We start from the raw sequence: 50,079 nt of genomic DNA, 5'->3' as shown, positions 1-50,079 counted from the left end.
CCCAGCTTGCCGGAGGCGGGCAGGCGGAGTCCCTGGCCGAAAGTAGGGGGCAGAGGGGTGAGGGGTGAGGGGTGAGGGGTGGGGGTGGCGAGGGGTGGGGGTACGGGGGCTTCGGGGTACGGGGCGGGGAGCGCGCGGTCAGCCGGGCTCGGTGGCCCGCGCGTCGTCGACGAGACCGGCTTCGTACGCCAGGATCGCGAGCTGTACGCGGTTCTTCAGCCCGAGCCTGCCGAGGACGGCGCTGACATGGGCCTTGACCGTGCCCTCGACGACGTACAGCCGCTGGGCGATCTCCGCGTTCGACAGCCCGGACCCGACCAGGGCCACCACCTCGCGCTCGCGCGCGGTCAGCGGCTCCAGAGTGGCGCGCGCCTCGGCGGCCCGCGAGAGCCGTCCGGTGCCGAGCTGCGTGATCACGCGCCGGGCCACGACGGGTGACAGGAACGCGGCCCCGTCGGCGACCGCCTGTATGCCCGCGATCAGCTCGCGCGGGTCGCCGGACTTGAGCAGGAAACCGCTGACCCCGGACCCGAGCGCCTGCGTGATGTAGGCGTCCTCGGAGAAGGTGGTGAGCATGACGAGCGCGGTGTCGGGCGCCGTACGCCGCAGCTCCTCCGCGGCGCGCAGTCCGTCGAGCCGCGGCATGCGGATGTCGAGCACCGCCACATCGGGCCGGTGCCTCAGCGTCAGCTCCACCGCCTCGTGCCCGTCGGCTGCCTCGGCGACGACCTCGATTCCGGGGGCCGCGTCCAGGATGGCCCGTACTCCGGCCCTGATCATCGCCTCGTCGTCGGCGAGGAGGACGCGTATCGGCGGGCGCGCGCCGTGGGGATCGGTCATGGGGGCCAGATTAGGACCTGGGCGGACGGCCCAAGGATCCGGCGGGCAGATGCGGGCTGACGCGGAGAGGCGGAGACGCGGGTATCGCCGGGATGCGGGCGGCAGGGGGCCACGGATAATGGACGGGGAGGGCGCCGGGGGCCGACGCGGGGGCGCCGACGGGGAACACCGGGGGCAGCCGCGCGGGGCCACCGGCGCGCCGTCGCACGCCGGCGTCACCGCACTCTCGGACGGGAAGTGCACGCCATGACCAAGGCCGGCGGAATCTCGGGTGACAGGCGGCCGTTGTCGCCGAGGGAGCGGGCGGACCGGGGCAGGGCCGCCCGCAAGAAGGCGCCGCGGTCCGGCCACGCCGGGTTCCGTCCCGCCGAGGGCCGTCCGGACCCGGTGGACGTGATCGAGGAACAGTCGGCCGTGCGCGTACCGGACCTCGTCCCCCTCCGCTACGGACGGATGACGGAGTCGCCGTTCCGCTTCTACCGGGGCGCTGCCGCGATCATGGCCGGCGATCTGGCCACCACCCCCACCTCCGGCATCAGGGCGCAGCTGTGCGGAGACGCGCATCTGGTGAACTTCCGGCTGCTCGGCTCGCCCGAGCGGCGTCTGGTGTTCGACATCAACGACTTCGACGAGACCCTGCCGGGCCCCTGGGAGTGGGATGTCAAACGGCTGGCCGCGAGCCTGGTGATCGCGGGACGCGAGAACGGCTACTCGGCCAAGCAGCGGGCGGGGATCGTCCGGGCCGCCGTACGCGCGTACCGCGAACGGATGCGGCAGTACGCGGGGATGGGCCATCTTGAGGTGTGGTACGACAGCGCCGACACGGAACAGCTCCAGCGGCTGGTGGCCGGGCGGCTGAGTGCGAAGGGCCGGGGGCGGGTGTCGAAAACCATGGCGAAGGCGCGTACCAAGGACAGCCTCCAGGCCTTCGGGAAACTCACCGAACTCCGCGACGGCGAACGCCGGTTCGTGGGCGACCCGCCGTTGGTCGTGCCGATCGACGACCTGCTGGCGGGCGCCGAGCGGGACCGGATCTCCCATGAGCTCCACGCACTCGTCGAACGGTACGGACGCAGCCTGCCCACGGAACGGGCGCATCTGCTCAGGCAGTACCGGGTGGCCGACATCGCACGCAAGGTCGTGGGCGTGGGCAGCGTCGGAACCCGCTGCTGGATTCTGCTGCTGCTGGGCAGGGATGACGAGGACCCCCTGATCCTCCAGGCCAAGGAGGCCGACCACTCGGTGCTCGCCGCGCATGTCGGGGAGAGCGAGTACGACAACCAGGGACAGCGCGTGGTCGCGGGACAGCGGCTGATGCAGGCCGTCGGCGACGTCTTCCTGGGGTGGGACCGGGTGAAGGGGGCCGACGGCCGCCAACGGGACTTCTACATACGCCAGTTGCACGACTGGAAGGGCATCCTGACGCCGCAGATCATGGTGCCGAGGGGAATGCGGGTATTCGGCGAACTCTGCGGGGAAACCCTGTCCCGCGCCCACGCCAGGTCGGGCGACCGTATCGCCATCGCCGCCTATCTGGGCGGGGGCGAGGCGTTCGACGCCGCGCTGGCGGAGTTCGCGGAGAGCTACGCCGACCAGAACGAACGGGACCACAGCGCACTGGTGGACGCGGTGAGGCGGGGAAGGGTGCGGGCGGAGGCGGAGTGAGGCCGCGGTCCCCGCCCGCCACCGGCAGTGGGCGGCCGGTGGCGGGCGGGAGCGGGCTTCGGTCCCGGGTCGGGCGGTCGCGGGTCAGGTGTTCGGCTGGGTGAAGCGGATGCTGTTGCCGAACGGGTCGCGGAGGCCGCAGTCGGTTCCGTACGGGCGCTCAGTGGGTTCGTCGGTGAACTCGACGCCCAGCGCCAGCAGCTTCTCGTACGTCTTGCGGCAGTCGTCCGTGCTGAAGAAGAGCGAGCCGCCCGTCGCGCCCTTGGCCACCAGCTCGCGGACCTGCTGCGCCGTCTCCTCGGACATCGCCGGAGGGCCCGGCTTCTCCAGCAGGATCTGGCGGTCCGGGTGGCCGGGGACGTTCACGGTCAGCCAGCGCATGAAGCCCAGGTCGACATCGGCGTTGACCTCCAGGCCGAGCTTGCCGACGTAGAAGTCGAGGGCCTCGTCCTGGTCGAGTACGTAGATCTGTGAGTGTGTGATCGCGTTGAACATGTGCATCACGCTACCGAGCGAGTCCGGCGAAAACTTATCCAAAACTGCTCAGTCCCGACGCGGGGCACGGGGCGCCGGACAAGGTGCGCGGGGCGCCGGACAACGGCGCGGGGCAGCGCGGGCGGTCCGGTGTGCGGGCGGTCAGGCGTACGGGCGGTCAGGTGTGCGGGCGCGTCCACGCCTTCGTGAAGCACGTCGGCACGTTCGCGGCCGTCGCTTCCTTGCGGTACGCCCTCGGCGGCCGGCCGACGATGTCGCGGAACGTACGGCTGAAGGTTCCCGGACTGCCGAAGCCGACCTGGTAGCAGATGTCGGTCACACTGCGGTCCGTCTCCCGCAGCAGGTACATCGCGCGCTCGACACGGCGGCGCTGGAGGTAGCGGTGTGGTGTCTCGCCGAACGTGGCCCGGAAGGTGCGGGTGAAGTGTGCCTCCGACACATGCGCGATCCGGGCCAGGGCCGGGACGTCCAGCGGCTGCGCGTAGGCGCGGTCCATCGCGTCCCGTGCCCGGAGCATGTGGCGGTTGGTCTCTTCCGCGGCGCGGCTCACCGTGCCATCACACCACGGACCCCCGCCGGCCGGTCACTCACGATCGGCCGGCCGCTGTCCGCCGGTCGCTCACGCGCTCCCGTCCGGCCCGGCCAGCGACGCCACGTCCGTGTTCGCCCCGCACAGCACCACGCAGATCCGTTCGCCCTCGACGGGCCGGTACCCGTACCCCTCACCCTCCACGGTCAGCGCGGCGAGAGCCGTCGCCGCCGCGTGTTCGACCGCGAGGCGGTAGTCCGTCCACAGCGCGCGCCGGGCACGGATGATCTCCGCGTCCGGCACCAGGACCGAGCGCACGCCGTCGTGCTGCGCGGCGCGCAGCGCGAGCGTCGTGGCGCGGGAGGCGCCCAGGGAGTCGGAGGCCACGGAGTCGACCGGGGTGTCGACCACCCGGCCCGCTTCGAGCGCCGCGTTCAGGGCGCGGCAGTTCTCCGGCTCGACCGCCACCGTCCGGATGCCGTGGTGCCGCGCGGCGGTGGCCACCCCGGCGAAGAGCCCGCCGCCGCCCACCGAGACCACCACGGTGTCCAGATCCGGGATCCGCTGGTGGATCTCCTCCAGCAGGGTGCCCGCGCCCGCGGCGATCAGCGGGTGGTCGTACGCGTGCGAGGCGAGCGCGCCGGTCGTCGCGGCGAAGTCCTGGCAGGCGGCCAGCGCCTCGGCGTACGACGCGCCGGTCAGCCGTACGTCGGCGCCGTACGAGCGCAGCCGCGCGACCTTCACCGGCGGCGCGGTCTCCGGCAGGAACACCGTGGCGGTCACGTCCTGCTGCCGGGCGGCCCACGCGCAGGCGAGTCCGGCGTTGCCGCCCGAGGCGATGGTCACGCCCGCGTCGGGGAGGGTGCCCTCCTCGCGATGGGCGCGCAGGAAGTTCTGGGCGCCGCGTGCCTTGAAGCTGCCGGTGTGCTGAAGGTGCTCCAGGGCCAGCCACAGCTGGGCGGCGCCGGGATCGGCGGGCGCGACCGCCACGGGGCGCACGTGTCCCGTGATGCGGTCGGTGGCCTGCTTGATGTCGTCGTGGCTGAGTTCTCGCACCGGCTGCTCCTCGTATCGATACGGTGTACCGTACGCTGGCTCGCATGCCCCGGCAATCCGCGTCCCTCGACTCCGCCACCCCCGGCCGCATCGCCGCGACAGCGCTCGCGCTGGTCGACGAGGAAGGGCCGGGAGCCCTGAGTTTCCGTACGCTGGCCGCCCGCCTCGGTGTCGCCCACGCCACCGTCCAGCGCCGCTGCACGGATCTCGCCGGGCTGCTCGACCTCTGCGCCGACCACCTCGCGGCCGATCTGCCGGACATCCCGCCCGGCACCGACTGGGCCCGTGCCACCGAGGCGCGCTTCCGCCGGCTCTACGCGTCGCTGACCGCCCATCCGGGGCTGCTCGCCCTGCGCGGCGGCCGGCCGTGGCTCGGGCCGCAGCTGCTGGGGCGGCTGGTGGAGCCACAGCTCGCCGACAGCATCCGGGCGGGCATGACACCCGAGGAGGCGGTCACCGCGTACCGCCGCATGTATCTGCTCACCCTCGGCAGCGCGACCTTCGTCGATCACCGCGATCCGAAGTCCTCGCTGGCGGTGACCCGTAGCGCGCTGGCGGCGCTGGACCCGGACGAGTTCCCCGTACTGACCGGGCATCTCGCCGTCATCCTGCCCGCCGTCGTGGACCACGAGGTCTTCTACGGCGCGCTGCGCCAGCTCGTCCGCGCCGCCGACCCGGCTCGCCGCGACCGGCCGCGGAGCGAGCCACGCGCCGACGCATGACCCGCTCCCTTCCGTCGTGAACGCGGCGGACACCTCGGCACGCCCCGGCACGCATCGGCCGTGAACGAGTCCTCCCCACCTGCCCCACAGCGGCCCCGGACCGCTTCCGTAGGATCGGGCCGTGACAACGAGTACGGACAAGGCCACGGATACGGACACCCGTTGGGCGCCACCGACCGAGACCGAGCGGCTGCTGTACGAGGCGACCGCGCGCGACGACGGGGACGCGGTACTCGACGTGCTCTCCCGCTCCCCGCTCTACGTGCTCGTCGCCCGGCTGCACGCCGACACCCCCGGCTACACCGCGCCGCTCCCGTCACAGCCCGACCCCGCGACAGGCCGCACCCTCGTCCCCGTCCTGACCCCCGGCATGCTGCCGCCCTGGCATCCGGAGTGGGTGTTCCGCCGCACCACCCTGGCCGGACTCGCCGCGTCCTGGCCGGACAACAAGTGGTGGCTCGCGGTCAACCCGGGCACGCCCTGCGCGACGAGCGTCAAGGCCCGCCCGGCACACCGCAGGGCGTGGCTCAAGGCCGACGCGGCGTCCGGCGGCCCCCGGCAGAACCGGCTGATCACGCACAGCGGCGGTCCGCTGCACGGGCCGGTCGCGTACGGACTGGCCCTCGGCGCCCATCTCGCCGTCAACAACGGCATCGCCTGGAACCAGCTCGGCGCCGCGTATCTCGACTACGAGACGGACATCGCCCGGCTGTACCGCCCCTGGCACATCGGCAACCGCGCCGCGTACCGGCAGACGCTCGACGCGCTGATGGCCACCCGGCTCATCGGCCGCACCCACGAGTTCGTCCTCCGCACCCGGCTCGGTCTCGTCGGACGGCTGAAGCGGGAGCCCTCGCGGCAGGAGTGGTCCGACAGCGTCACCGCCGCGCTGAACCGGCGCGGCGCGTCCCAGGCCGAGCTGATGGAGGCCGGTGAGTCCCTGCGGCGCGTCGTCCGGTACGAGGACCGTTTCCGCGCCGACGGCATCCTCGCGCCCGGCGGACGGATCGACACCCTGGCCGCCTTCGACCACGGGCGCGCGGTCAACGTCGTCCGGCTGGCGCTGGGCGCGCGCTACTGCGATCCGCACGAGGCCGAGACGGCCGTCGTGCGGATCGGTGAACTGGCTCGGCGGGCCTACGGATCCTGGGAGGAGTTCTCCCTCGGTTACGCGCTGACCCGGCTGATCCACTTCGACGGGGACGACGACTCCGACGTCAGGTACCAGGAGTCGCTCGCGCACCACCGCATCCTCGTCCAGGACCCCACCAGCCCCTACCGGAACATCCCCTGGTCATGAGCCCACCTCTTCCCCACCACCCCGGCAACCCGGCGTACGGCGCCCCCTGGACAGCGCCCTCCGAGACAGAACGCCTGCTGTACGAGGCCGGGGCGCGCGGCGACACGGAGGCGCAGCTACGGGTGCTGGCCGGCGCGGAGCTGTACATCGGCGCACCGAAGGCCGAGGTCGACGCGGCGCCCGACCGGGTGCGCTGGCGCCCGCACCGCGACGAGGCGGGCCGCAGCTGCAAGCCCGTCCTCACCCGCGGGATGCTGCCGCCGTGGCACCCCGAGTGGGTGTTCCACGGCGTGTCCCTCCAGTGGATCGCCGAGTTCGAGTGGCGGGATCCGCAGCAGCTGCTCGCGGTCAACGCCGGTACCCCGGCGCAGCTTCTGCTGCCCGCCATGCCCCAGCACCGCGCGCTGTGGCTCCGCTATTACGCGGAGAACGACCGCCCGTCCGACGACCGGCTGACCGCACTGCGGCACGGTCCGCTGCACGGACCGCTCGCCTACGGTCTGGCCTGCGGCGCGCATCTGGCGGTCGGGAACGGCGTGCCGTGGAACGAGGTCGGCACCGCCTACCACGACTACGCCACCGAACGCGCACAGCTCCGCGACTCCTGGGGCATCACCGAACGCACCGGCTGGCAGGCGCAGTTGAACGCGCTGCTGGACGCGCGCAACAGCCCGCCCGAGCCCGATTTCACCCTTCGGGTGCGCGAGCAGCTGCGGGCCGGTCTCGGCGGGCCGCCGTCCGCCGACCTGTGGCGCGAGACGGCCGCCGGGCACGCCCAGGACCTCGGGGCCGGCCACGACACGGTCAGGGGCATCGAGGAACTGGTGCGGCGCATCCTCCGGTACGAGGCCCGGTTCCGCGCCGACGGGCTGCTGCCCCCGGACGGGAGGGTGACCACCACGGTCGCCTATGACTACGGGCGTGCGGTGAACCTGGCCCGCTGGGGGCTGTCGGCACGCTTCTGCGATCCGTACGAGGCCCAGCAGGCGATCGTGCACGCCGGAGCGCTGAGCAAGCCGGCCTACCGCTCGTGGGAGGACTTCTCCGCGGCGTACGCGCTGGGCAGGGTGCTGCGCTTCGACGGCGAGGAGTACGGCTCGTTCTACGAGCAGAACGTCGTCGCCCACCGTCTGCTGACGGAGAACGAGGGCAGCCCGTGGCGGAACATTCCCTGGCGCTGAGCGGCCCGGCCCGACGCCGCGCGGGGCGGCTCGGGGCGGGGCGGGGCGGACAGGGAACCGCCCGGGGTGTCGTCACACCCCGGGCGGTTCCGCCGGTCAGTCGTACGGCGGCCGTACGGTCGTACGGCTCGGATCAGCTCGTCGGGAAGGTGAGCTTGAAGCTGTTGATACGGCCCGTGTCCTGCGCCGCGACATCCTGGACCTTCAGCTGCCAGGTGCCGTTGGCCACCTCGGACGAGGCGTTCACGGAGAAGGTCTCCGTGACGTTGTCGGCGGAGTCGCTGCCGCTGGAGTTCTTCAGCCGGTAGGCGGTGCCGTCCGGGGCGACCAGGTCGACGACCAGGTCACCGCGCCAGGTGTGCGTGATGTCCACGCCGACCAGGAGGTTGGACGGGGCGTTGCCCGTGACTCCGGTGACGTTGACCGACGAGGTCACCGCGGCGCCGTTGTCCGGGATGGCGACCGCTCCGGCGTTCTCGAAGACCGTGCCGCCCCCGCCGCCGCCACCGGGGCGGGTGCCGACCGAGATACCGGCCCAGGCGTTCGCGACGGCCGTGTACTCGGGGCTCGTGGTGCCGTACAGCTCACCGGCGACCGCGAGCGTGCCGGTGCGGGCCGCCGCGTAGTTGGTCGTGGAGGTGAACTTCGTGGTGAGCGCCTTGAACCAGATCTGCTCGGCCTTCGCCCGGCCGATGCCGGTCACCGGCAGACCGTCCGAGGTCGGGGAGTCGTACGAGACACCGTTGACGACCTTGGCGCCGCTGCCCTCGGAGAGCAGGTAGAACCAGTGGTTCGCCGGGCCCGAGGAGTAGTGGACGTCGACATTGCCGATACCGGAGTACCAGTAGTCCTTGGACGCGCCGTCCTTGCTCGGCTTGTCCATGTAGCGCAGCGGGGTGCCGTTGCCGTTGATGTCGATCTTCTCGCCGACGAGGTAGTCACCCGGGTCCTGCGGGCTGTTGGCGTAGAACTCGACCGCCGCGGCGAAGATGTCCGAGGTGGCCTCGTTCAGACCGCCGGACTCGCCGCTGTAGACCAGACCGGCGGTGGCGGCGGTGACGCCGTGGGACATCTCGTGCGCGGCCACGTCGATGGAGGTCAGCGGCTTGGCGTTGCCCGATCCGTCGCCGTACGTCATGCAGAAGCAGCTGTCCTGCCAGAACGCGTTGACGTAGTTGTTGCCGTAGTGGACGCGGGAGTACGCGCCGACGCCGTCACCGCGGATGCCGGTGCGGCCGTGCACGTTCTTGAAGTAGTCCCAGGTCTCCCCGGCGCCGTAGGCGGCGTCGGCGCCCGCGGTCTCCGCGTTGGACGCGGCGCCGTTGCCCCAGACGTCGTCGGGACCGGAGAAGAGCGTGCCGGTGCCGGACGAGCCGCGGTTCAGGTTGTACGTCTTGTGGCTGCCACGGCCGGTGTCGGTCAGGTTGTACGTCGAGCCCGACTGGACGGAGCCGAGGGTGACCTGGCCGCTGTACTGGGTGTTGCCCACGCCGTTGTTGACGGCCTGCCACTCGTACAGCTTCTTGCCGGTGGCCGCGTCGGTGACGACGTGCAGCTCGTTCGGGGTGCCGTCGTGCTGGAGTCCGCCGACGACGGTCTCGTAGGCGAGGGTCGGCGAACCCTGCGCCATCCAGACCACCTTGCGCGGCGCGCGCTCGGCCTCGGTCTTCTTCGAACCGTCGGCGGCGGCGGCGCCCAGCGCCTGCTTCTCGGCGACGGCCGGCGCGATGTCGGCCGCGGTGGCGACGTTCTTCAGCGCGGACGCGGACGCCTTGCTGACGGACTGGGTCGCGCCCGCCTTCGTCGCCGCGACGATGAGGTCACCGCCGAGGACCGGAAGGCCCTGGTACGTGCGCTCGTACCGGGTGTGCGTGGTGCCGTCGACGTCCTGGACGACATCGCGGACGACGAGCTTCTCCTGTGCCCCGAGGCCGAGTTCCTCGGCGGTGGCCGCCTTGGTCGCGTCGGCCTCGCGTATCAGCGCGGCGCGCTGGGCGGGGGAGAGGGTGCGCGGCAGCGCTCCGGGGTCGGCCTTGCCCGCGGCGGGCGCGGCGGGCGCGCTGTCCGGCTGGGCGGAGGCGGTGCCGGCCTGGACGCCGACGGTGAGGAGAGCTGCTGCGGCGAGCAGAGCGCCGGTCGCGGTGGCGCGGCGGCTGAGCGTGGGTCTCACGCGAACTCCTTCTGCGAGGGGGGTACCGGGCAGCTCGATGGGCCGTCCGGACAGTGCACGCGGAGCAGAGTGGTGCTGAGAACGGGGGAAGAGTGGCAGGTGTGGCGGCTCGCTGTCAGGAGCGCGTCAACAAGTTGGCCGGAATTCGTTCGCTGCCCGAAAGGTCCTGTTCGTTAAGCGGACGTTTCGTGGATCATTGCGGCGGTGTTGCGGGAGGTTCGCGGTCGCCGGACCGGGCTGGATCCGGACAGGGTGAGGACAGGGCGCGGCGATGGGGCGGCCGACTCGCGGCGTTGTGGATTGTGAACGGGGTGTGGTGCGTGGGGCCGCTGTGCCCTGGCCCGGCCGCAGGGGATTGTGGCTCGTTTCGTACCACCGCTTGTATGTGACGGGGGCCCGGCCCGCGGTGCGCCCCGGCACGCGGTCTGTGGCGTGTAGCCCGCGGCGTGTGGCGCGCGGCGTGTGGTGCGCGGCGTGTGTGGCGCGCGGCCTCTCGTGTGCCGCCCGGACCGCTCCGGCTCAGGCGGGCCGGTACGAGGTGATCAGCCGGGCGAGATGCGTCCCCGCCGTACGCAGCGGCTCGTCGCTCCTGGACACCTGGGCCGCCAGTTCGGCGCCCTCCAGCGTGCTGATCACCGTATGACCCAGGCTCCGCGCGTCCCCGTCGGGGATCCCGGCGCGGCGCAGCGCGTCGGTCACGAGCCCGCGCCAGTGCGCGAAGGCCAGTGCGGCGGCCCGCTGGATGTCGGGTGCGCGGCCGGCCGTCCCGAGGGCGGTGGCCGTGACCGGGCAGCCGTCGATCCAGTCGGAGGCGCGCAGGCCCGTCGCGAGACTGTCGGCGCAGGCGATGACCGCCTTGGCCGGGTCCTCCTCGCTGTCCAGCACCTCACGCAGGATCGTGGCGAACTCGCGGTCGCCGTGATCGATCGCGGCAACGGCCAACTCCTGCTTCCCGCCGGGGAAGAAGTGGTAGACGGAGCCCAGTGTGGCGTTGGCCTCCTGGGCGATCTGCTTGATCCCGGCCCCGTCGTACCCCTGTCGCTGCATCAGCCGTGAGGCCGCCCTGACGACCCGTTCGCGGGTGCCGGGTGTGGCCTGCGGGTCCCGGTCCGAGTGGTGCCGCGCGGTGGTCTTCACCGGGTCAGGGTATCGGATAGAGCGTTCGTTCTAGAAGCATGCTACGTTCTGGACCGATCGCTGGATAGAGCGTTCGTTCTAGTGATGCGTTCTCGTGGCGCGCTGTGACGCGCGTTCTCGTGACGCGTCGCGAAGATGCCGTTCTGGAGGGGAAGTCCCATGAGCAAGCAGACAGTCATGCCGGGCACATCGGCCACACCGGTCACGCCGACCGCCTCGGCCACGCCCGTCACCGTCATCGGGCTGGGGCCGATGGGCCGGGCCATGGTCGGCGCGTTCCTGGACGGTGGCCATCAGGTCACCGTGTGGAACCGGACCGCGAGCAGAGCCGACGAACTGGTGGCGCGGGGAGCGGTCCGCGCGGCCACGGTCGACGAGGCGCTGGCCGCCAATGAGCTGGTGATCCTCAGCCTGACGGATTACGACGCGATGTACGCCCTCCTCGGGCCCGCCACCGGCGCACTCGCCGGCCGGGTCCTCGTCAACCTCAGCTCCGACACCCCCAAGAGGGCCCACGAGGCCGCCGCCTGGGCGGCCGGGCACGGCGCCCGTCATCTCAGCGGCGGGGTGCAGGTGCCGCCCTCGGGCATCGGGAAGCCGGAGTCGGCCACCTTCTACAGCGGCCCCAAGGACGTCTTCGAGGAGCACGCGGCCACCCTCGGCGTCCTCACCGGCACGGACTACCTCGGCGAGGACCCGGCCCTGGCGCCGCTGTACTACCAGCTCCAGATGGACATCTTCTGGACCGCCATGACGAGTTCCCTGCACGCCCTCGCCGTCGCCCGCGCGCACGGCATCTCCGCCGGGGACTTCCTGCCGTACGCCGTTCCCACGCTCGCGTCGCTGCCCGACTTCCTCGCGTTCTACGCGCCGAGGATCGACCGCGGTGAGTACCCGGGCGATGTGGACCGGCTCGCCATGGGGGCGGCGAGTGTCGACCACGTCGTCCACACCACCGGGGACGCGGGGGTCGACACGACGCTTCCGGCGGCGGTCCTCGGCCTGTTCCGGCGCGGGGTGACGGCAGGTCACGCCGCCGACAGCTTCACCAGCCTGATCGAGGTCCTCGGGGACGGACCGGCCACCACGGGGGTGTGACCGGGAGTCAGGCCGTGGGCCGAGCGACCCTGACTCCCGCGGACAGGGGGGATGGGGCGGGAGTCAGGGTCGGGCTCGGTCCGTGGTCGGAGGCGCTGCCGGGCCGCCTCGCCTAGCGTCGTCGGCATGAAGCGACTTCACCGTACGGCGACCGCCGCGGCACTCGCGCTCCCGGTCGTCGCGGCCGGTACCGCCTCGGCGGTACCGGCGCCCGTCCCCGTCACCGCGACCGCCACGCCCGGTTCCCCGGCCAGAGCCGAGGCGCCCCCACTGCCCCGGCCCACCGGCCCGTACGCGGTCGGCCGTCACACACTGCACCTCACCGACCAGTCCCGCCCCGACCCCTGGGTGCCGTTGGCGGGTGCCCGGGAACTGATGGTCACCATGTACTACCCCGCCCACGCCGGTACGGGCACGCCTGCCCGGTACGCCACCACGGAGGAAGTCCGGCTGCTCATCGAGTTCCAGAATCTGGAGGACGCCGCTCCGCCGGAGACGGTGAGCGCGACCGGCGTCCACAGCCGTGTCAACGCCCGCCCCTCAGAACGCGGTCTGCATCCCTTAGTGGTGCTCTCCCCGGGCTTCACCGTCGCCCGCTACACCCTCACCAGCCTCGCGGAGGACCTGGCGAGCCGCGGGTACGTGGTCGCCACGGTGGACCACGCCTACGAGTCCGCCGGCGCGGCCTTCCCGGGCGGCCGGACGCTGACCTGCGCCGCCTGCGACGTGCTCGACGAGTCCGAGGACTACACCGTCGCCACCACGGTCCGCGCCCGGGACGTGTCCTTCCTCCTGGACCGGCTGACCGGCGGCCGGCCGGTCTGGCGATACGCCCACCTGATCGACAAGAAGAGGATCGGCATGGCCGGACACTCGCTCGGGGGCGCGAGCGCGGGCTCCGCCATGGCGGGCGACAGCCGCGTCCGGGCGGGCGTCAACATGGACGGGTCCTTCCTCGGCTCCGTACCCGACCAGGGGCTCGACGGCCGCCCCTTCATGATGCTGGGCAGCGACCGGACCCACCGGCCCGGCGGCGGGGACGAGAGCTGGGACGCGGCCTGGGACCGTCTGGACGGCTGGAAGCGCTGGCTGACCGTCGCGGGCGCGGACCACTTCACCTTCACCGACGCCCCGTTCCTCGCCGGGAACCTCGGCCTCCCCGTGCCGGAACTGCCCGCCACGCGCTCGATCGATCTCACCCGCGCCTATGTCGGTGCCTTCTTCGACCAGCATCTGCGGGGCATCGCACGGCCTCTGCTGGACGGCCCGACGGCGGCCCACCCGGAGGTGCGGTTCCACAACCCCTGACCGGCGGGTGGGAGAGCGGGTCCGTGGCGCGTCAGCGGGGGGTGAGCACCATCCGGAAGCGGGCCGCGCCGGAGAGCATCTTCTCGTAGGCCTCGGCCGTCCGGTCCAGCGGAAGGACCTCGGTCATCGGGCGGATGCCGTGCAGGACACTGAACTCCATGGTGTCCTGCACGTCCTGCGCGGTGCCCGCCGGATGGCCGCGGATGATCCGGCCGCGCATCAGCAGCGGGCCCGCGGCGACGCTCAACGGCTCGGGGGCCGCACCGATGAGGACCAGCTCGCCCCGGTGGGACAGCCCGTCGAGGGTCGCCGTCATGGCGTCGGCGTTGGCCGCGGTGGCCAGCACGACCTTGGCGCCGCCGAGCGCCTGGAGCGCGTCCGCGACGGTGGTGTCCGCCGTGCTGTCGATGTAGTGGTGCGCGCCGAGCTGCCCGGCGAAGTCCGCCTTGGCGGCTCCGCGGGCGATCGCCACGGTCTCGAAGCCCATCGCGGCCGCGTATTGCACCCCCAGATGGCCCAGGCCGCCGATGCCCAGGACGGCGACCAGGTCACCCGCCCGCGCGGAGCTGCGCCGCAGCCCGTTGTACGTGGTCACCCCGGCGCAGGCCATGGGCCCCGCGTCCGTCGCCGCCAGCGCGTCGGGGATCCGGGCCAGGGCGTCGGCGGGGGCGATGACCGACTCGGCGAAACCTCCGTCGTACCTCCAGCCGGGGACCTTCAGGTTGTCGCACACCATGAAGTCGCCCTGGCGGCACGGCACGCAGTGGTGGCAGCTGCCGCCGAACCATCCCACCGCCACCCGTTCGCCCACCCGCCAGGCGTCTTCCGTCCCCTCGCCCAGCTCCTCGATACGCCCGGCGATCTCGTGCCCGGGGACCACCGGGAACCGTACGCCGGGCAGTTGGGCGTCCACGAAGGCGCTGTCGCTGTGACAGACCCCGCAGGCATCCACGACCACCCGCACCTGCCCCGGGCCCGGCCGCGCGACCTCGCGCCCGACGATCTCGAACGGCCCGCCGGCGGCGGCGACCTGCGCGACTCGATAGCTGCTCATCTGGATCTCTCCGGGGAGTACGGAGGGGTACGGACACGACGCCCCCCGGACCAGCAGACCAGCTCGGCCCCGGTCACGCGCGCTGGGTGAAGCAGCCGAGTCCACCCGTCGCGGGCCGCGGTCAGGCCAGGCTGTCGCGCCAGGCGCGGTGGAGGCCCGCGAAGCGGCCCGTGCCGGCGATCAGGTCCTTCGGGGTGCCGTCCTCGACGACGCGGCCGTGTTCCATCACCAGCACCCGGTCCGCGATCTCGACCGTCGACAGCCGGTGCGCGATGACCACCGCCGTACGGCCGCGCAGGACCGTGTCCATGGCCCGCTGGACCGCGCGTTCGCCCGGGATGTCGAGAGAGCTGGTCGCCTCGTCCAGGATCAGGACCGCCGGATTCGCCAGCAGCGCGCGGGCGAACGCGACCAGTTGGCGCTGGCCCGCGGAGATCCGGCCGCCGCGCTTGCGTACGTCCGTGTCGTAGCCGTCGGGCAGGCCGCTGATGAACTCATCGGCGCCGATGGCCCTCGCCGCGCGTTCGATGTCCTCGCGGGAGGCGTCCGGGCGGCCCAGGGCGATGTTCTCGGCGACCGTGCCGGAGAACAGGAACGCCTCCTGGGTCACCATCACCACCCCGCGCCGGAGCTCGGGCGTGTTCAGCTCCCGCAGGTCGACGCCGTCGAGGAGGATCCGGCCCTCCGTCGGGTCGTAGAACCGCGCCAGCAGCTTCGCCAGCGTGGACTTGCCCGCGCCCGTCGAGCCCACGACCGCGACCGTCTGGCCGGCCGGGATCGTCAGGTCGAAGCGGGGGAGCACCTCGCCGCCCGTACGGTATGTGAAGCTCACCCCGTCGAAGACGGCCTCACGGCCCGGGAACTCGCCGGTGAGCGCGGGCAGCGTCCGGGGGTTCGACGCCTCGGGCACCGAGGGCGTCTGGGCCAGCAGACCCGCGATCTTCTCCATCGAGGCCGCCGCCGACTGGTACGAGTTGAGGAACATCCCCAGCCGGTCGATCGGGTCGTACAGCCTGCGCAGATACAGCACGGCCGCGGCCAGCACACCGAGCGCGAGCGTGCCGTCCGCCACCCGGTAGGCGCCCCACAGGACGATCCCGGCGACGGCGGTATTGGCGACGAACCGGGAGCCGACCACATACCGGGCCATCTCCAGCAGCGCGTCGCCGTTGCTGCGTTCGTGGCGGTGGTTGAGCGTGTGGAAGTCCGCGTCATTGGCGCGCTCGCGCCGGAACGCCTGCACCGGCCTGATGCCGTTCATCGTCTCGGCGAACTTCACGATCACGGCCGCGATCGCCGTGGAGCGCCGGCCGAAGACGACTCCGGCCCGCCGCTGGTAGATCCGCACCAGCAGATACAGCGGTACGAAGGAGACCACGGCCAGCGACCCGATGCCCACGTCCAGGTAGAGCAGCATCGCCGAGATGTAGACGAAGGCCAGCACCACGCCGATGAGTTCCTGGAGGCCCTCGCCGAGCAGTTCGCGCAGGGACTCCACATCGGTGGTCGACCGGGAGATCAGCCGCCCGGAGGTGTAGCGCTCGTGGAAGTCCAGGCTCAGCGCCTGGGCATGGCGGAAGATCCGGCCGCGCAGATCGAGCAGTACGTCCTGGTTGACCCGGGCCGCGACCCGGATGAAGGCGTACTGGAACGCCCCCGAGCCCACCGCGCAGATCAGATATCCCGCCCCGACGGCGTACAGCGGCCCGTTGTCGCCGTCGCGGAAGGCGGGCACACCGCGGTCGATGGCGTACGCGACGATCAGCGGGCCCGCCTGGGAAGCGGCCTGCTGGAGCAGCAGGAGCAGCGCGGCCAGCGCGACCCTTCCGCGCCGGACCGTCAGCAGGGACCGGAGCAGAGCGCCGGTCGCGCCCGGGGGCGCGGGCAGGGCGTCCTGGCCGAACGGGTCGTCGGCCGCCGTGGCGGGGTCCGTCGCGGCGTGGCCCGCCGTGCCGCCGACCGCCGTGGCGGGGGCCTCGGCGGCGCCGGGCGCGGCGGGTGACGCGGGGGAGTCCTTGCCGCCGGGCCCGGACGGGCCGTTCGCGTCCGGGCCCGGCGCGTCCTGGCCCGTGGTGGTCGACGTCGTCATCGGATGCTCTCCTCAACAGCCCCTGAAGCGGCCCCGGCTCGGGAATCCGCCGCGGCCCCGGCCCCGGGATCCCGATCCGCCCCGGACATCAGCCACGCGTACTCCTCGCTGCTCCGCAGCAGCTCCTGATGGGTGCCGACGGCGGCGATCCGGCCCCCCGAGATCAGCGCCACCCGGTCGGCGAGCAGCACCGTCGACGGCCGGTGCGCCACCACCAGCGCCGTGGTCTCCTTGAGCACCTGCCGCAGCGCGGCCTCCACCAGCGCTTCCGTATGCACGTCCAGCGCGGACAGCGGATCGTCGAGCACCAGGAAGCGCGGCCGGCCGACCACGGCCCGTGCCAGCGCGAGCCGTTGGCGCTGACCGCCGGAGAGGCTGAGTCCCTGCTCGCCGACCTCCGTCCCGGTGCCCCGCGGCAGATCCTTGACGAAGCCCGCCTGGGCCACGTCGAGCGCCCGCCGCAGCGCGTCCTCGTCGGCGTCCTCCGCGCCCATCAGTACGTTCTCCCCGACCGTCGCCGAGAACAGCGTCGGCTCCTCGAACGCCACCGACACCAGCTCCCGCAGCCGCTCGCGCGGCATCAGCGCGATGTCCTCGCCGTCCAGCGTGATCCGCCCGGCGGTCACTTCGTGCAGTCGCGGTACGAGGGCGGTCAGCGTGGTCTTGCCCGAGCCGGTGGCCCCGACGACGGCCATGGTCTCGCCGGGTCTGATGTGCAGATCGATCCGCTCCAGGACGGGCGTGGAGCCCGCCTCCGCGTCCGGGTACCGGAACGTCACCCCCTCGAAGCGCAGCCCGCCGCCGGTTTCCCGACCCGAGGTCTCCCCGGACGGGCTCCCCGACGCGTCCTCCGCTTCCTCCGGTACGTCCATCACCTCGAAGAACCGCTCGGTGGCCGTCGCGGACTCCTGGCTCATCGCCAGCAGGAACCCGATCGACTCCACCGGCCACCGCAGCGCCAGCGCCGTCGACAGGAACGCGACCAGCGTGCCCGTCGAGAGTCCGCCGTCCGCGACCTGGACCGTGCCGAGCACCAGCGCGGCGGCGATGGCCAGTTCGGGAATGGCCATGATCAGGGCCCAGATGCCCGCCAGCAGCCGCGCCTTCTCCAGCTCCGTCTCGCGCAGCCGCCGCGTGAGCGCGCGGAACGCGAGGGACTGGCTGCGGTGGCGGCCGAACCCCTTGATGATCCGGATGCCGAGCACGCCCTCCTCGACCACCGTGGTCAGATCGCCCACCTGGTCCTGCGCCCGGCGCGCGACCAGCGCGAACCGCGACTCGAAGAACGAGCAGAGGATCACCAGCGGGACCACCGGGGTCATCAGCACCAGCCCCAGCGACCAGTCCTGCATCAGCAGAATCAGGAAACCCACCAGGATCGTCGTGGCGTTCACCAGCAGAAACGTCAGCGGGAACGCCAGGAACATCCGCAACAGCATCAGGTCCGTCGTCCCGCGCGAGAGCAGCTGACCCGACGGCCACCGGTCATGGAAGGCCACCGGCAGCCGTTGCAGATGGCGGTAGAGATCCGCCCGCATCGCCGCCTCCACACCGGCCAGCGGCCGCGCCACCAGCCAGCGGCGGAAACCGAACAGCACCGCCTCGACGATCCCCAGCCCCAGCAGGATCAGCGCCCCGAGCCAGATGCCCCCGGTGTCCCGGTCCGCGACGGGACCGTCCACCATCCACTTCAGTACGAGGGGGAACACCAGCCCGAGACAGGACGCGACGATCGCGACAAAAGCCGCACTGGCCAGGCGTGCGCGCACCGGTCGCACGTACGGCCACAGCCGCAGCAGAGAGCGAACGGCGGACCGGTCCTTGGTGTCTGCATGTGTTTCGGACATCAGGAGCGAGCCTACGGTTCACCACTGACATCGCTCATGTGATTTTCCCGTCACACCCGCCGTCCGCCCTCACCCCTTCACCCGGAACAGCAGCACCGCCCGCGCCGGGACCGTGACCTTCGCCCCTCCCTCGTACACCGTGCCCGGCGCCTCCGTCTGCTCCTCCCGCGCGGTGTCGACCACCAGTTCGTACGCCCGCCCCCACGGCGGCCCCGGCAGCGTGAACTCCACCGGCCGGCCGTCCGCGTGCAGAACCGTCAGGAAGCTGTCGTCCGTGATCTTCTCGCCACGCGCGTCCCGGCCGGGGATGTCCCGCCCGGACAGGAAGAGCCCGAGTGTCCGGGCGGGCGCGTACCAGTCCTCCTCCGTCATCTCCGAGCCCCGCGGGGTGAACCACGCCAGGTCGCGCAGCCCGTCCGGAGCCTGCGGCCGGCCGGAGAAGAAGGCGCGGCGGCGCAGTACGGGATGGGCGTGGCGCAGGGCGAGCAGCCGGGCGGTCAGCGCGTGCAGCCCCTGCCCGTCGGGGCTCGCGAGCAGGGACCAGTCCAGCCAGCTGACCTCGCTGTCCTGGCAGTACGCGTTGTTGTTGCCGCCCTGCGTACGGCCCATCTCGTCGCCCGCGACCAGCATCGGCACGCCCGTCGACACCAGCAGGGTGGTGAGCAGATTGCGCGACTGCCGCCGCCGCAGGGCGTTGACCCCCGCGTTGTCCGTCTCGCCCTCCACCCCGCAGTTCCAGGCGCGGTTGCCGTTCGTCCCGTCCCTGTTGCCCTCGCCGTTGGCCTCGTTGTGCTTCCGTTCGTACGACACCAGATCGCGCAGCGTGAAGCCGTCGTGCGCGGTGACGAAGTTGATGGAGGCGTACGGCCGCCGGCCGCCCCACGCGTACAGATCGCTCGACCCCGAGAGCCGGTAGCCGAGATCCCGCACATCGGGCAGCGCGCCGCGCCAGAAGTCCCGTACGGCGTCGCGGTAGCGGTCGTTCCACTCCGTCCACAGCGGGGGGAACGACCCGACCTGGTAGCCGCCGTTGCCCACGTCCCACGGCTCGGCGATCAGCTTCACCCGGCGCAGGACCGGGTCCTGGGCGATCACCGCGAGGAACGGCGAGAGCATGTCGACGTCGTGCATCGAGCGGGCCAGCGCCGCCGCGAGGTCGAAGCGGAAGCCGTCGACCCCCATTTCCGTGACCCAGTAGCGCAGCGAGTCGGTGATCAGCCGCAGTACCTGGGGCTGGACCACATGGAGGGTGTTCCCGCAGCCGGTGTAGTCCGTGTATCTGCGCGCGTCGGAGGGCAGCCGGTAATAGCCGCGGTTGTCGATACCGCGCAGGGACAGCGTCGGCCCCTGCTCCCCGCCCTCCGCCGTGTGGTTGTAGACCACGTCGAGGATGACCTCTATCCCCGCGGCGTGCAGCGCGCGCACCATCCCCTTGAACTCCGCGACCTGCTGCCCCCGGGTGCCGCTCGCCGCGTAGCCCGCGTGCGGCGCGAAGTAGCCGATGGAGTTGTAGCCCCAGTAGTTGCGCAGCCCGCGCCGCAGCAGATGGTCCTCATGGGCGAACTGGTGTACGGGCAGTAGCTCGACCGCCGTCACCCCGAGCCGCCGCAGATGGCCGATGGCCGCCGGGTGCGCGAGTCCCGCGTACGTACCGCGCAGTTTCTCCGGGATCCCCGGGTGGAGCTTGGTGAAGCCCCGCACATGCAGCTCGTAGATGACCGAATCGGCCCACGGCGTCTTGGGCCGGCGGTCGTCGGCCCACTCGTCGTCGGGCGCGCTGTCATGGACGACGACCCCCTTGGGGACGTGCGGAGCGGAGTCGCGGCCGTCCCGCACGGTGTCGGCCACCTCCCGCTGCGGCCAGTCGCGCACATGGCCGTAGACCTCCGGAGGCAGCCCGAAGTCTCCGTCCACCGCACGGGCGTACGGGTCGAGCAGCAGTTTCGCCGGATTCCAGCGGGCGCCCGTCCAGGGGTCCCAGCGGCCGTGGACCCGGTATCCGTAGCGCTGTCCAGGCCGGATGTCGGGCACGAAGCCGTGCCAGATCTCATGGGTCAGCTCGGTCAGCGACAACCGGGTCTCGGCGCCGCTGTCGTCGAACAGACAGACCTCCACCGCCTCGGCGCCGCCCGCCCAGAGGGCGAAGTTGGTGCCCGCCACGCCGTCGGGGCCCACCCGGTAGCGCGCGCCCAGCGGGGTCGGCGTGCCCGGCCAGACCACGGGCCTCGGGGCACCGGGCTCGCGGCGGTGACCGTTGCCGTCCCGGATCTCCCTCCTCCGCTCCCGCCCCTTCTCCGCGACCTTCTCCGCGACCTTCTCAGCGACCTTTTCCGCGACCTTCTCCGTGTCCCTCCCCTCGCTCTCCTCCTTCCGCTTCTCCTGCACTGCCTTCTGCTCGGCTGCGCTCGCCACTGACCGGCCTCCCGCGGCTCGTCGGCCTCGCGGATCGGGCGCACGACGTCCCGGCCGTGGCTCCCCTCGCGTGGTCCTCCCACCTGTTCTGCCCGCAAGAGGGCCCGCCCTCACGTTTCCCCCGGAGGGGCGTGGTCGTTGGGCGGGACGTGAGACACGTACTGAAGCGGACAGAGCCCAAGCGGGCAGGGACCGGCGCGGCCGCCGTCCTGACATGGGCAGGACTGATGACCGGCCTGCTGGCCGGCCTGGCGGGATGCGCGGGCGCCGAATCGTTCACGGAAGGCAAGTCGCGCGCTCCCGGGGACACGATCCGGATCACCCCCGAGGACGGTACGAAGGGCATCGGCCGTTCCGATCCGATCGCGGTGCGGGTGCCGGACGGCCGGCTGGAGCGCGTCAAGGTCGTACAGGTGGAGGACGCGCAACCCACCGAGCTCCGCGGACGGATCTCCGCGGACGGCCGCTCCTGGACGCCGGAGAGCGGCGCGCGGGTCGCGCTGGCAGCCAAGTACAGCGTCGACGCGGTGGCCGTGGACGGCGCGGGCCGCCGCTCGGCACGCCACACCACCTTCACGACGGCGGTCCCCACCGACCGGTTCATCGGCTACTTCTCCCCGGAGAACCGCGCCACCGTCGGCACCGGCATGATCATCTCCTTCCACTTCAACCGCACGATCCAGAACCGGGCGGCCGTCGAACGCGCCATCACCGTGACGGCGGACCCGCCGGTGGACATCGCCGGGCACTGGTTCGGCCACGACCGTCTCGACTTCCGGCCCCGCGAGTACTGGGAGCCGGGCACGGAAGTGACGGTCGGTCTGGCCCTGCGCGACGTCCAGGCGGCACCGGGCGTGTTCGGCATCCAGGAGAAGACCGTCGGCTTCACCGTCGGCCGCTCCCAGGTCTCGCTGGTCGACGCCGAGGAGCACACCATGGAGGTACGGCGCGACGGGGAGCTGGTCTCGACCGTGCCGATCACCGCCGGCGCGGCCAAGACCACCACGTACAACGGCAAGATGGTGGTCACCGAGTTGTACGACGTCACGCGCATGAACGGCAGGACGGTCGGCTTCGGCGGTGAGTACGACATCAAGGACGTGCCGCACGCGGTACGGCTCACCACGTCCGGGACGTTTCTGCACGGCAACTACTGGGCGCCCGCGACCACGTTCGGCTCCCAGAACGTCAGCCATGGCTGTGTCGGACTGCGGGACGTGAAGGGCGGCGGCCCCGACACCCCGGCGGGCTGGTTCTTCGACCGGACCCTGATCGGCGATGTCATCGAGGTGGTCAACTCCCACGACCGTACGGTCGCACCCGACAACGGTCTGGGCGGCTGGAACCTGGACTGGAAGCGCTGGAAGGCGGGTTCGGCCCTCCCCGCACCCTCGGCCTCCCCCGCCGACTGACGCCCCACCGGCCACCCGCCAGGGCTCCCGCGGAGCCCCTCGGCACGCGGCCGTCCCCTCGTACGGCCCGTATGACCTGCACCGTCCCGGCCTGTTGGGACCGAATGGTGACAGACGCGAGATCACCGTAAGGCTTCCGGTGTGATTATCTGTCGCGAGCGCGTGCACTCGACGCGCGGGAGTGCGGGCCGTGGCGGGGCCAGGCCGTGCGAGGGGAGACGACCATAGTGAATGGGCTGCCGATATCGGGGACATCGGCCGGGTCGGGCCGGGCGCCGCGGGGCGAGGGACCGGAACGGCGCACGGGACGACGGGGACACGGGGGAACGGGGCCATTGGCCCTGATGCTCGGGGGGCTGCTCCTGGTGGTCACGGCGTGCGGCGGAGGCGGTGGTTCCGGCACGGGTGACAGTGGCAAGAACGGCGAGGGCGCGGGGAAGGTGGAGAACGCGGCCTCGGCGGCCGTCGTGACGATCGCCCCGGAGGACGGGGCGAAGGCGGTCGCGACCACGGGCGCCCTCAAGGTCTCGGCCGGCAAGGGCAAACTGACCACGGTCACCGTCCAGGACGACAAGGGCAAGCCGGTCGAGGGCAAGCTGGCCGCGGACGGCGCGAGCTGGGAGCCGCTCCAGCATCTCGCCGGCGCCACCAAGTACAAGGTGCACGCGATCGCCAAGGACGCCGACGGCCGCGAGTCCGCCAAGGACACCACCTTCACCACGCTCGTACCGAAGAACACCTTCATCGGCCACTACACGCCCGAGGACCGTTCCACGGTCGGTGTCGGAATGCCGGTCTCGATCAACTTCACCCGGGGCATCACCGAGCCCGAGGCGGTGGAGCAGGCGATCACGGTCACGGCGGAGCCGTCCGTACCGATCGAGGGCCACTGGTTCGGCAACGACCGCCTCGACTTCCGCCCCGAGAAGTACTGGGCGGCGGGCACGAAGGTGACCGTGAAGCTCAACCTGGACGGCGTAGAGGGCCGGCCGGGCGTGTACGGCGAGCAGGCCAAGTCCTTCACGTTCACGATCGGCCGCAGCCAGGTCTCCACCGTGGACGCGAGCGCCAAGACGATGAAGGTCGTACGGGACGGCAAGCAGATCAAGAACATCCCGATCACCGCGGGCGCCCCGTCGACCACCACGTACAACGGTCAGATGGTCATCAGCGAGAAGTACGAGGTGACCAGGATGAACGGCGCGACGGTGGGCTTCGGCGGCGAGTACGACATCAAGGACGTGCCGCACGCGATGCGGCTGTCCACCTCGGGCACCTTCGTCCACGGCAACTACTGGGCGTCCGCGGGCACGTTCGGCTCCGCGAACGTCAGCCATGGCTGTGTGGGGCTGCGGGACATCCGCGGCGGCGGGAACAACGGCACTCCGTCGGCGTGGTTCTACAACTCCTCGCTCATCGGTGACGTGGTGATCGTGAAGAACTCGAAGGACAAGCAGATCGCCCCGGACAACGGCCTGAACGGCTGGAACATGTCCTGGTCGGAGTGGACGAAGTAGGACCTCCGTCGAGGCCCTCGCAGGAGACACGGGCCCGGTGCGCCGCGACTGGGCGCACCGGGCCCGTCCGCGTCCCCACCGCCGGTACTCCGTGCCCGTACGCGTACGCGTACGCGTACCGGTACCGGAACCCGTGCCGGTGTCGCCGTCGGTTAGCGCCGGTTAACCTGCCCGTATGGCATTCGTGAACCTTGAGGTCTCCGGCGGCGTCGGCACGATCCGGCTCGACCGCCCCCCGATGAACGCACTCGACTCCTCCATCCAGGACCGGCTGCGCGAGCTGGCCGACGAAGCGGGCCGGCGCGACGACGTACGGTCCGTGATCCTGTACGGCGGCGAGAAGGTCTTCGCGGCCGGCGCCGACATCAAGGAGATGCGGGGGTGGGACCACGCGGCGATGGTCGCGCGCTCCCGGGCGCTCCAGGAGTCGTTCACCGCCGTCGCCCGTATCCCCAAGCCCGTCGTCGCGGCGGTCACCGGCTACGCGCTGGGCGGCGGCTGCGAACTGGCCCTCTGCGCCGACTTCCGGATCGCCGGGGCCAACGCCAAGCTCGGCCAGCCGGAGATCCTGCTCGGCCTGATCCCCGGCGCCGGCGGTACGCAGCGGCTCGCGCGGCTGATCGGTCCTTCCCGGGCCAAGGACCTCATCTTCACGGGCCGTCAGGTGAAGGCCGACGAGGCGCTGACGCTCGGCCTGGTCGACCGCGTGGTCCCGCCGGAAGAGGTGTACGAGCAGGCGCACGCCTGGGCCGCGAAGCTCGCCCAGGGACCCGCGCTCGCGCTGCGGGCCGCCAAGGAGTCGGTCGACGCGGGTCTGGAGACGGATCTGGAGACCGGTCTGACGATCGAACGCAACTGGTTCGCGGGCCTGTTCGCCACGGAGGACCGCGAGCGCGGCATGCGGTCGTTCGTGGAGGACGGCCCCGGGAAGGCCAAGTTCCTCTGAAAGCGGCCCTGTTGGCGGAGGGAACAGGGCGGCGTCAACCCGGCGCCCGGCTTAGCTCAACCTTAAGAGAACCTTAAGATATTTGCCGTGATCGCTCTTGGTGATCACCCGGTAGCGGGTCGTCATCGCAGGTCAGAGTGGTTGTGCAAGCCCAAGTTCTGCCCTTGGCATATGCCGTGCGCGCCCCCTGGAATGACTCATTCCGGGGGGTCGATTCACCCGGAACGGCCCCCGGGAGGGTTCTGGGCGGCCATGATGGGGGACATGGCGGGCCTGGAGGGTGTGGAGCAACCGCGGCAGCGCGGCGACGCGGCCGCAGCGCGGTGGATACCGTCCGTCGACGACGAACAGGCGCACAAGGCGCTGGAATTGTTCGGCAATCCGACGGAGGCGGAAGTCCGTCTGCCCTCCCGCCCGGAATCCGCCCTCGCCGCCCGCCGTATCACCCACTGCGTGGTGCTGGAACAGTGGGCGCTCTCGCCGCAGACCGCCGAGTACGCCGTCCTGCTCGTCTCGGAACTCGTCGGCAACGCCGTACGGCACACCGGCGCCCGGGTCTTCGGGTTACGGATGCTGCGCCGTCGCGGCTGGATCAGGATCGAGGTGCGGGACCCCTCGCGCGGACTGCCCTGTCTGATGCCGGTGCAGGAGATGGACACCAGCGGGCGCGGCCTCTTCCTGGTGGACCGGCTCTCCGACCGGTGGGGGGTGGATCTGCTGCCGCGCGGCAAGAACACCTGGTTCGAGATGCGGGTCTCCGACCGCCAGCTGCCCTGAAGGTGACGACCCGTAAGGTCGCTTAACCGGTCAATCGTCACCTTTCACCCTCCTTCCCCCTTAAATGGGGGCGTGATTCCGATCGACCGGCGCAGTGCACTGCGCGCAGGAGCCGGTGCGGCCGTGGCGGGCGCCCTCGCCACCGGCTGTACGGACAGCGCCCCCGCCACACCCACCGGTTCCGTGTCCGGTCCGCCGCGCGGATCCGCCGCCGGATCGGCGGCCGGAACGTCCGCGGGACCCAGCCCGGGGAACGGCCGGCCCGCCGTCCGTACGGCACCCGCGCCGCGCCGGTTCCCCGGGCAGCCCGCCGAGATCGCGCACGGCCCACGCGACCGCGCACAGGTCGCCCTCACCTTCCACGGGCAGGGCGACCCCGCCACCGCCACCGCGGTGCTGGCGGAGGCGGAACGCGCCGGAGCCCGGATCACCGTCCTCGCCGTGGGCGGCTGGCTCGACGAACACCCGGCCCTCGCCCGCCGGATCCTGGACGGCGGCCACGATCTCGGTAACCACACGCTGCGCCATATCGACATCTCCGAACTGGACGAGGCCGCGGCGTACGCGGAGATCACCGGCTGCGCCCAGCGGCTGCGCAAGCTCACCGGCTCGATCGGCAGCTGGTTCCGCCCCTCCCGCACGCAGTACGCCACCCCGCTCGTCCAGCGGCTGGCGCGGAAGGCGGGCTACCCGCACGTCCTCTCGTACGACGTCGACTCGCTCGACTTCACCTCGCCCGGCGCCGCGGCCGTCACCCGCACCGTCACCGGACAGATCCGCAACGGCTCCGTGGTGAGCCTGCACTTCGGCTACGCGGACACCGTCGCCGCGCTGCCCGCCCTCCTCGACGCACTGGAACGCCGCGGCCTGCGCGCGGTGACGACCACGGAGCTGCTGACCTGATGCTTCCCCTCACTCCACGGACCACCGAGCGGCCCGCCCCCACCACCTCGCGGACCGCCGACCGGATCGCCAGGCGCACCGCCGCCCTGCTGGGAACCGCCGCCCTCGCCCTGCTCGCGAGCTGCGCGAGCCAGGACACCGAGCGGCCCGCGCCGAAGGCGACCAAGGCCGCCGCCCGGCCCGTCGTACCGGAGCGGAGCGTGCCGGCCGGACTGCCGGGCATGCCACCCGTACTCGACCCCAAGGACATCTACGCCGCCGACCGGCCGGGCATGCTCTCGCCCATCGTGAAGGGCTTCCTGTCCCGGGTGTATGTGCCCAACACCCACTCCGACACGGTCTCGGTGATCGACCCCGCCACCTACAAGGTCATCGAGACCATCGACGTCGGCAGACAGCCACAGCATGTCGTGCCCTCCTGGGATCTCAAGACCCTCTGGGTCAACAACAACCGCGGCCATACGCTCACCCCCATCGACCCCGCCACCGGCAAGGCGGGCGAGCCGGTCGACGTACACGATCCGTACAACCTCTACTTCACGCCCAACGGCAAGTACGCGATCGTCATGGCCTCGCTCGACCGTCAGCTGGTCTTCCGCGATCCGCACACCATGAAGGTGAAGAAGACCGAGCCGGTCACCTGCGCGGGCGTCAACCACGCCGACTTCTCGGCGGACGGCCGGTACTTCATCGTGTCGTGCGAGTTCTCCGGTGAACTGCTCAAGGTCGACACGGAGCAGATGAAGGTCGTCTCCCAGCAGAAGCTGCCCTTCCAGGGCGCCATGCCGCAGGACGTGAAGATCTCGCCGGACGGCAGGACGTTCTACATCGCCGACATGATGGCCCACGGCGTGTGGGTGCTGAACGGGGAGAAGTTCACCACCCCGAAGCTGCTGCCGACGGGCGAGGGATGCCACGGCCTGTACGTCAGCCGGGATTCGAAGGAGATGTACATCTCCAACCGCGGTGAGGGCACCATCTCCGTCTTCGACTTCGCCAAGAACAAGCTGGCGAAGAAGTGGCATCTGCCGGACGGCGGCAGCCCCGACATGGGCGGGGTCTCGTCGGACGGCAAGGTCCTGTGGCTGGCGGGGCGTTACGACTCCGAGGTGTACGCGATCGACACGCGCAGCGGCAAGGAGATCGCCCGGATCCCGGTCGGCGGCGGTCCGCACGGACTCGCGGTCTATCCGCAGCCCGGCCGCTACTCGCTCGGGCACACGGGGGTCTTCCGCTGACACCGGCCGGGCACGGAGGTGGCGGAACCGACGCGGAGCTGGTGTCGGGCCGACGTCAACTCGTCGTGGTGCGGGCAGGGTTGTCATGGTGCGGGCACGGTTACGGACGACACGCCCCCGGAGGGGTGACGGTCCACGGCCCGCCGTCGTACAGCGTGGAGGGTGCACCCCATGATCACCTCTCGCTCGCGGCGGCGGGCCGCCGCCGTCGCCCTGTCCGTCACCGCCGTCCTGATTCCGGCCTCCGCCACCGAGGCCGCGTCCACGCGGTCCCCGGCCGGGTCCGCCCCGGTCACGTCCGCCCCCGCGCACGCCGCCTCCTTCAAGGCCGCCGAAACCTGCCCCCGCGTCGAGGACCCGATGTTCGCGGCGGCGGACCACACGGTCGAGGTGAACCGGATCACCCCGACGCCCGCCTGGCGCACCGACTGCCGGCAGCTCTACCGCGCCGACAGCCGGAAGCCGGAGGTCGTCTTCGAGCAGGGCTTCCAGCCCAAGGCGCCGCTGGACGGGCAGTACGACGTGGAGAGGTACGTCCTGGTCAACCAGCCCTCGCCCTATGTCTCCACCAGCTATGACCACGACCTGTACAAGCAGTGGTACAAGAGCGGATTCAACTACTACATCGACGCCCCCGGCGGCATCGACGTCAACAAGACGATCGGTGACACGCACAAGTGGGCCGACCAGGTGGAGGTCGCCTTCCCCGGCGGGATCTCCCGGGAGCGGATCGTCGGCGTCTGCCCGGTCGACAAGGTGAAGAAGACCGAGATCATGTCGGAGTGCCTGGACAATCCGCACTACCAGCCGTGGCGCGGCTGACGGACGTACTCGTTTCCGCCGCCGGGACCGAACGCCCGCACACCGCGGGCGTTCGGTCCCGGCGGCGTTACCCCGGTGGTGTTCCCCTACCGCCCTGGGCTGCCGCCGTTCGGGTGAACGTGTACGGATAATCTGACCCCGTCAGCAGGCATCACGAAGGGGCGGAACAGTGGCGGACATTGACGAGGCGCGCAAGGCGTTCGAGCGGTTCGACGCGAACGGCGACGGACTCATCACGGCGGCGGAGTACAAGAGCGTGATGGCGCAGCTCGGCGACTTCCATGTGACCGAGACGGTCGCGCAGGCCGTGATCAACGCGCACGACGGCAACGGGGACGGGCTGTTGACGTTCGACGAGTTCCTGGCCTCGCGCAAGGGCTGATCCGGGGGCGGTGGTGCGGGCCGGAGCGCCCGGGACGGCCCGGACCATCAGCCGCTCGCCCCGCTCGCGTTGCCGGAAGACGCGCCGGGCAGAGAAGATCAAACGGTGATATATCCGGGTCCGTCCGCCGAGGAAGCCACCGGCTCGGCCGGCCGCAGGGCCGCCCTGATAGCCGGTGGTGTCCTGTTCGCCGTGCTGCTCGTACCGCTCGGTCCGGCCATAGCCTCGCGCGGGACCGGTGAGCTGCGCATACCCGGCGCGGGAGGCATCACCGCGCTGCGGTTCGCCGTCTTCGCCGGGCTCGCGCTGCACCTCGGCGAGCTGGCCGGAGCCAGGCTCGCCCGTACCGGCCCCGCGCCCCGCGGCTGGGCCCTCGCCGCCGCGCTGACCGGGGCGGCCGCCTCGGCGGGGCAGATCATCCTGCTCGCGTCCGTGAGCGGCCTCGACATCACCACCGTGTACGGCACCGTCGAGGGCCGTCTGCTGCTCTTCATGGCCAACGGCTTTCTGCTGGCGGCCGGTTGTGTCGCCGTGAACCGACCCCTGGCGGCCCTCGCGCCGCTGGCCGTGGTCGTCGGCGCGGAGGCCCTGCGGGCGCATCCGGAGCCGTACACCCCGATGCTGGGCACCGCCCTCACCACCGTCCATCTGACCGCGGCCTCGCTGTGGACCGGTGGACTGCTGTACGTACTGCGCACGATGTGGCTGCGCCGGGAGGACCCGGCGGCGGCCCGCCAGGTGCTCGCCCGTTACGCCCGGCTCGCCGGCTGGCTCTTCGCCGCGCTCGCCGCCACCGGAACGCTCTCCACCCTGCGCAGGCTCCCCGCCGACGTCGTGTTCAGCACGGCGTACGGCCGTGTGCTGATCGCCAAACTGCTGCTGGTCGCGGTCGTGAGCGGCCTCGCCCTGACCGCCAGGAACCGGCTGCGCCGCGGCGCGGACGCCGGGCCCCCGGCGCGGGCGGAGCTGGCCGTACTGGCGGCGATCGTCCTGCTGTCGGCGATCCTGACGGTGGTCCCCGACCCGCACTGGCTCAGCACCCGGTGACGGGTCACATGACGGTCTCCGGGGGCTGTCCGGCCTGCCCGTCCCATCAGTACGGGGCCTGACCCCGCCCGCGACCGCGTCAGGGGGCGGGGGCGAAGTTGGGGCCGCTGGTGTCGAAGTCGGACGTGTGCGCGAGGACGAACTGCTCGACGGACAGCGGCGCGTGCCCACCGATCCGCTCGACGTTGTCGTTCGTGCCGGCGAACACACCGTTCCGGTAGTCCACGGCGACGTTGCTCAAGTGCTGGACGAGGTGTGCGGGCAGCCCGCGCCGCGTCATGGCCGAGGCGAACTCCTCGACACCGATCGGCTCGTAGCGCACCGGGATGCCGAGCGTCGTGGAGATGATCCGGGCGATCTCGTGGTGGTTCAGTTCGACCGGGCCGTGCAGGGTGTAGAGCGCCCGGTCGTGCGGCTCGGGGGCGACCAGCAGGGCGGCGATCACCCGGGACTGGTCGGCCGCGGTGACCGGGGCGTGGCGGCCGTCGCCGAACGGCAGCCGCAGGTGGCCCTCGCCGTCCCGCTTCTCCCACCACATCGTGAGCCACTCGGCGAAGAAGGTCGGCCGGATGTGTACGGTCAGCAGGTCGGTCCGGTCCAGCAGGCGCTCGCACACCCAGTGCTGCCGGGCGGCGTCGCTGCCGGCGTCGCGGCGGGCGGAGATCTGCGACATGTTGACCACGGAGCGGACACCCGCCTCGGTCGCCGCCTGGGCGAAGTAGGCGGTCGCCTCGATCAGGCCGGGGAGGATCGGGTGGCACAGGTACGCGCCGGTGACGCCCCGCATGGCCGCGGCCATCCCGTCGAGGTCGTGCAGGTCCGCCAGGGCGATCTCGGCTCCGGCCTCGGCCAGTGCGCGGGAGCGCTCGTCCTCACGGTGCACCAGGGCGCGGACGCGGTGACCGCGCTCCAGCAGCAGATCGACGGTCCCGGCCCCGGTTCTGCCGGTCGCGCCGGTGATCAGGAAAAGCCTGTCGTCGGTGGTCATCCGCACACCTTCCGTAGATCTCCGCGTGCTGTCGGAGGGGGACCGGAGGGAGGTACGGCGCCTTGCCGGGCCGCCGTGCGCGCACCAGGTCGCCGTGCGCACGGCGAAGGGGCCGGGGCCCCGGTCATCCGTGCGCTCCGGTGTCACGCACGCCCGGGACGGAGGTGCCGCGGATGCCCCGGACGAAATCCGCCAGCGCGGCACCGACCAGATCCGGACTGTCCTCCTGGACGAAGTGCGCGCCCGGCACCGTCACTTCGGTCTGGTGGGGCCAGGTGCGGCAGAACGCGCGCGGGCTCCGGATCAGGATCGCGCCCGGGTCCGCGTCGACGAACAGCTTGGGCACCGCGGATGTGCTGAGCCAGCGGCCGTAGTCGTCGACGATCCGCACCACCCCGGCGGGTTCGCCGTCGATCGGCAGCTGGCGCGGCCAGCTGAGCGTGGGACGGCGGCTCTCGCCCGGTTCGAGGTAGGGAGCCAGGTAGACCGCCCTCTCCTCCTCGCTCAGATCCCGCAGGATCCCCGTCGGCAGCACCTGCTCGACGAACATGTTCTCGGTGAGGACCATCGACTCGCCGGCCGGAGAACGCAAACCCTGAAAGGTCCGCCGAGGACCGTCGCGCCAGTCGTCCCAGCTCATCGGAGCCACGATCGCCTCCATATAGGCGATTCCGGCGACCCGGTCCTGGTGCTGGTACGCCCAGTCGAAACCGAGCGCGGAGCCCCAGTCGTGCAGGACGAACACGACGTCGTCACCGAGGCCCAGGTGTTCCCACAGCGCGAACAGGTACTCGCGGTGCTCCAGGTAGGAGTAGCGGTCCGGGCCGGACGGTGCCAGCCGGCCGGAGTCGCCCATCCCGACGAGATCGCAGGCGATCAGCCGGCCCAGGCCCTCCAGATGGGGCATCACGTTGCGCCACAGATAGGACGAGGTCGGATTGCCGTGCTGGAAGACGATCGGATCGCCTTCACCCTCGTCGAGGTAGGCCATCCGCACGCCGTTGATCTCGGCGAACTTCTTCTCCGCGTAGGGCCTGCCGTTCATCGTCCTCTCCCGCCGGTCGAGGCCACCGCCGGCGGCCGGCACCGGTCCGGCCGGTCCGGTCGCTCGGGTCGTTTCACCATCCCGCCCCTTCTCCGTGCCGCCGCTGACGGCTCAGGCAGTTCGGTCAGTGAACCGTGCTAACGTAACACGGGTCAGTTCAGTGAGCGAACTATCGAGGCAGACGTATGACCCTTCCCAGCACCTACGCGGACCGCAACTGCTCGCTGGCACGCGCGCTGGAGGTCGTCGGAGAGCGGTGGACCCTGCTCATCGTCCGTAACGCGTTCTTCGGGGTCCGCCGGTTCGGTGACCTGGCCGGCCAGCTCGGGATCCCGCGCGCCGTCCTGGCCAACCGGCTGAAGCTCCTGGTACGGGAGGGTGTGCTCACCCGGGACGACGACGGGGCCAGCGGCGTCGAGTACCGGCTGACCGACAAGGGCATAGCGCTCTGGCCCATCGTGCGCGCCATGATGGCCTGGGGCGACGCCCACTACTCGCCGGACGGGGCGAAGCGCGACCTGCGCCATGACCGGGACGGCGGTCTGCTCGACCCCGAGGGGCGCTGCGAGGAATGCGGTTCGGCCCCGCCGGTCCCGGAGATCCGGATCGAGCCGGGCCCCGGGTTCGACGCGGCGCACTCCGGTCCCGATCCCGTATCCGCCATGCTCAGCGCGCCGCGACGGCTTCTCGAACCGCTCGCGGCCTCGCGTACGCGCCAGACCGGCTGAATCGGCCGGCGATACCGGCGCCGGTCGTCAGCCGCGACCGGCGGCCGCCTCTGTCAGCACTCGATGATGTTGACGGCGAGCCCGCCGCGCGCCGTCTCCTTGTACTTGACGGACATGTCCGCGCCCGTCTCCTTCATGGTCTTGATGACCTTGTCCAGGGAGACCTTGTGGCTGCCGTCGCCGCGCAGCGCCATCTTCGCCGCCGTGACCGCCTTCACCGCGGCCATGCCGTTCCGTTCGATGCACGGGATCTGGACCAGGCCGCCGACCGGGTCGCAGGTCAGGCCGAGGTTGTGTTCCATGCCGATCTCGGCCGCGTTCTCGACCTGTTCGGCGCTGCCGCCCAGGACCTCCGCGAGGGCGCCCGCGGCCATGGAGCAGGCCGAGCCGACCTCGCCCTGGCAGCCGACCTCGGCGCCGGAGATGGAGGCGTTCTCCTTGAAGAGCATGCCGATGGCGCCGGCGGCGAGCAGGAAGCGGACGACGTTCTCGTCCTTCTCCTCCGCCGTGGCGCCGCCGGCCGCGAAGTTCATGTAGTAGTGCAGTACGGCCGGGATGATGCCCGCGGCGCCGTTGGTGGGGGCGGTGACGACGCGTCCGCCCGCGGCGTTCTCCTCGTTCACGGCCATCGCGTAGAGCGTGATCCACTCCATGGCGTGCGTCTGCGGATCGCCCTCGGCGCGCAGCTGGCGCGCCGAATGGGCGGCGCGGCGGCGGACCTTGAGGCCGCCCGGCAGGATGCCCTCGCGGGCCATCCCGCGTGAGACACACGCCTGCATGACCCGCCAGATCTCCAGCAGCCCGGCGCGGATCTCGTCCTCCGTGCGCCAGGCCTTCTCGTTCTCCAGCATCAGCGCGGAGATCGACAGACCGGTCTCGGCCGACAGCCGCAGCAGCTCGTCGCCGGTGCGGAAGGGGTACTTCAGCACGGTGTCGTCGAGCTTGATCCGGTCCTCGCCCACCGCGTCCTCGTCCACGACGAAGCCGCCGCCCACGGAGTAGTACGTCTTCTCCAGGATGACGGCACCGGCGGCGTCGTACGCGAAGAGGGTCATGCCGTTGGCGTGGTACGGCAGGGTCTTGCGGCGGTGCAGGACCAGGTCCTCACCGGCGTCGAAGGCGATCTCGTGCATGCCGAGCACATTGAGCCGGCCGCTGCTGCGGATACGTTCCGCCTGCTCGTCCGCGCTCTCCACGTCGACGGTGCGCGGCGAGTTGCCCTCCAGGCCGAGGAGCACGGCCTTGGGCGTGCCGTGGCCGTGGCCGGTCGCGCCGAGCGAGCCGTACAGCTCCGCACGGATCGAGACCGTGTGGGCGATCAGGCCCTCGTTCTTGAGGCGGCGCGCGAACATCCGCGCCGCGCGCATCGGGCCGACCGTATGGGAGCTGGACGGGCCGATTCCGATCGAGAACAGGTCGAAGACCGAGATGGCCACGGGTGACTCCTTGCTGGTTGGTAGACGCCGTTGTCTGCCGGGGTGGTGCGGAGATGACGGTGACACGCGGGGGAACCTGGTGCGGGGAAACGTGGTGCGGGGCACCGCGCCGCACGGTCCAGTGTGCGCGGTGCCCCGTAACTCAGGCCGTACGGATGGCTACAGGCCCGGGTACAGCGGGTGCTTCTCGGCCAGCGCGGTGACCCGGCCGGCCAGCGCCTCGCGGTCGAAGGAGGGCGTCAGGGCCGCCGCGATGATCTCGGCGACCTCGGTGAAGTCCTCGGTGGTGAAGCCGCGGGTGGCCAGGGCGGGCGTGCCGATCCGCAGGCCCGAGGTGACCATCGGGGGGCGCGGGTCGTTCGGGACGGCGTTCCGGTTGACCGTGATGCCGATCTCGTGGAGCCGGTCCTCGGCCTGCTGGCCGTCCAGCTCCGAGTTCCGCAGATCGACGAGAACGAGGTGTACATCCGTGCCGCCGGAGAGTACGGAGACACCGGCCTCGGTGACGTCCGGCCGGCCCAGCCGCTCGGCGAGGATCCGGGCGCCGTCCAGCGTGCGCTGCTGGCGCTCCTTGAACTCGTCCGTGGCCGCCACCTTGAAGGAGACCGCCTTGCCCGCGATGACATGCTCCAGCGGGCCGCCCTGCTGGCCCGGGAAGACCGCGGAGTTGATCTTCTTCGCCAGTTCCCTGGTGGAGAGGATCACACCGCCGCGCGGGCCGCCGAGGGTCTTGTGCGTGGTGGTCGTGACGACGTGCGCGTGCGGCACCGGGTTGGGGTGCAGGCCCGCGGCGACCAGACCGGCGAAGTGCGCCATGTCGACCATCAGATACGCGCCGACCTCGTCCGCGATCCGGCGGAAGGCCGCGAAGTCCAGCTGGCGGGGGTACGCCGACCAGCCGGCCACGATCAGCTTCGGACGGGACTCCTTGGCCAGCCGCTCGACCTCGGCCATGTCGACCTGGCCGGTCTTGTCGTCGACGTGGTACGCGACGACGTTGTAGAGCTTGCCGGAGAAGTTGATCTTCATCCCGTGGGTGAGGTGCCCGCCGTGGGCGAGGTTCAGACCCATGATCGTGTCGCCGGGGGAGAGCAGCGCGAACATCGCCGCCGCGTTCGCCTGGGCGCCGGAGTGCGGCTGTACGTTGGCGTGCTCGGCGCCGAAGAGCGCCTTCACCCGGTCGATGGCGATCTGCTCGATCACATCGACGTGCTCACAGCCGCCGTAGTAGCGGCGGCCGGGGTAGCCCTCGGCGTACTTGTTGGTCAGTACGGAGCCCTGCGCCTCCATGACCGCGACCGGAGCGAAGTTCTCCGAGGCGATCATTTCGAGCGTGGACTGCTGACGGTGGAGCTCGGCGTCGACGGCGGCGGCGACGTCGGGGTCGAGCTCATGGAGCGAGGCGTTCAGAAGCGACTTCGAAGACATCACGGTCCCTGGGGTCTCAGTTGCCGGAAAACTGTGTGTACTCATCGGCGGTGAGCAGGTCATCGGGCTCCTGCGCGACACGTACCTTGAACAGCCAGCCGCCCTCGAACGGGGCGGAGTTCACCAGCGAGGGATCGTCCACGACGTCCTGGTTCGTCTCGGTGACCTCACCGGTCACCGGGGCGTACAGATCGCTGACCGACTTGGTGGACTCCAGCTCTCCGCAGGTCTCGCCCGCGGTCACCGTGTCACCGACCTCGGGAAGCTGGGCGAACACGACGTCGCCGAGGGCGTTCGCCGCGAACTCCGTGATGCCGACCGTCGACACACCGTCCTCGGCGGCCGTCAGCCACTCGTGCTCCTTGCTGTAGCGCAGCTGCTGGGGGTTGCTCATGACCTGAATTCTCCTGTACGCGAGGGTGTGGTGCGGAACAGCTGTCTTACGGACCGAGACGGTGCCGAAGGGCGTGCTGACGTCGGTATCACTTCTGGCGCTTGTAGAACGGCAGCGCCACGACCTCGTACGGCTCGTGGGAACCGCGGATGTCGACCCCGACGCCCGCCGTGCCGGGCGCGGCGTGCGCGGCGTCGACGTAGGCCATGGCGACCGGCCTGCCCAGGGTCGGGGACGGGGCGCCCGAGGTGACCTCGCCCACGACGGCGCCCCCGGCGACCACCTGGTACCCGGCGCGCGGGACCCGGCGGCCCTCGGCGATCAGGCCGACGAGCTTGCGGGGCGGGGCGGACGCGGCGCGCTCGGCGGCGGCCCGGAGGGCCTCGCGGCCGACGAAGGCGCCGCCGTTCGAGGTCTTCTCGAACTTCACGACCCGGCCGAGGCCGGCGTCGAAGGGGGTCAGGGCGGTGGACAGCTCGTTCCCGTACAGCGGCATACCGGCCTCCAGACGGAGGGTGTCGCGGCAGGACAGCCCGCAGGGCACCAGCCCGACGCCCTCGCCGGCCTCGGTCAGCGCCTGCCACAGCCGCGTGGCGTACCGGGGTTCGACGAACAGCTCGAAGCCGTCCTCGCCGGTGTAGCCCGTACGCGCGATCAGCGCGGGGACACCGGCGACGGTGCCCGGCAGGCCCGCGTAGTACTTGAGGCCGTCGAGATCGGCGTCCGTCAGCGACTTCAGGATGCCCGGGGACTCGGGCCCCTGGACCGCCAGCAGCGCGTACGCGTCGCGGTCGTCGCGTACCGCCGCGTCGAACCCCTCGGCGCGGGCGGTCAGGGCATCCAGCACGGTCTGGGCGTTGGAGGCGTTGGCGACGACCATGAAGGTGTCCTCGCCGAGGCGGTAGACGATCAGGTCGTCCAGGATCCCGCCGTCCTCCCGGCAGATCATGGTGTAGCGGGCGCGGCCCACGGCGACGGCGCCGATGTTGCCGACGAGCGCGTAGTCGAGGAGATCGCCGGCCGCCGGTCCCGAGACGGTGATCTCACCCATGTGGGAGAGATCGAACAGACCGGCGCGGGTGCGGACGGCGTGGTGCTCGTCGCGCTCGCTCGCGTACCGCAGCGGCATGTCCCAGCCCGCGAAGTCGGTCATGGTCGCGCCCAGTGCGCGGTGCGTGGCGTCGAGGGCGGTGAGACGCGGGGCGCCGGGGGCGGAGGTGCCGGGCGTGCTGGTGCTGCTCGGGGGGACATGGCTCATCGGTGTGACTCCCAGGGCATGACGGCGAGGACGATCCTCCCCATCTGTCATCGGAACCTGAGAGGTTCATCACGGCCACACGTGAGAGCGGACATGACTTGCACCTTGGGTGGAGCCGCAGAGCTGCGGCCCGCTTTTCAGATCTGCCTCATCCACGCGGTACGGGGCCTGAGAGATTCAAGGGAGGGACTTGCTCCTTCGGCGCCCGGCGCACACACGGTGACCGGGACTCTCCCGCGCGGATTCAAACGGCCGGTATGCAGTTGGCGGGCACATCATCGCACGCATCGCCGCCGAGCGGGGAGCCCGGTCCTCAACTCGCCGGGCCCCGGAAAAAGCTTGTGGCGCATTACCATTTCTTTACACTTCTTGGGCAAGGGTCATGGACCAGGTCGACTGAGCTGACAGGGGGACGGCGATGATGTCGCAGGGGTCCGGTACGTACACGACGACCGCGGGGGTGCCGACGCAGACGGCCGCGGCCGCACCGCCCGGCGCACCCGGCCTGGACGCGGCGGTCCTGGACGGCGCGGTCCTGGACGGCGCGGCTCGCGTGGCGCGGGTCGTCCGGGATCTGCGGGGACGGGGGCCCGCCGCCGCGGCCGGCCGGCCGAGGGGCCGCGGCACGAAGAGTCTCGTCTTCGCCGAAGGGGATCTGGTGGTCGTCTCCGGGCTGCCCGGCAGCGGCAAATCCACCCTGATCCGGCGGGCCGCCGAGGCCACCGGCATCGACTCCCAGGACACCAGGGACCGCTGGGCGCGCCGGCTGCCGGGCGCCCTGCCGTACGCCGTCTACCGCCCGCTCGTCCGGCTGGCCCACTACGCGGGGCTGCGGCGCGCGCTCGGCTCGGGCGGAAGCGTCGTCGTCCACGACTGCGGTACGCAGACATGGGTGCGGAGCTGGCTGGCCCGTGAGGCCCGACGGCGTGGCAGACGGCTCCATCTCGTCCTGCTGGACGTCCCGCCCGAGGTGGCGCGCGAGGGCCAGCGGGAGCGCGGCCGGGGCGTGTCCGGCTACGCGTTCGCCCGGCACCGCCGCGCGGTCCGCCGCCTGATCGCCGACGCCGAGACCGGCCGCCTGCCCCGGGGCTGCGCCTCGGCGGTCCTCCTGGACCGGGACGCGGCGGGGGCCCTGGAGCGGATCGCCTTCCCGGCCACCCGGGCGGACTGAGCCCCGGCGGGCCGGCCGAGGGGCCGGGCGAAGCCGTTCGGTGGCGGCGCAGGGGTCCGGCCTCGGTTTAAGGTGCTGCCGCGGGGGCGAGGGTGGCGAAGGAGAGCACGGTGAACACAGCATGGCCGGGCAACGAGCTGGAAGAGGTGCTCGTGGCCTCGCTCGGTGCCGACGCGGCGGGCGGACGGCTGATAGAGGTCCTGGGACGCAGTGAGGTCTGGGTGCCGCTGCCCCAGGGGGGCGGTCCCGACAGCCCCAACCTCGATCTGCCGACGATGGAGATCGAGGGCCTCCCGTATGTGCCGGTGTTCAGCTCCGAGCAGCAGTTCCTCCAGTGTGTCGGCGCCCATATGGCCTTCGCCGTCGCCCCCGCCCGTGACTTCGCCCGGGGCCTGCCCCCGCAGCTCGGCATCGCGGTGAACCCGGGCGGCGTCGTCGGCATGCCGCTGCCGCCGCCGGCCGTCGCCGAGCTGTGCCGGGTGGGGCGTACGCCGCTCGACGGCCCGGCGAGCGGGGGCCGGGTCCGGCTCTTCGAGCCGGACTGGCAGGAGGACCCGGTCGAGTTCCTCTCCGCCGCCGGGGCCGAGTTCGAGGCGTCCGGTGTGGTGCTCTCCGCCCGCCGCGCGCTCGCCAGCGTCGAGGGCGATCCCCCGGCGCTCTTCATCGGGGTCCAGCTCTCCTCCTGGGAGGCGGCGGACCGCAACGCCCCCATGGACGCGCTCGGCCGGGCGCTGGGGCGGGTGGCGGTGGGCTGGCCCGTGAATCTCATCCTGCTGGACGTGGCCCAGGACCCGGTCGGTGACTGGCTGCTGGAGAAGGTGCGGCCGTTCTACCAGCGCGGCTGACTCCCGTCCTCCGGCGCGGCTGACCCGTGTCCGCCGCATGGTCCGGGACGGAACGGGCAGTCGCGGGTACGGGCCCGTGGCCACGGGCAGGACAGGGAAAGAGACCGGGCACGCCCGCACCCCCACAGCGGGCGCGCCGGTCGTCAAGTCTGTGTCAGGAAGCCCCTCTAAGCTGGTTTGATGGCTGGACCGTCGCACCGTGTGCCCGGCGGGTCGCCCCTCCCGCGGCGGACCGCGGCGGGCGTGCGGGACGCGCGGACTTCGGGGGGCTGGACGAGTGGTGGATCGAAGAGGGGCGGGACCCAGAGTGAGCGCGTCAGGCACCGCGGCGGCCGGGCAGGTCGAGCACATGCTGCGCCAGGTGACGCCAGGACGTTACGACGCGTACGAGGCGCTGCTCCAGGCGCTCGCCGACGACAGTGTCTGGATGCTGCTCTGGCACGGCCGCGCCGGAACGTCCGACGCCCAGTACGGGAACATGGAGATCGACGGCCTGGGGTACGCCCCGTGCGTCACCTCCGCCCAGGAACTGGCGGTCAGTGGCTGGAACCGTGCCCACGAAGTGGTCCCGGGCCGCGACATCGCCCGCGCCCTCTACCCCGACCGCTGGGGGATCTGGCTCAATCCGCACGCCCCCGGCGGCGGTGTCGGCATCCCCTGGCTCGATCTGCGCCGGATCGCCACCGGTCTCGACCGGATGCCCGCGGGACCGCTCAGGCTCTCCGAGCCCGCCATCGAACTCCCGCAGTTCTACGCCCAGCTCACCCAGAACGCGCACCGCACGCCCGCCGTGCGCTCCCTGCGCCGCGCCTGGGTGCAGCCGTCCCTCGGCGCCCCGTATCTGGCGATCGGTCTCGACCTGTACGACACGAACCCCGGCTCCGTCGACTCCGTACACACGATGATGCGGCAGTCGATCGCCGCGATCCCGGACGGACTGCCGGTCTCGACGGTCGCGATGTCCGACGAGTACGACCCGGTCACGATGTGGCTGCGCGCCAACACCAGGCCGTTCTACGACCGCGAGGCGCATGCCGGGCCGGCGCCCGCTTCGGGATACGGCTACCCGCCGCCCGCCACCCGCACGTACTGACCGACGCCGTACGGGGCTGTTCACTCTGTGGACAGCCCCGTACGCGTGTCAGACCGGCGCCGGACGCCGGCCGGGGCGCGCACCCCGGAAGGACTGGACCAATGGGCGACCGAACATCCTTCTGAGCCGCCCGGACGCGCGTAGAACCGTCCATTACTGGGCAGTTGATGGGCGATGGGCGCTCTGCCCGGGAGGCGTCGTATAGGGCATCTCGGCCCCCTCGTCCCTAATGGCAGTCGTCCGTACATGGCTACCCGCCGTCCGGATAACGGAACACCTCTAAGAGCATCACGGTTGAGCATCCATTCACCGGCAGGGCTGGCGGGTGATCACGCACGCGATGAAGACTCCCCGCATGCATGGCCTTTTCGGGCCTCTGTGCGAGTGGCCGGACGTGCGTGACGGAGTCACGACGTCGCTCGCGATGCTGATGGGAACAGGCCGCTACAGCGGCAAGTGGGGGCCGGTGACCGCCGGTTGAGAGGGGTTCTTGCCACGATGACGGCACCACTGCACGAGCCGACCACGGAAGCGGCCCCGAGCGCGACGGAAGAAGTCGCCGTCGCCCAGGGGGTGTCGGTCCAGGGTCGCTCCCTCGGTCGTATTGCCTGGGAGCGCCTGAAGCGGGACAAAATGGCGCTCGCCGGCGGCTCCGTCGTGCTCGTGCTGATCGTGATCGCGCTCCTGGCGCCACTGATCACGAGCCTGTCCGGGCAGTCTCCCGACGAGTACCACGAAGATCTGATCGACCCGCTCTTCTCGACGCCCATCGGTTCCTGGGGCGGTATCAGTTCGGAACACTGGTTCGGAGTCGAGCCGGTCAGTGGCCGCGACATCTTCGCCCGGATCGTCTACGGCGCGCAGGTCTCCCTGCTCGTCGGCTTCCTGTCCGCCGTGGTCGCGGTCGTCTTCGGCACCGTTCTGGGCGTGATCGCGGGCTACTTCGGCGGCTGGCTGGACGCGCTCATCAGCCGCGTGATGGACATGCTGCTGTCCTTCCCGCAGCTGCTCTTCATCATCGCGCTGGTCTCCGTCATGCCGAACGACATGCTCGGTCTGTCCGGGAGCGGTGTCCGGTTGCTGGTGATGATCCTGGTGATCGGTTTCTTCGGCTGGCCGTACGTCGGCCGGGTCGTCCGCGGCCAGACTCTCTCGCTGCGCGAGCGCGAATACGTGGAGGCGGCCAGGAGCCTGGGGGCCGGGCAGGTATACATCCTGTTCAAGGAGTTGCTGCCCAACATCATCGCCCCGATCATCGTGTACTCGACGATGATGATCCCCACCAACATCCTCACCGAGGCGGCCCTCAGCTTCCTGGGTGTCGGCGTCAAGCCGCCCACCGCCTCGTGGGGCCAGATGCTCTCCTCCGCGGTGAGTTACTACGACTCGGATCCGATGTACATGCTGATCCCGGGTCTGGCCATCTTCATCACCGTGCTCTCCTTCAACCTCTTCGGCGACGGCGTACGTGATGCGCTCGACCCGAAGGGTTCGCGCTGATCTGCGTGCCGGCTGGTTCGCGTTGCAGCTGATTCGCGTTACATCGGGGCCCGCGTTTCCACGGGCCGCTACTCACACCGGAGGATCCGAGATCGTGACTACCAATCGCACCACTGGGCGGCGTAAGCAGGCCCTGGCCGCTGCTGCCGTGGTCGCGGCGTTGCTGACCACAGCGGCGTGTGGCGGCGGCGGTGGAAGCAAGGACGACAAGAGTGGTGCCCCCGGCTTCGACGCGGGCAACAACAAGGTCGCCAACGCCTCCACGAAGAAGGGCGGCACGCTCAAGTTCGCGGGCGCCCAGGACGCCGACTCGTGGGACACCACCCGTGGCTACTACGGCTTCGCGTGGAACTTCATGCGCTACTACAGCCGTCAGCTGGTCACCAGCAAGACGGAGCCGGGCAAGACCGGTTCGGAGCTCACCCCGGACCTCGCCACCGAGCGCGCCAAGGTCTCCGAAGACGGCAAGACGTACACGTTCACGCTGCGTGACGGGATCACCTGGGAGGATGGCAAGCCCATCACCTCCGAGGACGTCAAGTACGGCATCGAGCGCCAGTGGGCGCAGGACGTGCTCTCCGGCGGTCCGGTCTACCTGAAGGACATCCTCGACCCGGAGAGCAAGTACAAGGGCCCTTACAAGGACACCTCCAAGGAGGGTCTGAAGGCCATCGAGACGCCGGACGCGAAGACCATCATCTTCAAGCTGCCGACCGCGAACAGTGACTTCGAGGAGATCCTCGCGCTCACGTCGTCCTCGCCGGTGCGCAAGGACAAGGACACCAAGTCCAAGTACGGTCTGCACCCGTTCTCCTCCGGCCCGTACAAGTTCCAGTCGTACTCGCCGAACAAGTCCCTGGTGCTCGTCCGCAACGAGAACTGGAAGCAGTCCTCGGACCCGGTCCGCAAGGCGCTCCCGGACAAGATCACCCTGAACCTGTTCAGCAACGCCGACGACATGGACAACCGTCTGATCGCCGGCGACTACGACCTGGACATCAACCAGACCGGTCTCTCCCCGCAGGGTCGCAACAAGGCCCTCAAGGAGAACAAGGAGAATCTGGACAACCCGGTCTCCGGCTACATCCGTTACGCGGTCTTCCCGCAGAACGTGAAGCCGTTCGACAACATCGAGTGCCGCAAGGCCGTCATCTACGGCGCCGACCACAAGTCCCTGCAGACCGCGCGCGGTGGCCCGCTCGCGGGCGGTGACATCGGCACCAACATGCTGCCGCCGTCGGTCCCCGGCTCCGAGGGCCAGAAGTACGACCCGTACGGCACGGCGAAGAACGGCGGCGCGCCGGACATCACCAAGGCCAAGGAAGCGCTCAAGGCCTGCGGCAAGCCGGACGGATTCAAGACCACCATCGCGGTCCGTAACAACAAGCCGGTCGAGGTGGCCACCGCGCAGTCGCTCCAGGCGTCGCTGAAGAAGATCAACATCGATGTCGAGATCGACCAGTTCGACGGCTCGCAGACCGGCGGCATCATCGGTAACCCGAAGGTCGTCCAGCAGAAGAACTACGGCATCATCATCATGGGCTGGGGCCCGGACTTCCCGTCGGTCCAGGGCTACGGTCTGCCGCTGTGGGGCAGCAAGTACATCCTTGAGAGCGGAAACAACAACTTCGCGATGATCAAGGACAAGGCGATCGACGCCAACTTCGCCAAGTTCGTCACCGAACTGGACCCCGCGAAGAAGGAGCAGCTCGCCACCGCGATCAACCACCAGGTGATGGAGGGCGCTTACTACCTGCCCTTCGTCTTCGAGAAGTTCATCAACTGGCGCTCCAGCCGGCTGACGAACGTCTACACCACGGACGCGTACAGCGGTCAGTACGACTTCACCAGCCTCGGCGTTGTGAAGTAACACCACCCGGCACACCCGCCGTACGGCACGAAAGGCAGGTGAAGGCCGGCGCGGTGTGACCGTGGGCCACCGGGTGAACCCCGGTGGCCCACGGTCCGCCGCAGGCCGAGAGCAGTGCTCGCATACCTCATCAGGCGGCTCATGGCCGTCGCCGCGATGCTAGTGGTCATCATGCTGGTGGTCTTCTGCATCTTCTTCATCATCCCCAAGTGGGCGGGCGTCGACCCGGCCACGATGTACGTGGGCAAGACGTCCGACGCCGCGGCCGTGGAGGCCATCCGGCAGAAGCTCCAGCTGGGCGACCCGATCTTCGTTCAGCTCTGGGAGTTCTTCAAGGGCATCTTCGTCGGTCGTACGTACTCGGCGGGCGGAGACGTCACGCACTGCTCTGCTCCCTGCTTCGGCTACTCCTTCCGCAGCGAGCAGGCCATCTGGCCGGTGCTCACCGACCGGCTGCCGGTGACCCTGGCACTGGCGATCGGTGCCGCTGTCCTGTGGCTGATATTCGGCCTCGCCGCCGGTGTGCTCTCCGCGCTCAAGCGGGGCACCCTGTGGGACCGCGGCGCGATGCTGGTCGCCCTGGCCGGCGTCTCGCTGCCCATCTACTTCACCGGTCTGCTCTCGCTGGCGATCTTCAGCTACGGTCTCGGCTGGCTCGACGCCCAGTACGTACCGCTCGAAGAGAGCGTCGGCGGCTGGTTCGGCGGCCTTCTCCTGCCCTGGATCACCCTCGCCTTCCTCTACGCGGCGATGTACGCCCGGATCACCCGGGCCACCATGCTGGAAGTGATGGGCGAGGACTACATCCGCACGGCCAGGGCCAAGGGGCTCAGTGAGCCCGTCGTCATCGGCAAGCACGCCATGCGCTCCACGATGACGCCGATCCTCACCCTCCTCGGCATGGACCTCGGCGCCCTCATCGGCGGTGCGATCCTCACCGAGACCACGTTCAGTCTTCCCGGTCTCGGCCAGGCCGTGCTCAAGGCGATCAACGACCGCGACCTGCCGGTGATCCTCGGCGTCACTCTGATCACGTCGCTCGCGGTGATCGTCGCGAACCTCGTCGTGGACATTCTGTACGCAGTGATCGACCCCCGAGTGAGGCTCGCATGACCGACCTGAGCAAGAGCGGCGCGGCCCTGGGGGAGCCGGTCGCCGCCGACACCAGCCCCTCCGAGGCGTTCCTGGAAGTGCGCGACCTGCGCGTGCACTTCCCCACGGACGACGGCATCGTCAAGTCCGTCGACGGGCTCAGCTTCCAGCTGGAGAAGGGCCGGACCCTCGGCATCGTCGGTGAGTCGGGCTCCGGCAAGTCCGTCACCTCCATGGGCATCATGGGGCTGCACACCACCGGCCAGTACGGGAAGCGCAAGGCGCAGGTCTCCGGCGAGATCTGGCTGAAGGGCCGGGAACTGCTCACCGCCGACCCGGACACGGTGCGCAAGATGCGTGGCCGCGACATGGCGATGATCTTCCAGGACCCGCTGTCTGCGCTGCATCCGTACTACACGATCGGCAAGCAGATCGTGGAGGCCTACCAGGTCCATCACAACGTGGACAAGAAGGCCGCGCGGCGCCGCGCCGTCGAGATGCTCGACCGCGTCGGCATCCCGCAGCCCGACAAGCGGGTGGACTCGTATCCGCACGAGTTCTCGGGCGGTATGCGCCAGCGCGCGATGATCGCGATGTCGCTGGTCAACAACCCCGACCTGCTGATCGCCGACGAGCCGACCACGGCTCTGGACGTGACGGTCCAGGCGCAGATCCTGGACCTGATCCGCGATCTGCAGAAGGAGTTCGGCTCCGCCGTCATCATCATCACGCACGACCTGGGCGTCGTCGCCGAGCTGGCCGACGACATCCTGGTGATGTACGGCGGCCGGTGCATCGAGCGGGGTCCCGCGGAGAAGGTCTTCTACGAGCCGCGCCACCCGTACACCTGGGGCCTGCTGGGTTCGATGCCGCGTATCGATCGCGAGGAGACCGAGCGTCTCATCCCGGTCAAGGGTTCCCCGCCCTCCCTGATCAACCTCCCGTCCGGCTGCGCCTTCAACCCGCGCTGTCCCTACGCCGACGTGCCCAAGGGGAACATCACCCGTACCACGCGCCCCGAGTTGACCCAGGCGGCGGCCGGACACTGGGCCGCCTGCCACATGCCGGAGCCGGACCGGAAGCGCATCTGGACCGAAGAGATTGCGCCCCAGCTGTGAGCGAGGACAAAAGCGAGGACAGAGACGTGACGATTCCCGCCCAGAGCGCCGGTGCCGGCCTTCTCAACAAGGACGCCGCTCCGGGGGAGACGCTGCTCAAGGTCTCCGGCCTGCAGAAGCACTTCCCCATCAGGAAGGGCCTGCTGAAGCGGCAGGTCGCCTCGGTCAAGGCCGTGGACGGCATCGACTTCGATGTGCGTTCCGGTGAGACGCTGGGCGTGGTGGGCGAGTCGGGCTGCGGCAAGTCGACGATGGGCCGGCTGATCACCCGGCTGCTCGAACCGACCGCGGGACAGATCGAGTTCGAGGGCCACGACATCTCGCATCTGGGTGTGCGCGGTATGCGCCCGTTGCGGCGTGACGTCCAGATGATCTTCCAGGACCCGTACTCGTCGCTGAACCCCCGGCACACCATCGGCACGATCGTCAGCGCGCCGTTCAAGCTCCAGGGGGTGACGCCCGAGGGCGGCGTCAAGAAGAAGGTCCAGAACCTGCTGGAACTGGTCGGCCTCAACCCCGAGCACTTCAACCGCTACCCGCACGAGTTCTCCGGCGGCCAGCGGCAGCGCATCGGGATCGCCCGCGCCCTCGCGCTCAATCCGAAGCTCGTGGTCGCCGACGAGCCGGTCTCCGCGCTGGACGTGTCGATCCAGGCGCAGGTGGTCAACCTGCTGGACGACCTCCAGGACGAGCTGGGCCTGACGTACGTGATCATCGCGCACGACCTGTCCGTCATCCGCCATGTCTCGGACCGGATCGCGGTCATGTACCTCGGCAAGATCGTGGAGTTGGCGGACCGCAAGTCGCTGTACTCGGCGCCGATGCATCCGTACACCAAGGCGCTCATGTCGGCGGTGCCGGTTCCGGACCCCAGGCGCCGTGGCGTCAAGAGCGACCGCATCCTGCTCAAGGGCGATGTGCCGTCGCCGATCTCGCCGCCGACCGGCTGCCGGTTCCACACCCGGTGCTGGAAGGCGACGCAGATCTGCACGACGGTGGACCCGCCGATGCAGATGCTGAAGCCCGGCCAGCAGGTGGCCTGCCACCACCCGGAGAACGCGCCCGACCAGCACCCGGAGGACACGGTGTCGGTGGCGGCGCGGGAGACGGTGGAGCTGGCGGCGGGGACGTCGGTCGCCGACGCGGCCTCCGCGGCGCCTTCCGAGGCCGCGGAAGCCAAGGTCGCCGAGGCCAAGGGCACGGAAGCCAAGGGCGCGGAAGGCCCGGCCAAGGAGTAGGAGCGGGTCATCGGCCCCAGGGCTCACGACCCGGGACCCACGCGCGCATGACCGGGACCGCCGGGGCCTTCCTTCGGGAGGTGCCCCGGCGATCCCGCACAATGTCCGAGTGCTCCACGACCTCTTCACGCCCTCCGTTCAGCATGCGCTCGACCTCGCCGGGATCTTCGTCTTCGCGATATCCGGCGCCCTGCTCGCCGTACGCAAGAACTTCGACGTCTTCGGTATGGCGGTACTGGCCGAGATCACCGCGCTGGGCGGGGGGCTGCTCCGCGATCTGATCATCGGGGCCGTCCCGCCGGCCGCCTTCACCGACCTCGGCTACTTCTCCATGCCGCTGGTGGCCACCGCGCTGGTGTTCTTCCTCCACCCGCAGGTGGAACGCATCCAGGGCGCGGTCAACGTCTTCGACGCGGCGGGACTCGGCCTCTTCTGCGTCACCGGCACCACCAAGGCGTACGAGTACGGTCTCGGCCTCACCGCCTCGGCGGCGCTCGGACTCGCCACGGCGGTCGGCGGCGGTGTGCTCCGCGACGTCCTCGCCAACGAGGTGCCCTCGCTGCTGCGCTGGGACCGTGATCTGTACGCCGTCCCCGCCATCGTCGGTGCCACGATGGTGGCGCTCTGTATTCGCTTCGACGCGCTCAACGGGCTGACCAGCGGGTTCGCCGTGCTGACCGCGTTCGTGCTGAGGCTGCTCGCGATGCGGTTCCACTGGCGGGCGCCCCGCGCCTGGAACCGGCGCTCGGCCGCGGCCGAGGAGCCCTCACCTTCGTAAGCTACCGCTTAGTACAATCCTGTTGTACGTTGACTGTCATGGCACAGGCAACCATCGGGGACAGCGAGTTCGACCGCGGTACCGCCGTCACCCTCCGCGCACCGGGCGTCTACGACGCACAGCTCTCCCCGGGCTGGACGATCATGAACGCCGCCAACGGCGGCTATCTGCTGGCGCTGATCGGCCGCGCCCTCGGCGACGCGCTGCCGCACTCCGACCCCTTCGCCGTCTCGGCCCACTACCTCACGCCGTCGACGCCCGGCCCCGCCGTGGTGCGTACCGTCACCGTACGGACGGGCCGGACGCTCTCCACCGGACAGGCGTCCCTCTTCCAGACCGCCGAGGACGGCCGCGAGGTCGAGCGGCTCCGGGTCATCGCCTCCTACGGGGACCTGGACGCGCTGCCCGACGACGTACGGACGACCGCGAAGCCGCCCGCCATCCCGCCGCTGGAGCGATGCGTCGGCACGGACGCGGGACCGCCGCCGCCCGGCGACTTCTCGATGCTCGACCGCCTCGCCATGCGGATCGATCCGGCCACGGTCGGCTGGGCGCTCGGCGCGCCGTCGGGACAGGGCGAGATGCGCGCGTGGTTCAGGTTCGCGGACGGCCGCGACGCCGATCCCTACTCCCTGCTCCTCACCGTGGACGCCCTGCCGCCGACCTCCTTCGACCTGGGGCTGAAGGGCTGGACCCCGACCATCGAACTGACCACGCACGTCCGTGCCCGTCCGGCACCGGGCCCCCTCCGGGTGGCGATCACCACCCGCAATCTGGCCGGTGGCTTCCTGGAGGAGGACGCGGAGGTCTGGGACACCGCGGACCGGCTGGTGGCCCAGTCGCGCCAACTGGCCCGCGCGCCCCGGGAGTGACGGGCCCCGGCGCGGGCCCGCGCGCCACCGCCGTTATCGAGCCGTATGCCGGGGGTCCGGGCGGACCGGCTGCGTGACCGGCCGGTCCCGGCTCGTAGAATCGGGACCACCATGGCTTACCTCGACCACGCCGCGACCACTCCGATGCTGCCGGAGGCGATCGAGGCGATGACCGCCCAGTTCGGCCTCGCCGGCAACGCGTCCTCGCTCCACGCCGCCGGGCGCCGGGCCCGCCGTACCGTCGAGGAGGCCCGCGAGGCACTCGCGGAGGCCCTCGGCGCACGGCCCAGCGAGGTGGTGTTCACCTCGGGCGGTACGGAGGCCGACAACCTCGCCGTGAAGGGCCTGTACTGGTCCCGGCGCGCCGCCGACCCGGCCAGGACCCGGGTGCTCGCCAGCCCCGTCGAGCACCACGCCGTCCTCGACGCGGTGGAGTGGCTGGGGGAGCACGAGGGCGCGACCGTCGAGTACCTGCCGGTCGACACCTACGGCCGGGTGCTTCCCGAGACGCTGCGCGAGGCCATCGCGCGTAACCCGCTGGATGTCGCCCTCGCCACCGTGATGTGGGCCAACAACGAGATCGGCACCATCCTGCCGGTCCGTGAACTGGCCGAGGTGGCGGCCGAGTTCGACATCCCGCTGCACTCCGACGCGGTCCAGGCCCTCGGCCAGACGGAGCTGGACTTCGGTGCCTCCGGGCTCGCCGCGATGACCGTCTCCGGCCACAAGGTCGGCGGCCCGTACGGCATCGGCGCCCTGCTGCTCGGCCGTCAGCACACCCCCGTACCGGTCCTGCACGGCGGTGGCCAGGAGCGGCATGTGCGCTCCGGGACCCTCGATGTCCCCGCGATCGCCTCCTTCGCCGTCGCGGGGAGGCTTGCCGCCGAGCGGCGCGAGGACTTCGCCCGCGACATCGGCGCCCTGCGGGACGATCTGATCGAGGCGGTACGTACGGCCGTCCCCGACGCGGTCCTCGGCGGCGCCCCGGACCACCGGCTGCCCGCCAACGCGCACTTCAGCTTCCCCGGCTGCGAGGGCGACTCGCTGCTCCTGCTGCTGGACGCCCAGGGCATCGAGTGCTCAACGGGCTCCGCCTGTACGGCGGGTGTGGCCCAGCCGAGCCATGTCCTGCTGGCCACCGGCAGCGATCCCGACCTGGCCAGGGGCACCCTGCGGTTCTCCCTCGGCCACACCTCCACGGCGGCGGACGTGGAGGCGGTGGCGAAGGCCATCGGCCCGGCCGTGGACCGCGCCAGGAGCGCGGGCCTCAGCTGAGCC

At 71.0% G+C, this 50,079-nt stretch carries 43 protein-coding genes and 1 riboswitch; of the genes, 27 read left to right on the top strand and 16 right to left on the bottom strand.

Features of this window, described 5'->3' with window-relative positions; all coding sequences use genetic code 11:
* Positions 1–138: 138 nt before the first annotated feature.
* Positions 139–840 carry a response regulator transcription factor gene (locus CU044_RS32405; protein WP_129772306.1) on the bottom strand — a complete coding sequence of 234 codons (702 nt, stop codon included), beginning with the start codon at positions 838–840 and terminating at the stop codon, positions 139–141.
* Between the two features lie 246 nt (positions 841–1,086).
* Between CU044_RS32405 and CU044_RS32400 the strand changes: the two genes are divergently transcribed.
* Positions 1,087–2,505: a DUF2252 domain-containing protein gene (locus tag CU044_RS32400; protein ID WP_129772305.1), complete on the top strand. Its 1,419-nt coding sequence runs from the start codon at positions 1,087–1,089 to the stop codon at positions 2,503–2,505.
* 84 nt (positions 2,506–2,589) lie between these two features.
* On the opposite strand, the gene CU044_RS32395 is transcribed toward CU044_RS32400, so the two are convergent.
* From CU044_RS32395 to CU044_RS32385, 3 genes are all read right to left on the bottom strand, one after another.
* Positions 2,590–3,000, bottom strand: coding sequence for a VOC family protein (locus CU044_RS32395; protein ID WP_129772304.1), 411 nt, complete (start codon positions 2,998–3,000; stop codon positions 2,590–2,592).
* Between the two features lie 157 nt (positions 3,001–3,157).
* Positions 3,158–3,550 carry an AraC family transcriptional regulator gene (locus CU044_RS32390; RefSeq protein ID WP_193564127.1) on the bottom strand — a complete coding sequence of 131 codons (393 nt, stop codon included), beginning with the start codon at positions 3,548–3,550 and terminating at the stop codon, positions 3,158–3,160.
* A gap of 69 nt (positions 3,551–3,619) precedes the next feature.
* On the bottom strand, positions 3,620–4,585 hold the full coding sequence (locus tag CU044_RS32385) for a threonine/serine dehydratase (protein WP_129772303.1): 966 nt from the start codon (positions 4,583–4,585) through the stop codon (positions 3,620–3,622).
* A 44-nt stretch (positions 4,586–4,629) separates the two neighbouring features.
* On the opposite strand from CU044_RS32385, the gene CU044_RS32380 reads away from it, so the two are divergent.
* The 3 genes from CU044_RS32380 to CU044_RS32370 all read left to right on the top strand — a co-directional run bounded on the left by CU044_RS32380 (position 4,630) and on the right by CU044_RS32370 (position 7,788).
* Complete coding sequence (locus tag CU044_RS32380) at positions 4,630–5,307, top strand: TetR/AcrR family transcriptional regulator C-terminal domain-containing protein (RefSeq protein ID WP_129772302.1); 678 nt, start codon at positions 4,630–4,632, stop codon at positions 5,305–5,307.
* Positions 5,308–5,428: 121 nt separating this feature from the next.
* Positions 5,429–6,607, top strand: a complete 1,179-nt coding sequence (locus CU044_RS32375) for a DUF1266 domain-containing protein (protein ID WP_129772301.1) — start codon at positions 5,429–5,431, stop codon at positions 6,605–6,607.
* Positions 6,604–7,788, top strand: a complete 1,185-nt coding sequence (locus tag CU044_RS32370; RefSeq protein ID WP_129772300.1) for a DUF1266 domain-containing protein — start codon at positions 6,604–6,606, stop codon at positions 7,786–7,788. Before CU044_RS32375 ends, CU044_RS32370 begins: the two co-directional genes overlap by 4 nt.
* A gap of 133 nt (positions 7,789–7,921) precedes the next feature.
* Here the strand turns inward: CU044_RS32370 and CU044_RS32365 are convergent, their stop codons facing one another.
* Both CU044_RS32365 and CU044_RS32360 read right to left on the bottom strand, forming a co-directional pair.
* Entirely contained in the window at positions 7,922–9,958 is a 2,037-nt protein-coding gene (locus tag CU044_RS32365; RefSeq protein ID WP_129772299.1) for a M4 family metallopeptidase, read from the bottom strand.
* A gap of 519 nt (positions 9,959–10,477) precedes the next feature.
* Positions 10,478–11,095: a TetR/AcrR family transcriptional regulator gene (locus tag CU044_RS32360; RefSeq protein ID WP_275670241.1), complete on the bottom strand. Its 618-nt coding sequence runs from the start codon at positions 11,093–11,095 to the stop codon at positions 10,478–10,480.
* A gap of 177 nt (positions 11,096–11,272) precedes the next feature.
* On the opposite strand from CU044_RS32360, the gene CU044_RS32355 reads away from it, so the two are divergent.
* Both CU044_RS32355 and CU044_RS32350 read left to right on the top strand, forming a co-directional pair.
* Positions 11,273–12,193, top strand: a complete 921-nt coding sequence (locus CU044_RS32355; protein ID WP_129772310.1) for an NAD(P)-binding domain-containing protein — start codon at positions 11,273–11,275, stop codon at positions 12,191–12,193.
* Positions 12,194–12,319: 126 nt separating this feature from the next.
* A complete protein-coding gene (locus CU044_RS32350) occupies positions 12,320–13,501 on the top strand; it encodes an alpha/beta hydrolase (protein WP_129772298.1) in 1,182 nt (393 codons plus the stop codon).
* Positions 13,502–13,532: 31 nt separating this feature from the next.
* On the opposite strand, the gene CU044_RS32345 is transcribed toward CU044_RS32350, so the two are convergent.
* From CU044_RS32345 to glgX, 4 genes are all read right to left on the bottom strand, one after another.
* The gene (locus CU044_RS32345; RefSeq protein WP_129772297.1) at positions 13,533–14,555 is read right to left on the bottom strand and encodes an alcohol dehydrogenase; all 1,023 of its coding nucleotides are present in this window, start codon (positions 14,553–14,555) and stop codon (positions 13,533–13,535) included.
* 121 nt (positions 14,556–14,676) lie between these two features.
* On the bottom strand, positions 14,677–16,644 hold the full coding sequence (locus CU044_RS32340) for an ABC transporter ATP-binding protein (protein WP_129772296.1): 1,968 nt from the start codon (positions 16,642–16,644) through the stop codon (positions 14,677–14,679).
* A complete protein-coding gene (locus CU044_RS32335; protein WP_129772295.1) occupies positions 16,641–18,491 on the bottom strand; it encodes an ABC transporter ATP-binding protein in 1,851 nt (616 codons plus the stop codon). The genes CU044_RS32340 and CU044_RS32335 overlap by 4 nt, the downstream gene beginning before the upstream one ends.
* Positions 18,492–18,560: 69 nt before the next feature.
* Positions 18,561–20,903, bottom strand: a complete 2,343-nt coding sequence (gene glgX / locus CU044_RS32330; RefSeq protein WP_240045981.1) for a glycogen debranching protein GlgX — start codon at positions 20,901–20,903, stop codon at positions 18,561–18,563.
* Positions 20,904–21,130: 227 nt separating this feature from the next.
* Between glgX and CU044_RS32325 the strand changes: the two genes are divergently transcribed.
* The 9 genes from CU044_RS32325 (at position 21,131) to CU044_RS32285 (ending at position 29,947) form a co-directional block, all read left to right on the top strand.
* The gene (locus CU044_RS32325; protein ID WP_129772309.1) at positions 21,131–22,315 is read left to right on the top strand and encodes an Ig-like domain-containing protein; all 1,185 of its coding nucleotides are present in this window, start codon (positions 21,131–21,133) and stop codon (positions 22,313–22,315) included.
* A 344-nt stretch (positions 22,316–22,659) separates the two neighbouring features.
* Positions 22,660–23,832 (top strand): Ig-like domain-containing protein, encoded by a 1,173-nt coding sequence (locus CU044_RS32320; protein ID WP_129772307.1) that lies wholly within the window; start codon positions 22,660–22,662, stop codon positions 23,830–23,832.
* Positions 23,833–24,007: 175 nt separating this feature from the next.
* Entirely contained in the window at positions 24,008–24,778 is a 771-nt protein-coding gene (locus tag CU044_RS32315; RefSeq protein ID WP_129772294.1) for an enoyl-CoA hydratase-related protein, read from the top strand.
* Positions 24,779–25,030: 252 nt separating this feature from the next.
* Positions 25,031–25,555, top strand: a complete 525-nt coding sequence (locus CU044_RS32310) for an ATP-binding protein (RefSeq protein ID WP_165372033.1) — start codon at positions 25,031–25,033, stop codon at positions 25,553–25,555.
* Between the two features lie 72 nt (positions 25,556–25,627).
* On the top strand, positions 25,628–26,458 hold the full coding sequence (locus tag CU044_RS32305; protein ID WP_129772292.1) for a polysaccharide deacetylase family protein: 831 nt from the start codon (positions 25,628–25,630) through the stop codon (positions 26,456–26,458).
* Positions 26,458–27,696, top strand: coding sequence for a YncE family protein (locus tag CU044_RS32300; RefSeq protein WP_129772291.1), 1,239 nt, complete (start codon positions 26,458–26,460; stop codon positions 27,694–27,696). The genes CU044_RS32305 and CU044_RS32300 overlap by 1 nt, the downstream gene beginning before the upstream one ends.
* A gap of 171 nt (positions 27,697–27,867) precedes the next feature.
* Positions 27,868–28,518: an ADP-ribosyltransferase gene (locus tag CU044_RS32295; RefSeq protein WP_165372032.1), complete on the top strand. Its 651-nt coding sequence runs from the start codon at positions 27,868–27,870 to the stop codon at positions 28,516–28,518.
* A 169-nt stretch (positions 28,519–28,687) separates the two neighbouring features.
* Positions 28,688–28,900, top strand: a complete 213-nt coding sequence (locus CU044_RS32290; RefSeq protein WP_129772289.1) for an EF-hand domain-containing protein — start codon at positions 28,688–28,690, stop codon at positions 28,898–28,900.
* Positions 28,901–29,005: 105 nt separating this feature from the next.
* Positions 29,006–29,947 carry a CopD family protein gene (locus tag CU044_RS32285; RefSeq protein WP_240045980.1) on the top strand — a complete coding sequence of 314 codons (942 nt, stop codon included), beginning with the start codon at positions 29,006–29,008 and terminating at the stop codon, positions 29,945–29,947.
* Between the two features lie 79 nt (positions 29,948–30,026).
* Here CU044_RS32285 and CU044_RS32280 read toward each other — a convergent pair whose 3' ends face one another.
* The gene (locus CU044_RS32280) at positions 30,027–30,935 is read right to left on the bottom strand and encodes an NmrA family NAD(P)-binding protein (RefSeq protein ID WP_129772287.1); all 909 of its coding nucleotides are present in this window, start codon (positions 30,933–30,935) and stop codon (positions 30,027–30,029) included.
* 124 nt (positions 30,936–31,059) lie between these two features.
* Complete coding sequence (locus CU044_RS32275) at positions 31,060–31,980, bottom strand: haloalkane dehalogenase (RefSeq protein WP_129772286.1); 921 nt, start codon at positions 31,978–31,980, stop codon at positions 31,060–31,062.
* A 185-nt stretch (positions 31,981–32,165) separates the two neighbouring features.
* Here CU044_RS32275 and CU044_RS32270 point away from each other — a divergent pair, with 185 nt between their 5' ends.
* Complete coding sequence (locus CU044_RS32270) at positions 32,166–32,708, top strand: helix-turn-helix domain-containing protein (RefSeq protein WP_129772285.1); 543 nt, start codon at positions 32,166–32,168, stop codon at positions 32,706–32,708.
* Between the two features lie 53 nt (positions 32,709–32,761).
* Here the strand turns inward: CU044_RS32270 and CU044_RS32265 are convergent, their stop codons facing one another.
* The 4 genes from CU044_RS32265 to gcvT form a co-directional block, all read right to left on the bottom strand.
* Positions 32,762–34,144: an L-serine ammonia-lyase gene (locus CU044_RS32265; RefSeq protein ID WP_129772284.1), complete on the bottom strand. Its 1,383-nt coding sequence runs from the start codon at positions 34,142–34,144 to the stop codon at positions 32,762–32,764.
* A 159-nt stretch (positions 34,145–34,303) separates the two neighbouring features.
* Positions 34,304–35,572, bottom strand: a complete 1,269-nt coding sequence (glyA, locus tag CU044_RS32260; RefSeq protein WP_129772283.1) for a serine hydroxymethyltransferase — start codon at positions 35,570–35,572, stop codon at positions 34,304–34,306.
* Between the two features lie 16 nt (positions 35,573–35,588).
* Positions 35,589–35,966 (bottom strand): glycine cleavage system protein GcvH, encoded by a 378-nt coding sequence (gene gcvH, locus CU044_RS32255; RefSeq protein WP_129772282.1) that lies wholly within the window; start codon positions 35,964–35,966, stop codon positions 35,589–35,591.
* Positions 35,967–36,054: 88 nt separating this feature from the next.
* Positions 36,055–37,224, bottom strand: coding sequence for a glycine cleavage system aminomethyltransferase GcvT (gcvT, locus tag CU044_RS32250; protein WP_129772281.1), 1,170 nt, complete (start codon positions 37,222–37,224; stop codon positions 36,055–36,057).
* 147 nt (positions 37,225–37,371) lie between these two features.
* Positions 37,372–37,471: riboswitch (glycine riboswitch) on the bottom strand.
* 171 nt (positions 37,472–37,642) lie between these two features.
* Here gcvT and CU044_RS32245 point away from each other — a divergent pair.
* The 11 genes from CU044_RS32245 (at position 37,643) to CU044_RS32195 (ending at position 50,076) form a co-directional block, all read left to right on the top strand.
* Positions 37,643–38,395, top strand: a complete 753-nt coding sequence (locus CU044_RS32245) for an AAA family ATPase (protein WP_129772280.1) — start codon at positions 37,643–37,645, stop codon at positions 38,393–38,395.
* A 110-nt stretch (positions 38,396–38,505) separates the two neighbouring features.
* On the top strand, positions 38,506–39,240 hold the full coding sequence (locus CU044_RS32240; RefSeq protein WP_129772279.1) for an enhanced serine sensitivity protein SseB: 735 nt from the start codon (positions 38,506–38,508) through the stop codon (positions 39,238–39,240).
* A gap of 307 nt (positions 39,241–39,547) precedes the next feature.
* Positions 39,548–40,333, top strand: coding sequence for an enhanced serine sensitivity protein SseB C-terminal domain-containing protein (locus CU044_RS32235; protein ID WP_129772278.1), 786 nt, complete (start codon positions 39,548–39,550; stop codon positions 40,331–40,333).
* A gap of 498 nt (positions 40,334–40,831) precedes the next feature.
* Positions 40,832–41,833 (top strand): ABC transporter permease, encoded by a 1,002-nt coding sequence (locus CU044_RS32230; RefSeq protein WP_129772277.1) that lies wholly within the window; start codon positions 40,832–40,834, stop codon positions 41,831–41,833.
* Positions 41,834–41,927: 94 nt separating this feature from the next.
* Entirely contained in the window at positions 41,928–43,703 is a 1,776-nt protein-coding gene (locus tag CU044_RS32225; protein WP_129772276.1) for an ABC transporter substrate-binding protein, read from the top strand.
* A gap of 114 nt (positions 43,704–43,817) precedes the next feature.
* On the top strand, positions 43,818–44,816 hold the full coding sequence (locus CU044_RS32220) for an ABC transporter permease (protein ID WP_129772275.1): 999 nt from the start codon (positions 43,818–43,820) through the stop codon (positions 44,814–44,816).
* Positions 44,813–45,913: an ABC transporter ATP-binding protein gene (locus tag CU044_RS32215; RefSeq protein WP_129772274.1), complete on the top strand. Its 1,101-nt coding sequence runs from the start codon at positions 44,813–44,815 to the stop codon at positions 45,911–45,913. The genes CU044_RS32220 and CU044_RS32215 overlap by 4 nt, the downstream gene beginning before the upstream one ends.
* Positions 45,914–45,939: 26 nt before the next feature.
* The gene (locus CU044_RS32210) at positions 45,940–47,151 is read left to right on the top strand and encodes a dipeptide ABC transporter ATP-binding protein (protein WP_345790165.1); all 1,212 of its coding nucleotides are present in this window, start codon (positions 45,940–45,942) and stop codon (positions 47,149–47,151) included.
* A gap of 109 nt (positions 47,152–47,260) precedes the next feature.
* Positions 47,261–47,929, top strand: coding sequence for a trimeric intracellular cation channel family protein (locus CU044_RS32205; protein WP_129772272.1), 669 nt, complete (start codon positions 47,261–47,263; stop codon positions 47,927–47,929).
* Positions 47,930–47,967: 38 nt separating this feature from the next.
* The gene (locus CU044_RS32200) at positions 47,968–48,801 is read left to right on the top strand and encodes a thioesterase family protein (RefSeq protein WP_129772271.1); all 834 of its coding nucleotides are present in this window, start codon (positions 47,968–47,970) and stop codon (positions 48,799–48,801) included.
* Between the two features lie 111 nt (positions 48,802–48,912).
* Complete coding sequence (locus CU044_RS32195; protein WP_129772270.1) at positions 48,913–50,076, top strand: cysteine desulfurase family protein; 1,164 nt, start codon at positions 48,913–48,915, stop codon at positions 50,074–50,076.
* Positions 50,077–50,079: the final 3 nt, after the last annotated feature.

The sequence above is a fragment of the Streptomyces sp. L-9-10 genome, from assembly GCF_004151105.1.
In the GTDB taxonomy this organism is placed as follows: domain Bacteria; phylum Actinomycetota; class Actinomycetes; order Streptomycetales; family Streptomycetaceae; genus Streptomyces.
The sequence above is the reverse complement of the archived record's forward strand: the minus strand, read 5'-3'. Positions and strand labels throughout refer to the sequence as shown.

What these genes read in the sequence shown, in the direction of transcription:
- CU044_RS32405 (WP_129772306.1), bottom strand. Translation starts at nt 840, where the DNA reads ATGACCGATCCCCACGGCGCGCGCCCGCCGATACGCGTCCTCCTCGCC.
- CU044_RS32335 (WP_129772295.1), bottom strand. Translation starts at nt 18,491, where the DNA reads ATGTCCGAAACACATGCAGACACCAAGGACCGGTCCGCCGTTCGCTCT.
- CU044_RS32280 (WP_129772287.1), bottom strand. Translation starts at nt 30,935, where the DNA reads ATGACCACCGACGACAGGCTTTTCCTGATCACCGGCGCGACCGGCAGA.
- CU044_RS32295 (WP_165372032.1), top strand. Translation starts at nt 27,868, where the DNA reads ATGATCACCTCTCGCTCGCGGCGGCGGGCCGCCGCCGTCGCCCTGTCC.
- gcvT (WP_129772281.1), bottom strand. Translation starts at nt 37,224, where the DNA reads ATGAGCCATGTCCCCCCGAGCAGCACCAGCACGCCCGGCACCTCCGCC.
- CU044_RS32195 (WP_129772270.1), top strand. Translation starts at nt 48,913, where the DNA reads ATGGCTTACCTCGACCACGCCGCGACCACTCCGATGCTGCCGGAGGCG.
- CU044_RS32310 (WP_165372033.1), top strand. Translation starts at nt 25,031, where the DNA reads ATGATGGGGGACATGGCGGGCCTGGAGGGTGTGGAGCAACCGCGGCAG.
- gcvH (WP_129772282.1), bottom strand. Translation starts at nt 35,966, where the DNA reads ATGAGCAACCCCCAGCAGCTGCGCTACAGCAAGGAGCACGAGTGGCTG.
- glyA (WP_129772283.1), bottom strand. Translation starts at nt 35,572, where the DNA reads ATGTCTTCGAAGTCGCTTCTGAACGCCTCGCTCCATGAGCTCGACCCC.
- CU044_RS32350 (WP_129772298.1), top strand. Translation starts at nt 12,320, where the DNA reads ATGAAGCGACTTCACCGTACGGCGACCGCCGCGGCACTCGCGCTCCCG.
- CU044_RS32230 (WP_129772277.1), top strand. Translation starts at nt 40,832, where the DNA reads ATGACGGCACCACTGCACGAGCCGACCACGGAAGCGGCCCCGAGCGCG.
- CU044_RS32395 (WP_129772304.1), bottom strand. Translation starts at nt 3,000, where the DNA reads ATGTTCAACGCGATCACACACTCACAGATCTACGTACTCGACCAGGAC.
- CU044_RS32370 (WP_129772300.1), top strand. Translation starts at nt 6,604, where the DNA reads ATGAGCCCACCTCTTCCCCACCACCCCGGCAACCCGGCGTACGGCGCC.
- CU044_RS32275 (WP_129772286.1), bottom strand. Translation starts at nt 31,980, where the DNA reads ATGAACGGCAGGCCCTACGCGGAGAAGAAGTTCGCCGAGATCAACGGC.
- CU044_RS32340 (WP_129772296.1), bottom strand. Translation starts at nt 16,644, where the DNA reads ATGACGACGTCGACCACCACGGGCCAGGACGCGCCGGGCCCGGACGCG.
- CU044_RS32345 (WP_129772297.1), bottom strand. Translation starts at nt 14,555, where the DNA reads ATGAGCAGCTATCGAGTCGCGCAGGTCGCCGCCGCCGGCGGGCCGTTC.
- CU044_RS32325 (WP_129772309.1), top strand. Translation starts at nt 21,131, where the DNA reads ATGACCGGCCTGCTGGCCGGCCTGGCGGGATGCGCGGGCGCCGAATCG.
- CU044_RS32245 (WP_129772280.1), top strand. Translation starts at nt 37,643, where the DNA reads ATGATGTCGCAGGGGTCCGGTACGTACACGACGACCGCGGGGGTGCCG.
- CU044_RS32355 (WP_129772310.1), top strand. Translation starts at nt 11,273, where the DNA reads ATGCCGGGCACATCGGCCACACCGGTCACGCCGACCGCCTCGGCCACG.
- CU044_RS32215 (WP_129772274.1), top strand. Translation starts at nt 44,813, where the DNA reads ATGACCGACCTGAGCAAGAGCGGCGCGGCCCTGGGGGAGCCGGTCGCC.
- CU044_RS32400 (WP_129772305.1), top strand. Translation starts at nt 1,087, where the DNA reads ATGACCAAGGCCGGCGGAATCTCGGGTGACAGGCGGCCGTTGTCGCCG.
- CU044_RS32270 (WP_129772285.1), top strand. Translation starts at nt 32,166, where the DNA reads ATGACCCTTCCCAGCACCTACGCGGACCGCAACTGCTCGCTGGCACGC.
- CU044_RS32380 (WP_129772302.1), top strand. Translation starts at nt 4,630, where the DNA reads ATGCCCCGGCAATCCGCGTCCCTCGACTCCGCCACCCCCGGCCGCATC.
- CU044_RS32200 (WP_129772271.1), top strand. Translation starts at nt 47,968, where the DNA reads ATGGCACAGGCAACCATCGGGGACAGCGAGTTCGACCGCGGTACCGCC.
- CU044_RS32320 (WP_129772307.1), top strand. Translation starts at nt 22,660, where the DNA reads ATGCTCGGGGGGCTGCTCCTGGTGGTCACGGCGTGCGGCGGAGGCGGT.
- CU044_RS32315 (WP_129772294.1), top strand. Translation starts at nt 24,008, where the DNA reads ATGGCATTCGTGAACCTTGAGGTCTCCGGCGGCGTCGGCACGATCCGG.
- CU044_RS32300 (WP_129772291.1), top strand. Translation starts at nt 26,458, where the DNA reads ATGCTTCCCCTCACTCCACGGACCACCGAGCGGCCCGCCCCCACCACC.